Annotated in this window: 34 protein-coding genes and 1 tRNA gene (1 of these 35 running past the window's edge); 10 read left to right on the forward strand and 25 right to left on the reverse strand. The window is 44.5% G+C overall.

The features are described from left to right. On the forward strand, positions 1-1,076 hold the 3' portion of the coding sequence (locus tag GJV22_RS05445; protein WP_163709809.1) for a hypothetical protein. The gene continues 658 nt to the left of window position 1, outside the view; 1,076 of the gene's 1,734 nt are visible here — the last part of the coding sequence; the start codon falls outside the window, past its left edge; it ends in the stop codon at positions 1,074-1,076. An 18-nt stretch (positions 1,077-1,094) separates the two neighbouring features. On the opposite strand, the gene GJV22_RS05450 is transcribed toward GJV22_RS05445, so the two are convergent. The 7 genes from GJV22_RS05450 to sufB form a co-directional block, all read right to left on the reverse strand. Then, positions 1,095-1,697: a hypothetical protein gene (locus tag GJV22_RS05450; protein ID WP_163709812.1), complete on the reverse strand. Its 603-nt coding sequence runs from the start codon at positions 1,695-1,697 to the stop codon at positions 1,095-1,097. 56 nt (positions 1,698-1,753) lie between these two features. Then, positions 1,754-2,077, reverse strand: a complete 324-nt coding sequence (locus GJV22_RS05455) for a hypothetical protein (RefSeq protein WP_163709814.1) — start codon at positions 2,075-2,077, stop codon at positions 1,754-1,756. Between the two features lie 504 nt (positions 2,078-2,581). Next, entirely contained in the window at positions 2,582-3,802 is a 1,221-nt protein-coding gene (locus GJV22_RS05460) for an aminotransferase class V-fold PLP-dependent enzyme (protein ID WP_163709817.1), read from the reverse strand. A gap of 188 nt (positions 3,803-3,990) precedes the next feature. After that, entirely contained in the window at positions 3,991-5,700 is a 1,710-nt protein-coding gene (locus GJV22_RS05465) for an LVIVD repeat-containing protein (protein WP_163709818.1), read from the reverse strand. 161 nt (positions 5,701-5,861) lie between these two features. After that, entirely contained in the window at positions 5,862-7,226 is a 1,365-nt protein-coding gene (sufD, locus tag GJV22_RS05470) for a Fe-S cluster assembly protein SufD (protein ID WP_163709821.1), read from the reverse strand. A gap of 1 nt (position 7,227) precedes the next feature. Beyond that, positions 7,228-7,977, reverse strand: a complete 750-nt coding sequence (gene sufC / locus GJV22_RS05475; RefSeq protein WP_163709824.1) for a Fe-S cluster assembly ATPase SufC — start codon at positions 7,975-7,977, stop codon at positions 7,228-7,230. Between the two features lie 45 nt (positions 7,978-8,022). Further along, positions 8,023-9,468 carry a Fe-S cluster assembly protein SufB gene (gene sufB, locus GJV22_RS05480; RefSeq protein WP_163709828.1) on the reverse strand — a complete coding sequence of 482 codons (1,446 nt, stop codon included), beginning with the start codon at positions 9,466-9,468 and terminating at the stop codon, positions 8,023-8,025. 139 nt (positions 9,469-9,607) lie between these two features. On the opposite strand from sufB, the gene thiL reads away from it, so the two are divergent. Continuing rightward, the gene (gene thiL, locus GJV22_RS05485; RefSeq protein WP_163709831.1) at positions 9,608-10,657 is read left to right on the forward strand and encodes a thiamine-phosphate kinase; all 1,050 of its coding nucleotides are present in this window, start codon (positions 9,608-9,610) and stop codon (positions 10,655-10,657) included. Between the two features lie 185 nt (positions 10,658-10,842). On the opposite strand, the gene lpxA is transcribed toward thiL, so the two are convergent. From lpxA to GJV22_RS05505, 4 genes are read right to left on the reverse strand one after another with little or no spacing between them, the layout of a single operon-like run. Further along, on the reverse strand, positions 10,843-11,625 hold the full coding sequence (gene lpxA, locus GJV22_RS05490) for an acyl-ACP--UDP-N-acetylglucosamine O-acyltransferase (RefSeq protein WP_163709834.1): 783 nt from the start codon (positions 11,623-11,625) through the stop codon (positions 10,843-10,845). A 12-nt stretch (positions 11,626-11,637) separates the two neighbouring features. Next, a complete protein-coding gene (locus tag GJV22_RS05495) occupies positions 11,638-13,035 on the reverse strand; it encodes a bifunctional UDP-3-O-[3-hydroxymyristoyl] N-acetylglucosamine deacetylase/3-hydroxyacyl-ACP dehydratase (protein WP_238480286.1) in 1,398 nt (465 codons plus the stop codon). Between the two features lie 18 nt (positions 13,036-13,053). Beyond that, entirely contained in the window at positions 13,054-14,100 is a 1,047-nt protein-coding gene (gene lpxD, locus GJV22_RS05500) for a UDP-3-O-(3-hydroxymyristoyl)glucosamine N-acyltransferase (RefSeq protein ID WP_163709837.1), read from the reverse strand. Between the two features lie 38 nt (positions 14,101-14,138). Then, entirely contained in the window at positions 14,139-15,389 is a 1,251-nt protein-coding gene (locus tag GJV22_RS05505; protein WP_163709840.1) for an HD domain-containing protein, read from the reverse strand. Between the two features lie 206 nt (positions 15,390-15,595). On the opposite strand from GJV22_RS05505, the gene rimP reads away from it, so the two are divergent. From rimP to infB, 3 genes are all read left to right on the forward strand, one after another. Then, positions 15,596-16,057 (forward strand): ribosome assembly cofactor RimP, encoded by a 462-nt coding sequence (rimP, locus tag GJV22_RS05510; RefSeq protein WP_163709842.1) that lies wholly within the window; start codon positions 15,596-15,598, stop codon positions 16,055-16,057. A 12-nt stretch (positions 16,058-16,069) separates the two neighbouring features. Beyond that, complete coding sequence (gene nusA, locus GJV22_RS05515) at positions 16,070-17,305, forward strand: transcription termination factor NusA (protein ID WP_163709846.1); 1,236 nt, start codon at positions 16,070-16,072, stop codon at positions 17,303-17,305. A gap of 111 nt (positions 17,306-17,416) precedes the next feature. Next, entirely contained in the window at positions 17,417-20,488 is a 3,072-nt protein-coding gene (infB, locus tag GJV22_RS05520; RefSeq protein ID WP_163709849.1) for a translation initiation factor IF-2, read from the forward strand. Positions 20,489-20,635: 147 nt separating this feature from the next. On the opposite strand, the gene gcvH is transcribed toward infB, so the two are convergent. Beyond that, the gene (gene gcvH / locus GJV22_RS05525; RefSeq protein ID WP_317168663.1) at positions 20,636-21,031 is read right to left on the reverse strand and encodes a glycine cleavage system protein GcvH; all 396 of its coding nucleotides are present in this window, start codon (positions 21,029-21,031) and stop codon (positions 20,636-20,638) included. Positions 21,032-21,236: 205 nt separating this feature from the next. Between gcvH and tsaE the strand changes: the two genes are divergently transcribed. Beyond that, positions 21,237-21,659: a tRNA (adenosine(37)-N6)-threonylcarbamoyltransferase complex ATPase subunit type 1 TsaE gene (gene tsaE, locus GJV22_RS05530; protein ID WP_163709852.1), complete on the forward strand. Its 423-nt coding sequence runs from the start codon at positions 21,237-21,239 to the stop codon at positions 21,657-21,659. 54 nt (positions 21,660-21,713) lie between these two features. Continuing rightward, positions 21,714-22,922 carry an alanine dehydrogenase gene (locus GJV22_RS05535; RefSeq protein WP_163709854.1) on the forward strand — a complete coding sequence of 403 codons (1,209 nt, stop codon included), beginning with the start codon at positions 21,714-21,716 and terminating at the stop codon, positions 22,920-22,922. A gap of 10 nt (positions 22,923-22,932) precedes the next feature. Here the strand turns inward: GJV22_RS05535 and pulA are convergent, their stop codons facing one another. From pulA to GJV22_RS05570, 7 genes are all read right to left on the reverse strand, one after another. After that, positions 22,933-24,873, reverse strand: a complete 1,941-nt coding sequence (pulA, locus tag GJV22_RS05540; protein ID WP_163709856.1) for a type I pullulanase — start codon at positions 24,871-24,873, stop codon at positions 22,933-22,935. Then, positions 24,873-25,412, reverse strand: coding sequence for a hypothetical protein (locus GJV22_RS05545; RefSeq protein WP_163709859.1), 540 nt, complete (start codon positions 25,410-25,412; stop codon positions 24,873-24,875). Before GJV22_RS05545 ends, pulA begins: the two co-directional genes overlap by 1 nt. Before the next feature lie 85 nt (positions 25,413-25,497). Further along, on the reverse strand, positions 25,498-26,247 hold the full coding sequence (locus GJV22_RS05550; protein ID WP_163709862.1) for a LytR/AlgR family response regulator transcription factor: 750 nt from the start codon (positions 26,245-26,247) through the stop codon (positions 25,498-25,500). A 6-nt stretch (positions 26,248-26,253) separates the two neighbouring features. Next, positions 26,254-27,294, reverse strand: coding sequence for a sensor histidine kinase (locus tag GJV22_RS05555; RefSeq protein WP_163709865.1), 1,041 nt, complete (start codon positions 27,292-27,294; stop codon positions 26,254-26,256). 5 nt (positions 27,295-27,299) lie between these two features. After that, positions 27,300-28,001: a LiaF transmembrane domain-containing protein gene (locus GJV22_RS05560; protein ID WP_163709868.1), complete on the reverse strand. Its 702-nt coding sequence runs from the start codon at positions 27,999-28,001 to the stop codon at positions 27,300-27,302. Between the two features lie 73 nt (positions 28,002-28,074). Further along, positions 28,075-28,476 carry a hypothetical protein gene (locus GJV22_RS05565; RefSeq protein ID WP_163709871.1) on the reverse strand — a complete coding sequence of 134 codons (402 nt, stop codon included), beginning with the start codon at positions 28,474-28,476 and terminating at the stop codon, positions 28,075-28,077. Positions 28,477-28,646: 170 nt separating this feature from the next. Continuing rightward, positions 28,647-30,344, reverse strand: coding sequence for a glutamine--tRNA ligase/YqeY domain fusion protein (locus tag GJV22_RS05570; RefSeq protein ID WP_163709874.1), 1,698 nt, complete (start codon positions 30,342-30,344; stop codon positions 28,647-28,649). A gap of 266 nt (positions 30,345-30,610) precedes the next feature. Between GJV22_RS05570 and folB the strand changes: the two genes are divergently transcribed. The 3 genes from folB to GJV22_RS05585 all read left to right on the forward strand — a co-directional run bounded on the left by folB (position 30,611) and on the right by GJV22_RS05585 (position 37,123). Further along, positions 30,611-30,964: a dihydroneopterin aldolase gene (folB, locus tag GJV22_RS05575; RefSeq protein ID WP_163709877.1), complete on the forward strand. Its 354-nt coding sequence runs from the start codon at positions 30,611-30,613 to the stop codon at positions 30,962-30,964. 64 nt (positions 30,965-31,028) lie between these two features. After that, positions 31,029-31,099: transfer RNA gene (locus GJV22_RS05580), tRNA-Cys, on the forward strand. A 549-nt stretch (positions 31,100-31,648) separates the two neighbouring features. Further along, positions 31,649-37,123, forward strand: coding sequence for a SprB repeat-containing protein (locus tag GJV22_RS05585; RefSeq protein WP_163709880.1), 5,475 nt, complete (start codon positions 31,649-31,651; stop codon positions 37,121-37,123). 1,252 nt (positions 37,124-38,375) lie between these two features. Here the strand turns inward: GJV22_RS05585 and GJV22_RS05590 are convergent. The 6 genes from GJV22_RS05590 to GJV22_RS05615 form a co-directional block, all read right to left on the reverse strand. Beyond that, the gene (locus GJV22_RS05590) at positions 38,376-39,308 is read right to left on the reverse strand and encodes a PorP/SprF family type IX secretion system membrane protein (RefSeq protein WP_163709884.1); all 933 of its coding nucleotides are present in this window, start codon (positions 39,306-39,308) and stop codon (positions 38,376-38,378) included. A 74-nt stretch (positions 39,309-39,382) separates the two neighbouring features. Beyond that, complete coding sequence (locus GJV22_RS05595; protein ID WP_163709887.1) at positions 39,383-40,420, reverse strand: T9SS type B sorting domain-containing protein; 1,038 nt, start codon at positions 40,418-40,420, stop codon at positions 39,383-39,385. A 141-nt stretch (positions 40,421-40,561) separates the two neighbouring features. After that, positions 40,562-40,786, reverse strand: a complete 225-nt coding sequence (locus GJV22_RS05600) for a hypothetical protein (protein WP_163709890.1) — start codon at positions 40,784-40,786, stop codon at positions 40,562-40,564. A 321-nt stretch (positions 40,787-41,107) separates the two neighbouring features. Further along, entirely contained in the window at positions 41,108-42,184 is a 1,077-nt protein-coding gene (locus tag GJV22_RS05605; RefSeq protein WP_163709892.1) for a hypothetical protein, read from the reverse strand. Positions 42,185-43,272: 1,088 nt separating this feature from the next. Further along, complete coding sequence (locus GJV22_RS05610) at positions 43,273-44,541, reverse strand: hypothetical protein (RefSeq protein ID WP_163709895.1); 1,269 nt, start codon at positions 44,539-44,541, stop codon at positions 43,273-43,275. Positions 44,542-44,731: 190 nt separating this feature from the next. After that, on the reverse strand, positions 44,732-45,870 hold a 1,139-nt coding region (locus GJV22_RS05615; protein ID WP_163709897.1), incomplete at its 5' end, for a hypothetical protein.

Raw genomic sequence — 45,870 nt, forward strand, 5'->3', positions numbered from 1 at the left:
TGGGGCATTGGCAATTATTTTGGGAGAACATTCGGTTTATTGTTTACATGGGAGCAGACCAGCAAGCTTCTCACGGATTAAAACCGATGCTTCTTTCCTATCTTTACGGATACGCCAATGCGTTCGTAATGTTGACTGTGTTTCTAATTGCAGTAGTCATATTGAACAAGTTTCATCAACGTCATCCTCGACTCCTACAAGGGCCTAACAGCAACCGTTTACTGGTTATTATGGCAAGCATCTTGCTGCTGTTCCTTATCTTCCTCCCCGACCCGGTATGGAGTAAAATCAGGTATCTGTTTATCGGGCTCATGCTGTACTACGGTATTTATGAAATGTTAAATCTCAATACAAACAAAACGATTCGTTTGCTGGCTTTTGCCGGTTTGCTCCTGTTGGTTATTACCCCTCTGGGGTCCGACTCGGGACTGGGAAAATCGATTTGGGGAATGTGGCTTCTGGGACCGTTGCTACTGATCGGTACTCCCTCATTCAACAAACTAAAAATACAGCCCCCTACCAAAGAATTGGTTGACGTACTCCGAAAAGCTGTGGCAATCCTTCTACTTGTAAGCGGAATAGTCTACGCTTGGCAACACACCTACTTCGATACCGGATCGAGATTTCAGAAAACCTACAGCATCAGACACCCGAAGCTAAAACTAATTTATACCTCCCCCGCACGAGCAAATGCAATGAATGAACTAATAAAAGACGGCTTACCCAAATTGAAAGACCAAAGCTACTTATTGTCCTTCATCGAAATACCGCTTTTCAATTACCTGACCGACAAGCAGCCCTTTATTTCAACATCGTGGCCCAAGCTGTATTACAAGCCGCAAACCTTTCGTGACAAACTCGCAGAGGCTCTGATTCATCGCAAACAGTTACCAGCAATCATCCGGCAAACGCAGGCAACCAAACTTGCTGACTGGCCATCAGACGGCCCCGGGCACTTCGACGACTGGCCCGGGCATTTGCGCGTGCTGGACGAATTCACCAGCCAATACCATTATCAGGTTGTTTGGGAAAATGAAATATTTCAAGTGCTAATTTGTGAAGAGAACGGGAAGTAAAATGCAGGTCGTTCCTCTTCAGTAAAAGTGAATGCGCACCAACATCTCCGGATAACAGTATTCGAACAAGCCTTTTTCGTACAAACGGTTAGCCGTAGTTACTATGTCAACATCCGGCTTTCCGGCAACCAGCAATAATTTACGCGGATCGCGACGATATTCCCGACTGATATTCAGCCCATAATAACGAAGCAAACGCTGAAATCGATCCACACTGGCTTCTTCTTTCAAGCGTACCTCTATTTGTCTTGTAAAATAGAATGGATCCTGTGAATTGAGATGGTAATACAGACCCGCAACGTACTCGATTCGCTCGTCATGCCACAACAACCTCCAGAGGTCATCGGCGGTATTGGGCGGAAAAAGCCTGACTTCCAATTGACGGCTCTGCCCCTCCTGCGCCATATACGAATCGGGCCGGACAATACCGGTTTCCTGCAACAAGCGATCCAAATCGCTGGCAAAAATGTTAGCACTCCCTATACGGGCCACCTGCGGATCGCCTTTTTCAAAGAAAACCTTCTGACCAACATTGTAGTAATAATTATCCTGTGCATTCAGTTTGGTTAACAGGAAGCAAAAACAGCCAAGCAGTAAGATAAATGGACAACGAAACAACATAGGCGAACTCTCCTTTCTATGTATTGAACTAAAAGCGGTCTAAGCACCGTCCCGCCTTAACTCCTCATCAGCGAAATAGCTTCTTTCAACACTTTCTGCTCCAGTTCAAGCTCTTTAACACGCTGTTTCAAAGCCTCGTTTTCGCTGTTGTCACTGTAGTCCGGCTCCTGATAATCGAACTGCTCGGCCAGCTCGCGAAAGAAATTATACTTTAAAGCCTCCGATAATTCGGCCAACCGTTGTACCTGCAGCTTCTCCCGATCCAACAGCTGATGAGTACCTGAGTACGTAATATCCAACTCGCGAGCCAGTTTCCGAATATTCATTCCGCGTTTTTGAACCTGACGGTTAACCATTCTTTTAAGTTCCAGTTGTTCCATGATTTCCGGTTTTCAGCATAAGTTACGAACTTCCTGCTTTAAAACCACCCAAAACAAATATTACTTCCTGTTATTGTCAACTATATTGAAGTTATTATTACTTGCAATAAACTTACACATCACGATACCAGCATTTCAGTTGTATAGTTTCCTTGAATGCTTACTTATATTGCAATATACATTATCTATATTGCTCATCTACTTTCTTATACCTCACTTTTTCTTAATGATATTTCAACATCACAACATCATCAACAACAAATCCTTATATGTTTTCAACATGAATTACTGCATGACTTACAGTTGCATAAAAATAGTTAAGAATAGAGGACATATTTTACAGCAAAAAGCAATTAAAGTCAATGAATGATAACAGGATGTACAGAAAAACAGGAACTTAGTCGTCCCATAAACGGGAACGACTTTCCTTCAGGGGAAAGAGCGAGAAAAAGAGTTGGGAAACAGTCGAGGCAACCGTATTATCCGGCTAGTCCTGGGCCGGAATTAGCTCAACATCATCACCAGCTTTTTCAAAGCGGCGATAAACTGGTCAATTTCCTCGAAGGTGTTGTAAACAGCAAAGGAAGCTCGGATGGTTCCTGTAACATTGTAATGCTGCATGACGGTGTCGGCACAAAGGCGCCCGGAACGAACAGCAACCCCCATTTTATCGAGCATCGTGCTGATATCGAACGAGTGAATACCTTCGATATTGAAGGTGATCACGCCCGACTTCTCGTCTTGGGTTCCGTAAATAATCATCCCGGGAATCTCCATCAGCTTTTTAGTCGCATAAGCCAGCAGTTTATGTTCGTATTCCGCGACTTCTGCTACACCCAGGTTCTCCAGGTATTTAATGGCTTCACCAAAAGCTACTACCCCGGTAATGTGTGGCGTACCGGCTTCAAATTTATAGGGCAGGTCGTTATAAATCGTTTTCTCAAAGCTTACTTCCGAGATCATCTCGCCCCCACCCTGGTAAGGTGGCATTTGCTCCAGTAATTCTTTGCGGCCGTAAAGCACACCAACACCGTTGGGTCCATACATTTTGTGGGCTGAAAAAACATAAAAATCGGTATCCATATCCTGCACATCGACCGGCAGGTGCTTCACCGCCTGAGCGCCGTCGACCAACACCTTCACACCAGCTGCATGGGCTTTAGCGATGATTTGTTTCACCGGGTTGATTGTGCCGAGTGTGTTGGCCACATGAGCCACCGCAATGAGTTTGGTTTTCGGATTGATGAGTTCATCCAGCTTCTCAATCATCAGGCGACCATTATCCTCAAAGGGCAACACCCGGATTTTTGCTCCTTTGCGGCCAGCCACCATTTGCCAGGGCACAATATTGGCATGATGCTCCATTTCGGAAACAATGATCTCATCACCTTCACCGATAAAAGCCTCGCCAAAAGAAAAAGCCACGAGGTTAATGCTCTCGGTTGTTCCTTTGGTAAAAATGATTTCCTCGCGATTGGGAGCATTAATAAAGGCTTTCAACTGATCGCGAACAGCTTCGTATTCGATAGTCGCTTTGTCAGCCAGAAAATGTGCTCCGCGGTGGATATTCCCATAATATTCAAGGTGCAACTGCTCCTCCTTCTTCAAAACCTGCATAGGTTTTTGCGACGAGGCAGCACTATCAAAATAAATCAGTGGTTTATTGTAAACCTTCTGATCCAGAATCGGGAAATCTTTTCGTATGCGGGCTATATCGAGTGTCATTGTTCATTCCATTTTATGCAGTCTCACAAAGCTACTAATTTTTTAATTAGAGGAATGATTTCGGATGCAGCGCGAAAAGGGATTAACAATCCAAAAACATTGCAGTCCCCTTCCATTTGTAAGAAACAACGGAAAACAAAAAAATCCACCCCTAAGGATGGATTTTTGCTATCGTTATTTTTACTTAACTACAGTTTCACATTGCCGGTCTCGTCGGTGTAATCACCAATAATTTCGCCGCTATTGTTGATCGTCACATCACCGTAAACAGCAATCGAACTACTGCTGCCTACAAACTCGAGCGAACCACCGCTGTTAACAATTAAATCGCCGTAAACGACCAACGAACCGTCAACAATCATTTTCTGGTTCACAATCAAAGAAGTCCCGCTGCTTGCATTTCCGTTCTTTTTCTGGCCCGTTGCCAAAGAACCGATGATCACAAACTCACCTTGTGAGTTCACATTCACATGCTGGCTGACGGCCAACGAGCCACACCAGATCAATTGAGCACTGATGTTCATTCCTCCCAAGCTGGCAGAACCACTGTAAGCCTGATCGTCATTTGAATTCACATTTAACCAGCTGTTTCCGGTATAGGCAGGGTAACTGCTACAAGTATATGTTGGCGTTTCTTCGCCAGTGTCACCCTCATCATCAGCACAGCTAAGGACTTTCAAGATTTTCAATCCCCCTGTTCCGTCTGCAACAAAGATGTAATCGTCGCCGCTCTTAACGTAGTTTGCAGAACCTTCAAGGCTCAGTCCGCCAATTTCAACCGGGTTATCCAAGCCATTGGCAACTAAACTATATACGACAACACCGGCAGCACCCTCGGCCATAAAAATGTGTTCGTCGTTCACTGTTACCGCATTACAAACCACTTCTTCAGCGATAATCTCAGGATCAGTAATAGAAGCGACCGGAATAGAAATTTTCTGAGAACCGTCGGCCAGGCTGTAAACACCCAAACCGTCATATCCTTCCGACACTAAAACATGGTTGTCATAAAAATCGATTGTACGCTTGGCTTCAGCAACATCGCTACTAACCGTGAAGCTTGTCGCTTCAGCCATTGTACTCAACGTGTAAACATGCACACCTTGTGTTCCACTCAGGGTTACCAGCTTGTCGCCATCAATACCTACAGCACGAAGATCATCCGTATTGATTGAAGAAGTCAACAGATCTTCACTAAATGTAAAAGTTGAAAGCGCACCAGTATTACCCGACACACAATAGTAATCGTTCTCTCCGGCAACCACATCCGTTCCAACGTAGCTGCTTAACTCGATAAACAGAATGTCATCTGAAAGCATGTCGCCATCCAGGGTCATTTTCACCAAAACGGCAGGGTTAGTAACGTTTTCGTAAGCATCGACATCGCGCGCTCCGGCCATGTACAGCACACCATCCTTAATGGTCAGCGAACTGATATCCATGCTCGGGAAAACAGCATGCATCGCTAACTGCGGCATCGTTGGATCCGAGATATCGATTGCATCAACAGCTCCCAAATAGCTTGCTCCTTTCACATTATAAGAAACGTAAGCATAATTGCCGTTGAAGCAGACGTGCGTGGCCTGTAACACCAAACCATCATACTCGGGAGCATCAACTTCCGCAATCAGCATAAGGGGTAAGTCACTGGCAACTTCAGAATCAATTGTAGCAGATTTACTGATATACGATTCCGTACTAAAGAAATTTTCAGGCATTGCAGGCATACCCTGTTTTTCAACTACGCCGGCATTATCGGTATGGACACGGCTGTCCAGGTTTTGTAATTGAAGAATAATTTTTTGATCACTTTGAGAATCTGAGTTTGAATTTTCCGAATCGCAAGCAAACATAATCATCCCAATCAACACAAGCACATAAAATCTAGTTTGTCTCATAAAGAACTGGTTAAACAAGTATTACTAAGTCACAACATTCCCTTTTACTTCGAATCGCTTATTTCTGTGGTATGGAGCTGCTAATCTAAGAAAGAATATCCTTAAAAAGCAAAAAGACTCGCAAATAACGAGTCTTTTACAATATATATTATACTGATCTATTAATTTATGTCGCACGAGTGACATTTGGCTAACTCACCTTTCAGGCGTTTTTCCACCAACTCGTCAATCCGATCGCGTAATGCCTCTACTCTGATTTCCTGTACAACCTCATGAGCAAATGCATTCATCAGCATCATACGGGCATCGTTCTCGTTGATCCCACGTGCACGCATGTAGAACAAAGCGTCCAAATCGATTTGACCAACCGTTGCCCCATGGCTACATTTTACATCATCCGCATCAATAATCAACTGCGGTTTTGTATTCATCTTCGCCGTGTCGGTCAACAATACATTGTTATTACGCTGGAAAGCATTGGTTTTTTGTGCATCGCGGGCCACATGAATACGGCCGGTAAATGCGCCTACAGAATCCTCATCCAACACATTTTTATATAGCTGATTGCTCAAGCAATTCGCCTTATTGTGCAATATATTGGTAAAATTATCCACGTGTTGACGTTTGTCCGTAAATGACATTCCAAAGACACCGGCTTCAGAATGCTCGCCATCCAGACTCACGACAAGGTTGTTCCGGATTAATCCACCATGCAAACAGGCGACACCCGATAACAAGTTCGATTTCTCTCCAACTTTAAAGAAGCTTGAATTCACCGAGTTCGACTTGTTATTCTGATTCTGTATCGTGTAAACATCAACCACTGCACCATCACCCACAAAGACTTCGGTCACGTTGTTTCCTAAACAATCAATTGAGCTCAAAGTATGATCGCAGAAAATTACTTTTGCTTCAGTCTTAGCCCCGGTAATAATCAAATTACGTTGGGTTGAGAACGTTGCTTCCTGACCACGGGTCAGGTTGATCACCTGAATAGGTTTTTCCAATTTCACACCTTCGGGCACATACAGGAAAAATCCATCCTTCGCAAAGGCAGTATTCAACGCAACCAACGGATCGTTTGACAAAGCTGCCTGACGATTCAAATAATTCTCCAACAACTCGGGCTGTTCATTGGAAATCTGTTTCAAACTACCTGCCACAACACCTTCCGGTAAACCTTCCAATTGGAGGTTGCGTGCATAATACCATCCGTTAATCAACAAAACAGTATACGTATCGAGCTGCGGAACATCGCATTGAAACACTTCATTCAGGTCTACGTCAACGGTTTCATAGGCCAACACGTGGCGATACTCTTTCCCGAAAACACGTTCCAGATTCGTGTATTTATAATCCTCGTTTTTAAAGCCTGGTACACCGACCTGCTCAAAACGTTTCATGGAGACATCACGCATGCGATTCAGCAGCGGCGAAGAACCTTCGTCGAGCAGGCTGCGCTTCTCCTTATATAGTTCGCTGTACTTTTCGCTTACAGCTTTTTTATTGATTCGCGTTTGAGTCATCTTAAACCAATTCTTTTTTAATCCAGTCGTATCCTTTTTCTTCCAACTCCAGAGCCAGCTCTTTACCGGCCGACTTGACGATTTGTCCGTTGTACAACACGTGTACAAAATCGGGCACAATATAATCGAGCAAGCGTTGGTAGTGAGTGATCACGATGGTTGAATGCTCAGGGCTTTTCAGAGCGTTAACGCCTTCTGCAACCACTCGAAGGGCATCAATATCCAATCCGGAATCAGTTTCGTCCAGAATAGCCAGTTTCGGTTCGAGCATGGCCATTTGGAAAATTTCATTTTTCTTCTTTTCACCACCCGAGAAACCTTCATTTACTGAACGGTTTGTCAGTTGAGAATCCAAGTGAAGCATGTCTTTCTTTTCACGCATCAGCTTCAAAAATTCGCCGGCAGTTAAAGGCTCCAAACCCTTAAATTTGCGGTGCTCATTGACAGACGTCTTCAAAAAATTCACCATTGGAACACCCGGAATTTCTACCGGATATTGAAAGCTCAGGAATAAACCTTTGCGGGCACGATCTTCAGGAGATAAATCCAACAGGTCTTCACCCAGGAAGGTAACTTCACCTTCTTCAATCTCATAGCCTTCACGACCCGACAATACATTTCCCAAGGTACTTTTACCGGCACCGTTTGGTCCCATAATCGCATGAATTTCACCCGGCTTAATTTCCAGGTTGATTCCCTTTAATATTTCTTTGCCTTCAACTGAGGCTCTTAAATTCTTTATTGTAAGCATATCTGTTTTTATATTCCAAGTTTCACATTCAATATTCTACGGGGATTAACCCACACTTCCTTCCAAACTAATCTGCAACAACTTTTGTGCTTCCACTGCAAACTCCATTGGCAGCTTGTTCAACACTTCCTTCGCGTAACCATTTACAATCATACCAATGGCATCTTCAGTTGAGATACCGCGCTGGTTACAATAGAAAATCTGATCTTCGCCAATTTTTGAAGTTGTCGCTTCGTGCTCAATGATGGATGACTTATTCGCCACTTCGATATAAGGGAACGTGTGAGCACCACAATTCGACCCCAACAGCAGCGAGTCGCACTGTGAGAAGTTACGGGCGTTGCTTGCTCCCGGCATTACTTTCACCAACCCACGGTAAGCATTGTCGCTTTTCCCGGCAGAGATCCCTTTCGAGATAATCGTACTTTTCGTGTTTTTACCAATGTGGATCATCTTTGTACCGGTATCTGCCTGTTGGTAATTATTGGTTAGCGCCACCGAGTTAAATTCGCCAACTGAGTTGTCGCCCATCAGAATACAACTTGGATATTTCCAGGTAACTGCTGATCCGGTTTCAACTTGCGTCCAACTAATTTTTGATGATTCGCCACGGCAGATGCCACGTTTGGTTACGAAGTTATAAACTCCGCCTTTACCGTTCTTATCGCCGGGATACCAGTTCTGAACAGTCGAATATTTCACATTGGCACGGTCCAGTGCGATAATTTCGACCACTGCTGCGTGCAACTGGTTTTCGTCGCGCATCGGAGCCGTACAACCTTCGAGGTAACTTACCTGGCTATCGTCGTCAGCAATGATCAGTGTACGCTCAAACTGACCTGTTCCGGAAGCATTGATCCGGAAATAAGTTGACAATTCCATCGGGCATTTAACGCCTTTCGGAATGTAGCAGAATGAACCGTCGGAGAAAACCGCAGAATTCAAGGCTGCAAAAAAGTTATCGGTAACCGGAACAGACATTCCAAGATACTTTTGAATCAAATCAGGATGCTCTTTCACGGCTTCAGAAAAAGAACAGAAAATAATTCCTTTTTCAGCCAGCGTTTCCTTGAATGTCGTTTTTACGGACACACTATCAATAACAGCATCAACAGCGACACCTGATAATATTTTTTGTTCTTCGAGTGGAATGCCGAGCTTATTGAATGTTTCCAACAAATCGGGATCTATTTCATCCAAACTTTCATATTGTGGTTTTTTCTTTGGAGCAGCGTAATAAATGATTTCCTGAAAATCGATTGGTGGAATCTTCAGATAAGCCCAATCCGGCATGGTCATTTTTTGCCATTTGCGGAAAGCTTCCAGTCGAAAATTCAGCATGAATTCCGGCTCTTCCTTTTTCGCCGAAATCACCCGGATAACATCTTCATTCAGACCTTTTGGAATGGTATCCATGTCAAAATCAGAGCTAAACCCGAACTCATACTCCTTCGACGTTACTTCATGTAATATTTTATCTTGTTCTTCCATATTCTTTAAGAGTATATTCTGTGGTAGTTATAACAATCCTTTGAACACCAAGTTTAAAAATTATTGCAAAGATAAGTAAGTAAGCGTATTTTTGCCGATTCATAGTACAATTCACACGTCATAGTCTGATATTTAAAACATGGATAATAAAAAAGCGACATCGATTGCAAGCTTGGGCGAATTTGGATTAATTCATCACCTGACAGACCGGATTTCGATCAAAAATGAAAGCACAATTAAAGGCGTTGGCGACGATGCTGCGATTGTTTCCTACAATGGAAAACAACAAGTTGTCACCACTGATTTATTGGTTGAAGGCATTCATTTCAACCTTATGTATGTTCCCATGAAACATCTGGGTTACAAGTCGGTCATGGTCAATCTTTCGGATGTTTTTGCCATGAACGCGATTCCCAAACAAGTGACCGTTTCGATTGCGATATCCAGTAAGTTTTCCGTTGAAGCATTGGATGAGTTATATGAAGGAATATACCTGGCTTGCGATAAATATGGTGTCGATGTGATTGGCGGAGACACCACCAGTTCTCTGACCGGCCTATTAATTAGCATAACAGCTTTGGGTGAAATTGAACCGGGCCAGGCAGTTCTGCGCAGCGGAGCTAAAGTGAATGACCTGATTTGCGTATCGGGCGATTTAGGCGGTGCTTACATGGGTTTGCAACTGTTGGAACGCGAGAATGAAGTCTATAAAGTGAACCCCAATGAGCAGCCTCAACTGCAAGGCTACGATTACATTTTGGAACGTCAGCTAAAACCTGAAGCCCGCGGAGACGTGACGCAAGCACTGAAAACATTAGGCGTAACACCAACTTCGATGATCGATATCTCCGATGGTCTTTCGTCGGAACTGATGCACATTTGCACCCAATCGAAAGTTGGCTGCATGATTTATGAAGAAAAGATCCCGATGGACCTTCAAACCCGGAACTTTGCCGAAGAGCTAAGCATTAACCCGTTGGTGGCCGCGCTGAATGGCGGGGAAGATTACGAATTGTTGTTCACGGTACCGATTTCCGATCACGATAAAGTTAAAAACGACCCGGACATTACCATCATTGGTCACATTACCGAAGCAAGTACCGGCACCAACCTGGTAACCGGAGCTGGCTCTGTTATTCCGCTGCAGGCCCAGGGCTGGAACCCCTTACAGGGAGAAGAGAAAGCATAAAAGCAGCCGTTTCATCTTCCTGTCAGGACGTTTTCGCAGAGAATGCTGTAATCTTAGCAATGCGTGCGGCAGGTCTCTCCAACGGTGAAAAGGAAGTCAAAAAGAGCTAAAGGCTGCTACACGAAAATGAAAAGAGGCTGTCAATGTTGACAGCCTCTTTTCATTTTCGCTTATTTTGTTTGCAATTAATCCGGGAAATAACCACGGATAATTCCACGTTTTGAGTCTTTTACGAACAACAGAATTTCGTCGCGTTCGGTCGTCGCAGGCATTTCTGCTTCGATAATCTCAATGGCTTGAGTTGTATTCAATCCTTTTTGGTAAATATACCGGTAGATATCCTGTACTTCGCGAATTTTATCGTTGTTAAAGGCGCGACGCCGCAACCCGATTGAGTTGATCCCAACATACGAAAGCGGCTCACGACCGGCTTTAATAAACGGAGGAACATCTTTACGAACCAATGAACCACCGGAAATCATCACATGCGTTCCAACATGTACGAACTGATGAATCGCTGTCATACCGCCGATAATCGCCCAATCGTCAATCGTTACTTCACCAGCCAGCTGCGTGCTGTTTACCAGAATCACATTGTTACCGACCAGACAGTCGTGGGCAACGTGAACATAGGCCATGATGAGGCAGTTATTACCAATCGCAGTTTTGCCACGCGCAATGGTTCCACGATTTACGGTAACACACTCACGAATGGTTGTATTATCGCCAATTTCAACCGTTGTATATTCTCCTTTGAATTTCAAATCCTGAGGAACAGCTCCAATAACAGCTCCGGGGAAAATACGACAATTTTTTCCGATTCTAGTTCCCGGCAGGATGGTAACATTAGATCCGATACGAGTACCTTCACCAATAATAACATCTTTGTCTACAGTCACAAATGGTTCAATCACCACGTTGTCCGCAACCTTCGACTCGGGATGCACATAAGATAATGGTTGTTTCATTTTATATTGTTTTCAATACTTTTCAGTTTTTACAATCTGAGCCATAAATTCACCTTCCGCAACTAAAGTCTTGCCAACATAGCATAAACCTTTCATATTTGCAATACCTCTGCGAATGGGCGAAGTTAATTCCATTCTAAATATTAGCGTATCACCGGGAACAACTTTTCTCCGGAATTTCACATTATCAATCCGGATGAAATAGGTTGAATATTTCTCGGTCTTGTTGTGAAGAACATACAAACCGCCACACTGAGCCATAGCCTCTACCAAGAGAACGCCGGGCATAACAGGCTCATCCGGAAAATGTCCGGTAAAGAAGGGTTCATTAACAGTCACATTCTTTATCCCTACGATAAACTCATCGTTAATTTCAGTCACCTTATCGACCAACAAAAAAGGGAAACGATGAGGCAGAAATTGTCGGATTTTATTCACGTCCATTACCGGCTCCAATTCAGGATTGTAAACCGGAATAGCATTACGTTTTTTGCTTTGGTATTCTTTCTTCAGCAGTTTGGCAAACTCTGTGTTTGCTCCGTGGCCAGGTTTGGTGGCAATAATGCGCCCTTTAATCCGGACACCTGCCAGGCTCAAATCACCAACAACATCCAATAACTTATGACGGGCACATTCATTTTCAAAGTGCAAGTCCAGATTATTCAGAATACCTGTTTCCTTTTGTACTTCAACATGATCGTGTTCAAACAAGTCAGCCAAACGGTCAAGTTCTTCTTGCTCGATATGGTGATCCATTATCACAATAGCACTGTCAAGATCGCCGCCTTTTACCAGGTTATTTTGAAGCAGGAATTCCAGTTCCCGCAAGAAAACAAAGGTCCGGCAGGGAGCAACTTCACTTTTGAAATCCGCTAAATTGTCGAGCGCTGCAAACTGATTATTTAAGACGCTTGAATTGAATGAAATCATCACATTCAACCGATAATCATCATCAGGCAAGGCGATCAACTCTGACCCGGTCTTCGGATCTTTGTATACGATCTTCTCTGTAATTTCGAAATACACTCTTTCGGCTTCCTGTTCAACAACTCCCGCTTTTTCGATTGCTTCAACAAACATACGGGCGCTACCGTCCATAATCGGCATTTCCTGGTTGTCAATCTCGATCAGGACATTGTCCAAATCCATGCCAACCAAGGCAGCTAGTGCATGTTCAATGGTACTTAGGCGGGCTTCGCCTTTTACAATAACGGTTCCGCGAGATGTGTCGCCAACCAATGAGGCATCAGCCTCCAGAATAGGCTGTCCTTCGAGGTCAACCCGTTTAAATTTAAAGCCATGGTTTTCGGGAGCAGGTTTGAATACTGCATTAACCTGGCAACTGGTATGTAACCCTTTTCCGCTAATTGAAAATTCTTTAGCTAAGGTTTTTTGCTTATCTGTCATCATGCTGTAAATGTCCGAAGTTTACTCTTCGTTTAATTTTGCTTTTAATTCCTTGACTTCTCTTTGAAGCTCATTCAGCGAATCACGCAATTCGGGCAGGCGTCGGTAAACCACATAGGCTTTCAAAGCCCGATCGTGATCCATTGCCGGTGCGCCAAGCACAATTTTTCCTTCTTTAATATTGTTCGTAACGCCAGCCATTGCGCCAATCGTCACCTTATCACCAATGTTTAGGTGACCTGCGACTCCAACCTGGCCGGCCAGTATACAATTCTTTCCAACTTTTGTCGATCCGGCAATACCAACTAAGGCGGCCATCACCGTGTTTTCACCAACTTCGCAGTTATGGGCAATCTGAATTAAGTTATCCAGTTTGGCTCCTTTGCGAATAATAGTTGACCCCATCGTAGAACAGTCGATCGTGGTGTTTGCGCCAATCTCAACATCGTCCTCAACAACCACGTTCCCAACCTGCTGTATTTTCTTATAAGAACCATCAGGCGTTGGAGCAAATCCGAAACCGTCGGCACCGATAACGGCGCCGGCATGGATAATACAATTATCGCCAATTACGCAATCATCGTAAATTTTCACACCTGCATATATAATGGTATTGTTTCCTATTTTAACATTGCTTCCAATGTATGCTTGCGGGTAAACTTTGGCGCCATCGCCAACTGTAGCGTTAGCTCCGATATAGGCAAACGCGCCTACATAAATATTGTCGCCAACTGTTGCTGATGAGTCGATAAAGGAAGGCTGTTCAATACCGAACTTTTGTCCTTTTGATTGTTGATATAATTCCAACAAAGCAGCCATGGATTGGTAGGGATCTTCTACTCTGACAAGCGTACACTTCACCGGTTTTTCGGGCACAAAATCGTTCTTCACTAATACGATGGACGCCTCTGTATCGTACACGTATTTTTCGTACTTTGGGTTAGCTAAGAATGCCAAGGTTCCGGGCTTACCGTCCTCAATTTTAGACACATTGCTTACGCTAACATTTTCATCGCCGTCAATTGTTCCCTGAAGAAACTCGGCAATGGTGATTGCTTTAAATTCCATATTTTATTTCTTGGAGCGGGTGCAAAAATAGGTTTAATTTACCTAATGTCCAATTCTTTCGGATAACAGACAAAATATTTCCTGACTGTGTGCGATAAACCGGACAAATTAATATCAGATGCTTCATTTATTTCGCAGATTTCCCCGTTCTTTTGCAAAATGTTAATCTTGTTATCATCTGTAAGATACGCGTTGTTTGTGATTGAATCCTGCACCAATAAATAACTCACATCATCACCATCAACCCCAAACCGCTGAACGATTTTCTTTTTAATCGAATCCGTCTGACTCTCCAGAAATGGCTCATTCTGCAAATTAATCCGAAATAATTTCCGATTAACCAAACAGCCGGATAAGTACGACAAAATTTGATCTTCGTGAAACTGCCACTGCTTGATTGACGCGATAACATCATCATCTTCCAAACCGGCAAAAACAGCTAATAGCGAACGCCCCATATAGGTTTGTCCATTCTGGAAATGTTCCAGTGTAATTTTATTCTCCAGGAAAACGGATAAACTGGGAGTAGCAAAAAGCTTTACGCCTGCCAAGGCCAACTCTTTCGCCCGCTTCAAGATATTCACCAACAAAAACTCAGCCGAAAGAACCGTTTTGTGCAGATAAACCTGCCAATACATCAACCTTCGGGCAATCAGAAATTTTTCGATTGAATAAATACCTTTCGCTTCAACCACCAATTCATCATTCCGAACATTCAACATTTTAATAATACGATCCGACGCGATCACCCCTTCGGTAACACCGGTAAAAAAGCTATCGCGCCGCAGGTAATCCAGCCGATCAACATCCAGCTGACTGGCGACCAACTGGTGCAGAAATTTCTTCGGATATTCATTTTTAAAGATCTGAATTGCCAGCGACAAGCGACCGTCAAACTGCTGATTCAAGTCCTCCATGATTAAAACAGAAATCTTTTCGTGAACCAGCCCTTCTACAATCGAATATTCCAACGCATGCGAAAAAGGGCCGTGCCCAATATCGTGCAGCAAAATAGCGGCTGTTACCGCCTCTGCTTCCGCTTCCGTTATCTTCACGCCTTTAATGCGTAAATCACCGATCGCCGATCGCATCAGGAAAACGGCACCTATAGCATGTTCAAATCGAGTATGGTTAGCACCCGGGAAAACGATGCACGACAAGCCCAATTGTTTAATGCGTCTTAATCGCTGAAAATAGGGGTGTTCAATTAAATCGAAAATTAATTCGGACTGAATTGTGATGAATCCAAATACCGGATCGTTGATAATCTTTTTCTTGTTTGTTCTCAAACCTCGGAGGTATTCATGGATAAAATTATGAAACAAAATTAAGAAAACTTTTCAATCTGTATCTCCACCCTTTACGCCTAAAAAGAAGCACTGAAAATCATAAACTTCCCTATTTTGTGAATTCAATAGATTTTTGTATTTTTGCGCTGACAAATAAAACATCCACAGCTAGGGGACCTGAAGTCCCCTATTTTATTAGCCATAAAATGATTGAAAAAAGCAAAATCATTCAATTAATTGAAGAAAAGCTGACCGACGACCAGTTCATTGTCGACGTTGAAATCAGCCCGGCTAATCAGATTTCAATACTGATAGACAGCGAGATAGGGATCACAATTGATCACTGCGTTGCGATTAGTCGTCAGGTAGAAGGCAACCTGGATCGTGAAACTGAAGACTTTGAACTGCAAGTAGCATCTGCAGGCTTAGGACAAGCATTTAAAGTTTTTCGCCAGTACGTAAAAAACATCGGAAGTGAAGTTGAAGTTGTTTTAAAAGACGGGCGAAAACTCGAAGGAATATTAAAAAGTGCCAATGAAGGCGGATTTGAGCTGGAAACCTCCAAGAAGGAAAGAGTTGAAGGCAAAAAGAAGAAGGAGCTGGTAACACAGACCCACCAAATTTCGTTTGAAGAAGCAAAAACAGTAAAAAATATTATCAAATTTTAAAACCGGGGCAAGATGGATACGATTAATCTTATCGATACCTTTTCCGAATTTAAGGACCTGAAGAATATCGACCGGGTCACTATGATGAGTGTTCTTGAAGATGTCTTCCGCAATGTTTTGCAAAAAACTTACGGAACAGACGAAAACTTCGACATCATTATTAACATTGATAAAGGCGACTTTGAAATCTGGCGTAACCGGATTGTTGTCGCTGATGATGCAATCACTGATCCAAACCTTCAGATAACCTTAACTGCGGCTAAGAAAATTGACGCGGACTACGAAATCGACGAAGAAGTTACTGATGAAGTAAAGCTGAAAGATTTTGGTCGCCGTGCCATCTTAAACCTCCGTCAGAACCTGGCAAGCCGGATTCTGGAGCTGGAAAAAGATCACATCTATAATAAGTACAAAAGCAAGATTGGCGATATTGTTACCGGTGAAGTATACCAGATTTGGAAAAAGGAAATCTTAGTTTTGGATGACGAAGGCAATGAATTGCTGTTACCAAAACAAGAACAAATTCCATCTGACTATTTCCGTAAAGGAGACACTTTACGTGCGGTCGTTTACAAAGTAGACCTGCGTAATAATAACCCGGTAATCATTTTATCCCGAACATCTCCGGTATTCCTCGAACGTTTATTCGAACTGGAAGTTCCAGAAATCTTCGACGGACTGATCACAATTAAGAAGATTGTACGTGTACCTGGCGAACGAGCCAAAGTAGCTGTAGAATCTTACGATGAACGTATTGACCCGGTTGGTGCCTGCGTCGGAATGAAAGGTTCTCGTATTCACGGAATCGTTCGTGAATTGCGGAATGAGAATATTGATGTTATCAATTACTCAGGCAACCTGCAACTATTCATCCAACGTGCGCTAAATCCGGCGAAAATTACATCCATCAAAATTCACGAAGAAAGCAAGAGAGCAGATGTTTACCTGAAGCCTGATGAAGTTTCATTGGCCATTGGTAAAGGTGGTTTGAACATCCGATTGGCCAGCCAGCTTACCGGTTACGAAATTGACGTTTACCGTGAGATGGTAGCCGATGATGATGACGTTAACCTGGATGAGTTTTCTGATGAAATTGAAGCATGGATCCTTGATGAGTTAAAAGCAATTGGTTGCGACACTGCTAAGAATGTGTTAAGCCTTAGCCGCAATGACTTAATCAAGCGTACTGACCTGGAAGAGGAAACAATTGATGAATTATTACGGATTCTACGTTCAGAATTCGAATAAGAGTTGATGGAAATTTCATCCTTTGCCTGTCAGTTTTTAAATAAATTGAGTAAAATTGCAAAGTTTTAGGAGCCTGAGTTCCAAAGACATTAAAAATAAGAGATTGGGTTTATGACAATTGGCAATAAAAATACGCGACTGAATAAGGTAGCAAGAGAGTTTAACGTTGGGATTCATACGATCGTGGAATTTCTTCATAAGAAGGGATTTGACGTCGATAACAATCCGAACACTAAAATTTCTGACGAGGCTTATCATCTCCTTGAAAAGGAATATAAGAATGATATCAATCTGAAGAAAGAATCTGAAAAAATCAACCTGAAAAGCCAGCGTACCAAGAAAGAAACAATCACTTTGGAGGATATGCAAAACGAGGATGATTCATCAGATGAAGAGGAAGACGACTATCAGACTGATGAAATCCGCATTACCGACAATAGTAGTTCAAAACAAGATTTGCCACCGTCTAAACCTAAGCAAGCTGAACCAAAAGAGGAACAGCGCAAGACCTATTCCACTCCTCTTGAGCAACCCAAAGTTTTAGGAAAAATCGATTTGGACGGTCCTAAAAAGGCCAAGCCGGAACCAAAAGCACAGGAACCTGAGCCGAAGCCGGAACCAAAACCAGAAGCTCCGGTTGAATTGAAAAAAGAGGAAAAACCCGAAACGATTGAACAACCAGTTCCAAAAGAAGAACCGGTTCAACAAATACAAGAATCACCAGCTGAAGAACCTGTAAAAGCAGAAGCCAGTGAAATAGAGGAAACTCAACCAAAACCGGCAGAAACGGAACAAATGCCAACGAATATCCCCAAAGTAGACGAAGTAAAAGTTGTTGGAAAGATTGATCTCTCCAGCATCAACCAAAAAACCCGTCCCGCCAAGAAATCTAAAAAGCAAAAAGAAGACGAGCGCCGGGAACGAGAAAAGCAAAAACGACAAGGCGCCGGCACGGAGCAAAAGCAGGATACTAAAAAACCTGAAATCCGCACCAACGCGAACAAACTTTCTGGTCCAACAGTAGTTGGAAAAATTGATTTACCAAACAACCAAAACAAAGGAAGTCAAGGACAAAATCAAACCGCCGACCCAAATCAAAAGAAAAAACGTCGTCGTATTCAGAAAGATGCATCCGGAAGAATTACTGTTACAAAGCCAGGACAAGGTCAAGCTGGACAAGCTGGTCCGGGAGGACAAGGAGGACAAGGAGGTCCGAGAAGACCTGCAGGATCTGCGGCCGGTAAAGTAAAGAAACGGGTTATTAAAACTGAGGTTAGCGAAGAAGACGTACAAAAGCAAATTAAAGACACACTTGCTCGCTTAACTTCCGGAAAAGGAAAATCCAAAGGATCAAAATATCGTCGTGACAAGCGTACCGCAGCCAGTGAAAAAGCTGCCGCTGAACACGAAAAGCAATCAGCAGAACAAAATATTCTGAAAGTAACCGAGTTCGTATCTGTTGCCGAGTTGGCAACGATGATGGATGTTAGCGTTACACAGGTTATTTCGTCTTGTATGAGCTTGGGTCTGTTTGTGTCAATCAACCAACGATTGGATGCAGAAACCATGTCAGTGGTTGCCGATGAATTCGGGTACAAAGTCGAGTTTGTCAGTGCCGACATCCTGGAAGCGATCGAAGAAGATAACGACCTGCCGGACGAAGTTCATCCACGTGCACCAATTGTAACAGTTATGGGACACGTTGACCACGGTAAAACATCGCTGCTGGACTACATTCGTAGTGCAAATGTTATTGCCGGTGAGGCCGGAGGTATTACCCAGCACATTGGTGCCTACAACGTAACATTAGAAGATGGGCGCGAATTGACATTCCTGGATACACCGGGTCACGAGGCGTTTACCGCGATGCGTGCAAGGGGTGCTCAGGTTACCGATATCGCTATCATTATTGTAGCTGCTGACGACAATATCATGCCGCAAACGAAAGAGGCCATCAACCACGCGCAAGCTGCTGGCGTGCCAATCGTATTTGCGATCAACAAGATTGATAAGCCAGGTGCAAACCCGGACAAAATAAAAGAAGGATTGGCCAACCTCAACTACCTGGTAGAAGAATGGGGTGGAAAATACCAATCACAAGATATCTCAGCTAAACAAGGAACCAACGTTGCCGAATTACTTGACAAAGTGTTGCTGGAAGCAGAAATGCTCGAATTAAAAGCAAACAAAGAGAAACGTGCAACAGGAACCATCATTGAATCGACTCTGGACCGTGGACGTGGTTACGTAGCGACGGTACTGGTTCAGAACGGAACCCTGAAGCAAGGAGATATTATTCTGGCCGGCCAATATTATGGTCACGTAAAAGCGATGTTTAACGAGCGGAACCAGCGCATTGACGAAGCAGGCCCAGCGGAACCGGTTATCGTTTTAGGACTGGACGGTGCACCTCAGGCTGGTGATAAATTCAACGTACTTGAGAATGAACGTGAAGCTCGTCAAATTGCCAACAAACGTGAACAGTTGGCTCGTGAACAAGGCTTACGAACTCAAAAACATATTACACTGGATGAGATTGGACGTCGTATCGCAATCGGTAACTTCCAGGAATTGAACTTGATTGTTAAAGGTGACGTGGACGGTTCGATTGAAGCCTTGTCTGACTCACTGATCAAGTTGTCGACCGAAGAGATTCAGGTGAATGTGATCCACAAAGCCGTGGGTGCGATTTCCGAATCAGATGTTATGTTGGCAACAGCATCCGAAGCCATCATCGTCGGCTTCCAGGTTCGCCCAACCGTTCAGGCGCGTCGCGTGGCGGAGAAAGAAGAAGTCGATATCCGACTATACTCGATCATTTACGATGCGATCGACGAGATCAAATCAGCAATGGAAGGTATGTTATCTCCGGAAATTAAAGAAGAAATCACCGGTACTGCAGAGGTTATGGAAGCCTTCAAGATTACCAAAGTTGGTACGGTTGCCGGTTGTATTGTTCGCGACGGAAAAATGTACCGTTCTTCAAACTATAAAACCCGGGTTATCCGCGATGGCATCGTGATCTACTCCGGCGTTCTCGGATCGTTGAAACGATTCAAAGACGACGTGAAAGAGGTTGCCAAAGGTTACGAATGTGGTTTGAATATCGAAGGTTATAATGACATTAAAGTAGGAGACTTCATTGAATGTTTCCACGAAATCGAAGTTGCCAAGACCTTATAAAACAAAATTACAAACGATAAAAAAATCCGGCCTATGAGCCGGATTTTTTGTTTCACACCAGTTTCAAAAAAAATCATCTGGGAAATACAGACATAAAAAATCCCCAAAGATTGCTCTTCGGGGATTCCGTATTTTCGTGTTGTATTATTAAGCTTCTAACATAGCTGTATAAGCAGCAGCGTCCATCAATTCGTCCAACTGAGCGGCATCTTCGATTTTCACTTTCACCATCCAACCCTCTCCATAGGCATCTTTATTGATCAATTCAGGGCTATCTTCCAATGCTGAATTAAACTCAAGAACTTCACCGCCTACAGGCATAAACAAATCCGAAACTGTTTTCACAGCTTCAACTGTACCAAAAGTTTCGCCCAATGCCAGGGTCTCGCCGACTGTCTCAATTTCAACAAAAACAATATCACCCAGCTCGCCTTGAGCAAAATCGGTAATACCTACAACTGCGACATCACCTTCAACACGAACCCACTCGTGTTCTTTTGTGTACTTTAAATTTTCAGGAAGATTCATAATTGCAAATTTCATAGTGTTTGTTCAAAAGTAATACATTTTTCTATAAATGCCGGAACAATTGAACACTCAATCAAAAATCAATCTAAATACTGATCAAAATTGAATATCGCCTAAACCTCCTCCACCAATTTCATACGTATTCATCTTAAAATTACAAGTATGTACCCGAAAATCTCCGCAGAAGTTTGTTAATTTGCAACACCAAAATAACACGTATATGTTTTCAGTTCAGATTAGCTCGCTCGAAGAATTGCCCCATGTGGCAAAGGAATTCCTTAAAGCTTTTGGTGAGGAGCGATTGTTTGCATTCTATGGTAGTATGGGAGCCGGAAAAACGACATTCATCAAGGCTCTTTGCCGGTCAATGGGGTCAACAGACAATATTACCAGCCCGACTTTTGCCTTAGTCAATGAATATGATACCAGTCTCCCCGAAAAGATTTACCATTTTGATTTTTACCGCCTCAAGGATATGACAGAAGCAATGGATATCGGATTTGACGACTATGTTGAAAGCGGTAACTATTGCTTCATGGAGTGGCCCGAGAAAATCGAGAGACTCCTTCCTGATCATTTAGTTGAAGTTCATATTGAAGAAATCAGCCCTACAGTCAGACGTTTGAAAGCTGAAATTATTTAAGCTATTTGGCTATTTTATTCAGAAAGACTAACTTGGAAAACTAAGCATCCGAAAATGACAGAACAAGAACACAAGCCCGGATTAGCAGGCTGGTATATGCCTCAAGAAGAAATGCTTGAGATTCGACGTAAAGGAAAAAAAATCACCATCGGAATCCCATCCGATTATGCAAAGGTTGAATCGAGAGTTCCACTAACACCCGAAGCTGTTGAATTACTGGTTTCCTATGGACACGAGATCTATCTGGAAACGAACGCCGGAAAAGCATCAAGCTATTCTGATGAAGAATATCGCAATGCCGGGGCAGTTGTTTTGGAAAAACGTGGCGAAGTCTTTCAGTGCGATGTCATATTGCGGGTATCTCCTTTTGAAGGAGAGGATATTGATCTCCTTCGGGGAAATCAAACCCTGATTTCGAATATGCAGCTTAGTACACATTGCACCGAATCCGTTCAAAAACTCATGCGCAAAAAGGTCACGGCTATTGCGTTCGAATATATGGAAAACGAAGAGCATTGTCTTCCGGTTGTTCAGTTGATGAGCCAACTCGCCGGTTCAACTTCCATCATGGTTGCCAGCGAGTACCTCAGCAATTCTCGCAATGGTAAAGGCGTTCTACTCGGCGGCGTTACAGGAATTTCGCCTACCGAACTTGTTATTTTGGGAGCTACAACAACTGCTGAGTTTGCTGCTCGTGCAGCTATCGGACTTGGTGCTCACGTGAAAATTTTCGATAACGATATCTTCAAACTTCGTAAACTGGAAGAGCAACTGGGACACCAGGTTTTCACTTCTGTTTTATATCCCAACGTGTTGAAAAAGGCGTTGAAATCAGCAGATGTGGTTTTAGGCGCTATGTCGATGAACACGGCTCCCTCGTTTCGTGTGTCGAAGGAAATGGTCGCCAAAATGAAAAAAGGCTCAGTCATTATTGATTTGAATGTTAGCCAGGGAGGTTGCTTCGAGACCAGCCGGTGTACCGACTTAAAAAATCCGACTTACACCGAATATGACGTCGTTCACTTCTGTGTACCAAACATCTCATCACTCGTTGCCCGCACCGCCTCAATTGCGTTAAGCAACGTGCTGGCACCCATCATCCGATCTGTTGGGGAAATTGGAGGCATTCAAAACTATATCAAATCAACTAAGGGGTTTCGGAAGGGGATTTACATTTATAACGGAATTCTGACCAATTCTGACTTGGGTGAAAAGCTGCATTTACCATCAAAAGACATCGATTTATTGCTGGCTGTATTCTAAGCCATCGTAACTACTGGACGAGTATCATCATCGAAATCGGAGGAACAACAACCGCATGTTCTTTTATTGTTCTTATACCATCTATCAGAATGGAGCTTTCCTCTGCGATGACTTTCCAACCCTTATCATTCAACAAGTCGAATTGAAATTCTTCGGGTCGGGCATTAAAGATCACCTGCATCTTCGTCCAACGCTGCTCTCCCGGAAAATCATCAATCCGATACGAGACAATTCCCATATGATAATCTTGTGAGAACAGGAGGTGATTACGAATTAACTCAGCGCTTTCCATTCGCAATGCCGGAGCCAGTTTTCGGAGTTGAATTAAATCGCGGAAATAATGAAAGACATCTTCAAATTCCTTTTTTCGCGACCAATCAATCTGATTCACACTGTCAGGTGATTTGTATGAATTGTGGTCACCCCCTTTGGTCCGGCAAAACTCAGAACCACCATGCAAAAAAGGTATTCCTTGTGACGTTAAAACAAGGGCTGCCGCAAGCTTGTGCATTCTTTTTAGCTCATCCGCATCCGATTTAGGGCGACTCATCTGCAACTTGTCAAACAGGGTGAAATTATCGTGACAAGAAGCATAATTCACCGTTTGCCAGGGATGTCGTGCCCAGGCAAAACCAAAGCCTCCAACATAACTGTAAACGATTTGCGGATGATAACAGGCAGCAACAACTCCAAACTTAATGGCCTCCTCGTGAAAAACCAATCCACTAACGAAGCCCATTCCTGTTCCATCGAAATTATTTCCTTTAAGCGAATCCCGAAAATCGTCGTTGAAACAAGCTATACGTTCCAAATGTGAGATATTCCGTTTTACCGCCCGCAGACTTTCATCCATCGAACTTCTGTCAGCAGTCCACCCCTCGCCATACATCAATATCCCGGGGCGCAACTTATCTAAAGCTAAACGAATGGAAAACATTGTTTCCAAATCATGAACGCCCATCAGGTCGAAGCGAAAACCATCCAAATGAAATTCTTCAGCCCAATACAACAACGAGTCGATCATGTATTTGCGGGTCATCGCTCGTTCCGAAGCGAATTCATTTCCGCAGCCACTGGCATTGGAAAAGCCTCCGGAACGTGTTTGCCGGTAATAATAACCGGGAACCGTTTGATTAAACCAAGACCGCCTTGTCGTTCCGGTGTGGTTATAAACCACATCCATTACCACGCCAATACCGGCCTGGTGCAAAGCCATAACCAGCTGTTTAAATTCGGATATTCTCGCTGTTGTATCCGGATCGGTCGCATAACTACCTTCAGGTGCATTATAGTTTAAGGGATCGTATCCCCAGTTATACTTTTCATGTGGTTTCGATTCGTCGACAGTCCAGTAATCAAAAACAGGAAGCAAATGGACATGGGTAATTCCCAAGTCTTTCAAATGGTCTATTCCCGACGTTAATCCTTCCGGCGTTAGCCGCCCTTCTTCTGTAAATGCCAGAAATTGCCCCTTGTGCTCCATCCCTGAGTTTTCAGCCATGGAAAAGTCACGTACATGAAGTTCATAAAGAATACAATTCACCGCATTCTCGACAGGAATAGTCAGATCATCCGACCAGCCTACAGGATCTGTTTCCCGAGGATCGAAAAACAAACCCCGATGTCCGTTGGTGCCAAGAGCACGGGCTTCAATTCCGGGCGTTTCATTCAACCAGTCACCATCGTTGATCCGAATCGTGTAATATAAACCTTTAAACTCGTGTCCCTCAATTGTCAACCCCCAACACCCATGATCCTCGGCATGCAGCCAGTAACGGTGTATTGCTTTTCCGCCGTGACTGTGTTTGTAAACCAAAAATTCAACTTTATGAGCCGTTGGAGCCCATACTTTTACCTCGAATCCGGTTTCAGTCCACCGCACTCCAAGATCGTCACCACTGTACCAGGGGTAAGTTGAAAAATCGATATGGTTAAATTTCCATTCGCGCATTAAGAAATTAAGCTTTTACGTAGGGTGACGTAGTTTGTGGCATAGGTTTTTCCTGTTGTATCTTTAATCACAACCCGCGCCCAATAATACGAATGGAGCGACGGATCGTGTCTATGGAAAACATCTAACTTCAATTGAAGTTCATGCTTTTTGTTCGATTCCAGGTATAAGGGATAAATTTCTGCCCGGTTTGTTCCCTTCAGTCTAAATTTTCGGACCGACCATAACTTTCGGATGACCAACACAGGTGCATTCAGATCAACATCTTTCGATCGTTTATTCCGGACAATCAACGTTAACAGATCGGGACGGTACTTCTTGTTGCCCTGCAAACGGGCTTCAATTCGGCCCTTTGAAAACAAACCCTTGAGATTGAAGCTCACCTTTTTCTTCCCAATAGTATAAATGAAAATCAAAACCGGAACACCAATTAAAAAACCGATGATCAGGTATAAAAAATACCCGTCAGGTCCGACTTCATTTTGTCCAAAACAAAAAATAGGAGCGCAAAAAAATAACAGCAAAAAAAGTTGACGCATGTGAATAGTTTTTCCGATCTAAATGTACGAAAAGAATATATCGGAAAACCAATTTTGCCTCAAACACCGATCAGGAAATGAATTCTTAAAAATCCAGGGCTTCTTTCAGGTTTTTGTAGCCGGACTTACTGACTTTCAGCTTGGTCTTGTCCTTTAAAATCACGACATACGATTCCTTTTCATATTGCTGAATTTCTTCGATTTGTGAAACGCTAACGATGTATGAACGGTGAATGCGGATAAACTCGTGCGGGTCGAGATGGCTTTCAAAAAACTTCATCGTATTCTGTTTCATGTGCCGCCCTTCGTTGGTATAAATAAGCACATAATCGTCCATCGATTCGATATAACGAATATTCGATGTCAGCAAAATATGAATCTTATGGCGATCTTTAACAACCACCCGATCAAGATATCCGTCGGCCGAATATTCACTCAGTCGGTTGATCTTGTCAATCTGATGATCTTGCTTCCCTTGTCGTTCAACGACTTTATCAATGGCTGCTAAAAGCCGATCTTTCGGAAAAGGTTTCAGCAGATAATCAACAGCATTAATTTCGAATGCTTTAAGAGCATATTGGTCATAAGCGGTTGTGAAAATGATGTCTGGTTTATGATCAAGGAGCTGCAACATTTCGAAGCCGGTAATCTTAGGCATCTGGATATCCAGAAAAACCAAATCAGGTTTCCATTCATTAATCTTCTGCACGCCCTCGAACCCGTTTTCACATTCACCCAGAAGATTGACCAAAGGATGATCTTTGAGGTAAGATTTAAGCAGGTCACGCGCCAGTTCTTCATCTTCGACAATCAGCACATTCAATTTTTCGCTCATAGTAGATTATTTTTGAGGAAGCATTAATTCAACTTTAAAACTCGTTTTCAAATCTGTAATTCGCAACAAATTTGGATTTCCATATATCAATTCCAGACGCTGCCGGATATTCTTCAAACCAATGCCTTCGCCTTTATTTTTAATCGATCCGGCATCATATTCGTTCTCAATCGTAATCAAAAAGAAAGCGCTCTCTGGTTTGCAGCTGATCTGAATATTCACCGGCTCGGTTGCCTCGTACACCCCGTATTTTATCGCATTCTCCAGTAAAGGTTGCAAAATCATATTGGGGATTTGAGCATTTAAGCACTTTTCTTCGATCTGAAAAACAGGATTCAGCTTTTTGCCGAACCGAATTTTCTCAATGCCGAGATACAGTTTAATGTGGTCCAATTCATCTTTCAGACTGACTGTTTCCTCCCGGCTATGTTGCAAAGAGTACCGCATAAAAGAAGAAAGGTTGATAACCATTTCCTGTGCTCTTTCGGGCTTACTGATTGTCAACGAAGAAATGCTGTTCAGACTGTTAAATAAAAAATGGGGATTAATCTGCGATTTCAACGCGCTAAGTTCCGCATCCCGGATCAACATTTTCAACTCCGATTCTCTCTTGATTTTATCCTTCAAGGTATTGTAATAATTCACCGCATAAAAGAAAACAACATAGCCCGCATACAACAAATATCCGGTTAACACCTTCGACGGGAGAGACTTTTCGATAAACTCGACATAGCTTTCTTCGACCATTTTCACCAACACGTAGCTCAGGTAGAGCCAGATAACGTTCATGATGGTCGCGGCCACAAAATGAAACAGAATGTTCTTCGTCCAATCATTTTCATCCAACCGGTTATATTGAATGACATACCAGATGCTGGCTCCCATAATCGGGTAAAGCCCAAAGATGACCACCGACTCAATAAAACCAAGACTGTAGCTTATGTCGTACCAAAAAACCTGTACAAAGAAATTTATCAGCCCAATGATCAACCAAAAGACAATATAGTAGAGGCTTAAGACCCGGTTGTTAATGAATGGATGTTTCATGCCGCTTAAACATGTTTGATTTCCACGCCACCAAACAAGGTAATTCCTTTCAGAACGATCGTTTTGGAGGGATCGAATTGCCCTTGCTGGAAAGTGTCGCCACGCTTGTCGGTAAAAGCTCCAAAAATGGTTGAAACTTCATTCCGCACATTCCAATCGAGCGGAACTTTAAGCCCGGTACCTCCAAACAGGCAAGTACAATCGATAACTGCTCCCTGCGGAGATAATGTGGCTTGCCGCAAATCATATTCAATGCCACCAAAGACGGACATGCTGCGTCCGCCCTTTAATTGCTTGGAGTTGATAAATATTTCCCGACCACCAAAAATTACAAAATCATCAAATTCGTCAAAATCTCGTCCTTCGGTACCCTGATGGGATGACGGTCCACTACCTCTTTGCCGATAAACCAACGCAACTCCAATCAAAACCAACATGGCCGGCCAATAAAGCCGTCGTACTTCATAGGGCACATCGAAGAGTTCAGGAAGAATAAAGAAAGTTCCCAAACCAATCAAAATAACGCCCATTACCCGGTTACCTTTCATCATGGCAAGCGCACCAATAGCAATAAGCAGCATTTGCCACGATATTAAAATATCGGACAAACTCCAGGGAATCAAATTCAACCGCTGTAAGATCAGGACTGCCCCAATGGCAATAAATACCACTCCTGCAAAAAATCCTCTATTCCCTCTTCTTTCCATATCTTTTCATTTAGAAAATTTCAAACTTCAGTTTTTCATTCTAATCGGATATTATTTCGATCAGCGAGCTTACTTACAATAAACTCTTGATAAGCATAATACCAATGATAACTAATAACAATGGGAAAAACAAAACCATTAAAACTCCGGGAATAACGATCCCCGGTATAAAAATCAACAAGGCAATTACAATTAGTAATCCTCCTACTCTTCGCTTTCCGCTAACCAGCAACAGGCCAGTAACCAGTAAAAGAACCGGCAGCAATAAATCACCCAATTCCATTTTTAAAAATGAAAAGGTTTCGACAAACCGATCCCTGAAAAATTCCCATCCGGGAAGATAAACCGCCCAGCCTGTTTCCTTTATAATCCAATAGATTCCGACAACAATCAAAATAACACCTAAAGTCGATCCTCTTCGAGGCTTCTCTTTGGGACATTGATTTGTTGTTTGATGCCAATCTTGCTGATTCATACCTTTCAAAATTAAATTGCACTTCAAATGTATTCCTTATTCATAAACGCACGCAGAAAAGATCGGCTAATGGAAGCCTCCAATCGGTAAAAGTCCTAAAACAAAAAGAACGAAGACTTCTATAAGCTCCGTTCTTTGGTTTTATTTTCAGGCATTGTGTACCAATACCATTACTTGCCTTTTACCTTTGCCCAATTGTCGCGCAATTGGGCAGTCCGGTTAAACACGATTTTTTCGGCGTTTGTATCCGGATCAACATTGAAATAGCCGAGACGCTCGAACTGGAACGAATCCAACGCTTTCGCATCCTTCACAAAAGGCTCAATGTAACAATTATCCAGAACCGCAAGCGAGTCCGCATTCAGGAATTCTTTAAAATCGATATCCTTGTGTTCATCGGGCTCTTCGTCTGTAAACAAACGATCATATAACCGAACTTCAGCTTTCACGTTTTCGGTGCAGGAAACCCAGTGCAGGGTTGCTTTCACTTTCCGACCATCCGGTGAATTTCCGCCACGGGTTTCCGGATCGTAAGTACAACGCAATTCAATCACTTCTCCGTTCTCATCTTTAATCACTTCGTTACAAGTTACGTAGTAAGCGTAACGCAAACGAACTTCTTTTCCGGGCGATAAGCGGAAGAATTTACGGGGAGGGTTCTCCATAAAATCATCATGCTCAATATAGATCTCGCGGGTAAAAGGTACTTTTCGGGTACCTGCATCCGGGTTTTCCGGGTTGTTAATCGCATCCAGTTCTTCAACCTGTCCTTCCGGATAGTTTGTAATCACAACTTTCAGCGGGTTAAGAACCCCCATTACCCGTTGGGCAATTCTATTTAAATCTTCGCGAACGCTGTGTTCCAGCAAAGCCACATCAATCACGCCGTCTACTTTAGTCACTCCAATACGATCGGAGAAGTTGCGGATTGAAGCGGGTGTATAGCCACGACGGCGTAAGCCTGAAATAGTCGGCATCCGCGGATCATCCCAGCCGTTCACATAATTTTCCTTTACCAATTGCAAAAGCTTGCGCTTGCTCATCACCGTATAAGTCAGGTTTAAACGGGCAAACTCAATTTGGCGCGGACGATAATCGGTATCACGCAATTGCTCGACAAACCAGTCATAAAGCGGACGATGAACTTCAAACTCCAGGGTACAAATCGAGTGTGTAATGCCTTCCCAATAATCGCATTGGCCGTGCGCAAAATCGTACATCGGGTAAATACACCACTTATCTCCTGTGCGGTGATGCGGAGCTTTCATGATGCGGTAAATGATTGGGTCACGCATGTGCATGTTGGGTGAAGCCATATCGATTTTAGCACGCAGCACGCACTTCCCTTCGTCAAACTCACCGGCTTTCATACGCATAAACAAATCGACATTCTCTGCCACTGTTCTGTTTCTGCAAGGGCTTTCGGCACCCGGACGTGTCGGTGTTCCTTTTTGGCTACTGATGGTTTCAGCATCCTGATCATCGACATACGCCTTCCCTTCTTCTATCAACTTCAGTGCGAAAGCGAACAATTTATCAAAATAGTCTGATGCATAAAACAGACGGTCTCCCCAGTCAAAACCTAACCAACGAACGTCTTCCATGATCGAGTCAACATATTCCGTATCTTCTTTCGATGGGTTGGTATCATCAAATCGCAGGTTGGTAATGCCATTAAACTTCTGAGCAGTCCCAAAATTCAAACAAATCGACTTGGCGTGTCCAATATGCAGATAGCCATTCGGTTCGGGAGGAAACCGGGTATGAACCACCCCTCCGTTTTTACCCGCAGAAATTTCTTCTTCAACAATTTGGTGAATAAAATTCTTCTTGATCACCACTTCTTTTTCAGGACTATTTTCACTCATATAAGTCTTTCTTAAATCTCTCTTTTATATACGTTAAATCCCTCACTCAAAAGCCAAAAGCTTTGGATCACACCGATCGGGGTGATTGATTTCAGGAATCAGCCAATAATCAAACTCAGCCGCAGACATGAGGTCGGCAGATTAAAGACAAAAGTAAAAATGATTTCGCACAAAGGCTTTTTACTTTCCACAAAATGACCAACTAAAAAAGAAAAATTAATTTTACAGGCCAAAGAGATCAATCATATTCAATAAAAAAACATGCAATGGCCGGAATTATAGAACTTGAAGGGTTGGAATTTTATGCCTATCACGGACACTACCTCACCGAAAAACAAGTGGGAGCACGATTTATTGTTTCAGCAACCATTCAGACCGATTGTACCAAGGCTGGTCAAACCGATCAGCTGGATGATGCCTTGAATTACCAAAAGATCTACGATATTATCCGGGAAGAAATGGCAACCCCATCCGCACTCCTCGAGCATGTATGCACCCGAATATTGGATCACATATATCACTCATTTCCAACTATCGAGAAAGCGACCATTAAACTTTCGAAGATGAATCCGCCAATGGGAGGGCAAATCGAAAAAGTAAGCGTTCAGCTAAGTCGGTAATTTTTCCGGAGAATCAGTCTTGCACAGCAAAAATATTTGTATAAATTTGCAGTCCGAAAAACAAGGTCGGTTGGCCGAGTGGCTAGGCAACGGTCTGCAAAACCGTGTACGGCGGTTCGAATCCGCCATCGACCTCAGTTTTTATAAAGCCGTTTGTAATGAAAATTGCAAACGGCTTTTTATTTTAGCCACCGGAGCCTGTTTCTCCTCTTTTTCAAGCCGTCATTTCATCCCTCGTTATCCCGTAAACAGGGAACCACAGCCTTTCCCCCCTGCCGCAAATCATTCAAAATCTGAACAAACCACACGCAACAATACTAGATAACAAAACATTTTTCTTTGCTAATTGGGGTAACCTATTGCTTCTTTTCGAGATTAATTGGTAGGACAGTAATAGTAAAGTGGAATTTGAAAGCGGAAATTGAGATTGCACAATCGACGCTTAATTTTTAATTATTGACAACGCGGCTCTTGAATACTTATTCAAGTACAAGAAAACGCTTGTTACAGACAACTTATCAGCCATACCTGAATAGTCGTCGCATGCCCAACCTTCAAACATTATGATTTGTAAGAATGGCCGTGTATTCAATAAACTCAACAAGATTCCTCAACTGGCACGGTCCTCCCGGAACAGCCGGAATGCCTGCAAAATTAATTGTGCGCAAAACATTTTGAGGGATCATGAATCATATAAAAAGACTTCTTTTTCAACAGAAAACCGTACTCGTGGCTGTTGTATTCCTTACCGGAGTATTACAGACAGCAGGCATCCCGGTTACTGATAGCGCTGCTTCAGATGAAGCAGCCGCAGCGGCATCCGTTCCTTCTGCTGAGCGAGTGACGGGCTCCATGACCTTGAATTTTACGAGTACGGATGAAAGTTGCCCCGGCGCGATGGATGGCAGTATCGATTTGACCATTGCTGATGCCGAAACAATACTGACGATTAATTGGACCAATGGTGCAACTACTGAAGACCTGAGCGGACTGACAGCCGGGACCTACGAAGTTGCCGTTGCTGACGCTGATGAAACGCAAAACCTAAGTATAACGATTGGCAACAGCAATCCTTCGCCATCGGTATCCATTAGTGGCAACGCAACCGCTTGTCAAAACAGCGACAAAATTCCGTTTACGATTTCCGCTTCAGGGGGGCTGGCCCCTTATGTCGCCAATTTCAAACTGAATGGCGGGCTCGAACTGCAGTCGCAACCGTTTACGGACGAAATCACCATGTACCAATCGACAACAAACACCGGTACTTATCACTATGAATTGATCTCAGTGCTCGATGCCAACAATTGCGCCTATCCGGTGTCGGGCGAAATCGTCATTGAAGTGACCAGCGGAGCAACCGTTGATGTTGCGGATGTTCCGGAGTTTTGCCAGGGAGAGCACACTCCGGTCATACCACTCAGCGGCACACCGGACAATGTTGTTTTCGACATTACGGGAGGAGCGGCGATTGGGCTAGGTGATAAAACCGGCGTCACCCAAATCCCGTCGTTTACAGCTCTGACCGGGTCTGCCACCCTGACCGTCACCCCCCGGGCAAACGGGTGTAGCGGAACTCCGGAAACAGTACAGGTAACGGTAAGTCCAAAAGCAGACCTGTCAGTATCTCAAATACTCGAAACGATTTGTTCCGGTGAGACCACGAACATCAAACTAAGCAGCACCACCGCAGGAGCAACATTCAGCTGGGAAGTGCAGGATATGTCTCCTGCCGGGAGCATCAGCGGAGCGACAAATGACAACGGCACTATGATCGTCCAAACTCTGGTCAACACCGGTACCGAAGAAGCAACTGTAACTTACCGGATTACCTCCGGTAAAAACGGGTGTGAAGGCTCTTCCCTGGACGTAACCGTCCGTGTTTATCCTGAAGTCCATGCCACCATCAGCAAAACGACAAACAACTGCCAGGATGAGACTTCGCCGGAAGTCATTTTTTCAGCAACCGACGGACAGGCCCCTTACACCTTCACCTACCGGGTAAATGGCGGAACGGACCAAACAGTGACATTGGCATCGGGGAATTCCATCAGCATCCCGGTTCCAACAGCCAATGCAGGCGAGTTGACCTTTGAACTCATTACTGTTGAAGACCAAACCGGCTGCCCACACCCGGTCAATGAAAGCGTGATCGTTCGCATTTTCGAGAAACCGGTATTGACTTCAGGACTCAGACCGACCGGAATCTGTAGCAATGAAGTATTCACCTACAACCCGACAAGTCAGGTTCCCGGCACAACATTCAACTGGACCAGGGATTTAATTGCCGGAATTCGAAATCCGGCAGCCACCGGGAACGCCAACCCGGATGAATACCTTGAAAATACAACCAATGATCCGATCCCGGTTACTTATACCTACACGCTGACGACTACTGAAGGCTGTGTAAACACCGAAGAAGTTATCGTCATCGTGACGAAAACGCCGGAACTGACAAGCTCATTGACGCCTCCTGATATTTGCAGTGGCACAACCTTTTCGTACACGCCGACCAGCGATATTTCCGGAACCGATTATCCCTGGACACGGGCCGCAGTTCCGGGAATCAGCAACCCGTCATCCTCAGGAACCGGAAATCCCAATGAGATCCTGACCAATACAACATCGTCCCCCATTGGCGTCACCTACCTGTACACCCTAATTTCCAACGGTTGTGAAAACCCCGTTATCTACCCGGTTTATGTTGTTGTCATTCCGGCTCCCAAAGTCACAGCATCGGCAAGCGAAACGGCAATCTGTCCCGGCGAAGGAGTGACTCTGTTTTCATCATCAGACGCGGGTACTCCGCTTCCGGAAACCTTAATCGCTGAAGATTTCAACTCCGGCAACAGCGGAGACCGGTCCGGACCAAATGGATGGACAACAACTTACAATAATTCAAACGCCGCGTGGACGATCCGGGACGACAGTTATTCCCGGAGTGGAAAAACCTTTCGTTCAAATGATAACAGCAAATTCTTTTTAGCCAATTCTGACAATCAATACAATACCCGGTCCGAATTAATTTCTCCGCCCATAAATACGACAGGCTATACTTCGCTGACACTTAGCTTTTGGCAGTATTATCGCAACGGAGGAAATTCAGATCATCCCCGCATTCAAGTCTCGACTGATCAGAATAATTGGACCACAATAGAAGAACTAACAACAGATAAAGGAAACAGCAGCGATTTCGCCAATTACAGCGTTTCCCTGAATGGCTATGTCGGTCAGGCGGCCTTATTTGTTCGTTTCTATTTTGAAGCCAATGATGACTATTACTGGGCAATCGACAACGTCACCCTAACCGGGGAAGGCAATGCAACAGCAATGTTCTGGACCTCCGATCCGGCAGGATTTACATCGACTGAGGCCAATCCTACCGAAGTTTACCCAACAGAAACGACTGATTATATCGCCTGGTACACCGATCCGGATACCGGCTGCCTGAGAAGCGATACAGTTACGGTCATCGTTCGGGAGTCACCCCGGGTGACCATTGAAGCCGATTACTGCTCCGATCCCGGGAAGATTATTTTAACGGCCTCGGGCGCTTCATCCTATCTTTGGATGACGGGAGAAACGACCTCTTCCATCACTGTCGACGTTGCCGGAAACTTTTTTGTTACCGGAACCGATCAATTTGGTTGCAGCAATACCGCTTCCTTTAATACAGCCACCGAATTAGTTGTCAATGGCGATTTTGAACTCGGTGAAGCGGGCAGGACGACCTTTTATACCGATTACGGATTCAGACAACCCTCCGGTTCGCTGGGCGGCGGACTTTATGGTATCGGCAAAGATTCCAGGCCTTACTACGGCTCCTTCCGGGGCGCCCATGACCATACCAGTGGAGACGGCTACTATATGATTGTAGATGGCACCGAAAGCAGCAAAGTGGTGTGGCAACAAACAATCGCGGTTCAGGCGAACACAACCTACTATTTCTCTGCCTGGGCCATGAATATTTACCTGATCAGCAAAACGGGATACAACCCACACTTACAGTTCAGCATCAATGGTCAATTAATTGGCACCGATGTTCTTTTGAATGAATGGACCAACTCTGACACAAACCCCTGGCTCGATAAATTTCGTTTCTGGGGCGAATGGAATTCGGGGTCAGCCACAACAGCTGTCGTTCAGATCCGGGATCTGGAGACCAGTTACCAGCAAAATGACTTCGGCCTCGACGATATCTCGTTCGGGACCTTAGCGCCCCGTCCTGCCGAAGTCGCTCCTAGTTCATCGGGTGATGCCTGCGAAGGCGGAGATATCTCGCTTTATGCCCATGTCAGTTACGGGCGCGAACCGATCACCTTCTTATGGACCGGCCCGAACGGCTTCAGCTCAACCGAGGAAAACCCGCTGCTCTCCAAGGTGACTGCCGCTAACAGCGGAACTTATACTGTCCAGGCTTTCGATGCTTACGGCTGCGCAAACGAATCGGGATCGGTTAGTTTGAAGGTCTTCCCGGCCGTAGAGGTGAATGCCGGACCGGATCAGGAAGTCTGCTACAACAGTCCCCAGGTGAGCCTCACCGGATCGGTTACCGGAGGCGCTACAAGCGGCAGCTGGTCGGGAGGAAGCGGAACCTTCGGTCCCGACGCACAAACACTAACTACCAGCTATACACCAAGCGAGGCCGAAATAGCGGCCGGATTTGCAACGTTAACATTGACAAGCGATACGCCCGGAGGCCCCTGCCCTGTGAAAAGTGATCAGCTGACCATCACGATCAATCAGCCGCTGGAAGTCTCGTTCAGCTTAACAGTCCCGCTTTGTCACGGCGGAAACGATGGCCAAATTACAGCCACCGTCGCCGGAGGACAAGCTCCATACGCCTATCTTTGGAATGACGGACAGACCACACAAACGGCTATTGGCCTGCGTGCCGGAACGTACAGCGTGACCATTACCGACAAAACGGGCTGTTCAGTTACCGAATCGGTGACGCTTTCCGAACCATCAACCTTCATCGTTAACCCGCCGGTTTTTACAGCGCCAGGCTGCTACGGCGGAACGGACGGTTCGGCCACCATCACAGCAACCGGGGGAACACCGCCCTACGAATTCATCTGGGATGCCGCAGCCAACTCTCAAACCACATCGACGGCTGCCAACCTCGGTGCAGGAACGTACTCGGTCGTTGTGCTTTCCGATTCACATGGCTGTGCAGCCACTGCCGTGAAAGTGACCGTTCCCGAGCCCGAAGCCCCGGAACTAAGTTGTCCGAACGATATTTATGTGTTGGCCGACGAAGGACAGGACTATGCTTCGAATGTCACGGTTCCGGCTCCCGAATACGACAGCTTCTGCCAAGCCATTGACTATGAGATGACCGGTGCCACAAGCGGATCCGATGACGGATTAGTGCCATCTCCATCAACCTTTAAGGTTGGCACCACCACCATCACCTATACGGCGGTTAACCTGAAAGGCGAGCTTCTGCAGTGTTCATTCCGGGTCATCGTGTCCGATACCAAACCAGAAATCGACTGTAACGATCCGGTGTCAGTCAGCACCGACGCCAACCAATGCGATGCGGCGGTAACGGTCAGTCTTCCCGAAGTGAATGCCGGGACCGGAATTACCTGGAGTTGGGAAATGACGGGCGCGACCGAAGCCAGCGGAACCGGTTCAATTCCCACCCCTTACACCTTCAAAAAAGGGGTGACAACGATCGTATGGACAGCAACCAATGCCGCAGGATCCGCTCAGTGTACGCAAACCGTAACAGTAACTGACCAACAGCCCCCTGAATTTGTCTCCCCCGATCCGGTTGAAGTTTGTGTGGACCGCCTGATCGAATTTACCTACACCAGGCAAAACATCCCCGACTACGGAACCTTCGAAAAAGGAAACCGCCTGCTCGACCTGAATCCGTCCTCGTTCACGGATAACTGCGGCCTCGGGTGCGACGGAACCATCGAATGGCGGGTGGTTTTTAGCGATGGAAGTCAATTACCGGCCTCGGGTTACAACACCGGGCAACCGTCAACGTATGGTTCCGATTTCCGTTTTCCGGGCGACAGCACCAATGACCTGGAGCTGACCCACACCGTTTACTACCGGCTAACCGACTGCTCCGGAAATACCAGCGACGAGGTCTCCACAACTGTCACGGTTATTCCCCGGGCGAAGATCAGTTCGGCCAACTAGTGAAAGATTCTTAAGTCGACTCAAAAAGCCCGCAATAAACAGCAGGCGACACAAAGGTGAGAGCATACAATGCCTGCTAAACCTGTCACCTTGAACATTGCAGGAGTAAACCTGATACATTGGTTGCTTACACTGCCGCAATGACAGTTTACATCATTGCATCGAAGATTGCAGTCGTTACATAAGACATTTACCTGCAGCAATGGCAGCTTACATCATTGCATTGAAGATTGCAATCGTCACATAAGACATTTACCTGCAGCAATGACAGTTTACATTGTTGCATTGAAGATTGCTGTCGTTATACAAGACATTAACCTGCAGCAATGGCAGCTTACGACGTTAGATCGAAGACTTACAAGCTTATATCGGCTACTGCATGCGCTCAAAGACCATTTACACCCTTACATGAAAGCTTGACAAGGCGACATAGAAGCTTGATTTGCAGCAATAAGCATTTCCTGGCTAACGCGGTGGAACGCCGGAAGGCAAGTTTATCGGGCTGTGCAACATTGATGCCCTCCGGGCAAAACTCCGGTCAGCTATCCAAAAGCACCGCGAACGACCGCAGGGAGCGAGCTTCCCCCGCACCACCAAACGTCATGGCGAGCGCAGCGAAGCCATCTGTCCAGCCAGGCGAGCAAGACCAGGATCGGGTAGCGAAAAGCACCGCGAGCGAATGCAGGGGTGTGAAACCAAACCTTTTTACATTAATCGACATTGCACGGATCTAGGAGGTCCATGTTTTCTATGAAGCTGGATGCCCTCCGGGCAAAACTCCGGTCGGCTATCGAAATGCACCGCGAGCGACCGCAGGGAGCGAGCTTTCCCCATACCGCTAAACGTCATGCGAGCGCAGCGAAGCCATCTGTCCAGCCATACGGGCAAGACCAGGATCGGGTAGCGAAAAGCACCGCGAGCGACTGCAGGGGTGTGAAACCAAACCTTTTTACATTAATCGACATTGCACGGATCTACGAGGTCCATGTTTTCTATGAAGCTGGATGCCCTCCGGGCAAAACCCCGATCAGCTACCGGAAGCACAAATAATTTAACCGCAGAGAACGCGGAGAAGTCGCAGAGAAGTAAGTCATGAGTAGCGAGTACCGAGTCTTGAGTGCTGCGTACTTTAGTCATTAATTGTTCTCTCCAAAATCCAGCAATCTAACAATCCCGTAATCCGATAATCCATCTTTTGCGTCCTTTGCGGTACACATCTTGGAACTCGAAACTTGGAACTTGAAACTTGAAACTAAAAATATTGTTTCCGGGTATAAGGGCGGCGGTAGAAGTCGAATTCGTAAACCACCCGGATTTCGTGCGTTTGCAGTTGGTACTTGAAGATTTCGCGGCCAAAAGGAAACTCCATGGCGTAACCAAAACGCATATTTTTCATCATCACAAATTGCGTGACAACAGCGGCCGTGTTATTGGTCCGATACATGGCCCCAATCCAGAATTTATCGTAGAAAAGCCAGTTTGCAGCAATGTCAGCAGTCAATGGCTCACCGATCGCTCCTTTAACTAAAATGGTGGGTTTAAATCGAATTTGACGTTGCCGCCCAAAGAAGTAACCACCTAACAGATAGGCGTAGCGAACATCAGCCAGGGAAGAAAAGTTAATCACATCGGCCCGGAATTTATTTGAAATAATCTGCGGCACGGATAGCCCGATATAATAATCTCGGGTATAAACCAAGGCCCCTACTCCCCATTTCAACATCATGTGTTGGTGAACATCAGTTGCAAACGCTTCATCCGGATCATCTACTCCCCAATCTAAATCATACCGTGTTAATAAGTTATCGTAATTGATGAACCCGACTTTCAAGCCTAAGCGCAAAAAGGTTTTCCAGTCCAGTTTTACCTGGTACGAATAGTCGGCAGCAACGGTTAATTTATTCTCGTATCCAATGTGTTCGTCTGTAATGTTTAAGCCAATCCCATTATTATCATTTTTAATCGGTTTATACCAGGCTGCTGCCATCATCAGTGGAGCTCCATCCTGCCCTAAAAAGTAACGACGCGTAAAAACCTGAACACCAACTTTCTCCCACATACCGGCATAAGCGGGGTTAATGGTTTGCATCCCGTTCATGTATTGCGTAAAAACCGGCTCTGTATATATTTTATGTGAACGACTTCGATCAACTTGGGAAAAGACAGAAAAGCTATACACTAGCATACAAATTGCTATTACTCCCTTTTTTAAAAAGTCTCCTTTAATAATTTTATATGTTTGCTCTCTACTATTCATTCCTAATTTCCTATTGAGCCTAGTCCGTAAGCTACCATTACAAAGCCTCGTGCTAAATCGCCATTCCCTTTGTCTAAGATATATAAATAAACGCCCGGAACAACCATATGATCAGGATTATGGTGATGTTTGGTCGTTTGTCCGCCCCACCACATATCTGCTTCGTTATTGCCCCAATAATCAGAGTTACCATAGTGCTCTTTTTGATACAACAAGTATCCCTGTTTGTCAAAGATCATCAGTTTCGCATTCGGATATTGTTCGATACAATCAATCACGAAGTAATCATGCGCACCATCTCCATTGGGAGAGTATCCTTCCGGAATAAAGAAATGACAGGTTGTATCCGGCAATTCATGTGGATTTGGAATTTGCGAACAATCCAAGTCGTCCGGGATGGTCACATATACCGTAGCCGTGTCACACAATTCTTCGTCCGTATCCAGGCACAATTGATAGACGAAAGAGTCTGTTCCGAACACCTGGAAGAAAGCCGTATAAGTTATTTCACCCTGGTCGTCCCACTCGAGGCTACCTAAGGTCGGCCATTCCAAAAGACTCACAATAATATTGTAGTTTGGATCCCAGTCATCGTTGTCAGTGATGTTGGCATACAAAGGATCGCAATCAACTTCGTAGTAATCATCGATGGCAATTGGTGGAATTATTTCATCCTCGGTTTCAAGAATCACAATCTTACCGATTTTCAGGTGGTTGGTACACTGTATCGCATTTACAGCAGTTACCTTGTAGAAATAAGTACCCGGTTCGTGCCAGATTACGTCAACACTTGGACCGGTGCTAATGCCATTTACAAATTCGGCCATATCTTCCGGTACACTTCCGGTGGTCGTTGCAAAATTGACTGTTGAGTCGGTGTACAATTCCCAGGTATAAGTATCGCCCGGTATCGGATCAATGCTCAGTTTTGTTGTCTGATCCTGGTACGCAGTGAGCTGGGCCATGGCGGGAGCCACAGTCAGAAGGACTGGTATAATTACCAGCGCCAGCTTTCTAATATGGTACCAAAATCGGTTCATTTACTTTTAACTATTCTTTTGTTTGCCATTCCATGATTTCCCTGAGTTGGAAAAATCCAACTTGCTGTGTTCTTTCAGCTTTTCTGGTTTTATCAAATTCATGGTCTCAACTATTTTTTTCCTTGATCAAATCGATCGCATCTATTCTTCAATCTGCCAAAGAGTTGTCGGTTCCTCTTCAACTTTCTGACAATGCTTAATGACTGTATCTTTCCCAATGCAGCAGAATTTTACTGCTACTAGCGCTCTCCACCTGATCTCCGTTTTATCCATTACTACCGGAGAAGAATATTCAGCAGGCGCTCCTTTGTTCGGTGTCATCACCTGGTCGTTATACCAGGGAGGTCCATTCTTATTTTTCGCCACTATGGATCAATTACAGCTCATCAGCTTCTTTTGCTTTGAATATTGGCAACCCACTTTTGACCTTTCATCCGGGTGTAGCTCTCCCATCCCGGCCGCAGCCGGTTGCTCGTCTTTTCGCATACACCCTTGAAAAACAACATCAGCTGTTTTATTTATAGGTTGCGTGTTCTGTTTCTCGTATCCTCCCGAATATTCGGAAGCAGTTAGTCACTCCAGTACATTCTCATTATGCTTTTTCTTTCTTTACCGAAGTTCCTTGTCCCGACCTTTTGGGATCGGGACAAGGATATCTTGGTTATGAAAAAGCATTAACAAAAATTCCTAGTTCGTTTCGTTTCCAGGAATAAGCGGAGTCGGACTCACTTCCTGAACATCCGGACGTGGAGTCAGGGTTTGAGTGGCCGCATCCATTTGATCATTCAGAGCACCTGCGTTACACAATGGCCCAGGATCTGTCAGTGTATTGTTTTCAATATCCCAATCACCGACCGAGTTCACGCCATCAACCGTCAACGTGATATCTTCGTCAACCAAACCTTCCCAGGTATCGTTAGTGATCGTAACCCGGACGAAAATGGAAACACCATTAGAGGTATTCATCTCGTTTGTAACCACATTAGTTGTGCTTTCTACACCAGACTGAACGGTATCGGGGCTGGCAAAGTCCATCGTATAATCCCATTCAATGGTTGCCGTTTGCGGTGCATTCAGTGCAGAAAGGGTGAAAGTAGGTGTCCAATAGCCCGTGAAGTTAGCTGCAACAACCTCAAAGAATAAGGTCTGGGTACCAAAGTCGTACTCAATTCCTCCCGATGCAGGATTGTAGGTTGCTCCTCGTACCTCATCAAAACAGGTACTGTCAGCCAAATCATAGCCTAAAGCAATTGAGTCAACCGGATCAATATTCTGAATATCGACAATGAATGCTTTGATAGGCGCGATTTTCCACGCTTCAAAATTATTGGTACAATCACCATCCTGCATCACAGCAACGAATGTTGGCACGGTGTCTGATGTCACTGACAGAATAGAGTCCGACCACGTAATAGCCACGCTGTCAGAGGCAGCATCCAAACCATAGTTGGCACTTGTCGCCAAAAGATCGCTACCCGTTGGGGTCGTTGTAGGCGAAGTCAACATCGTATTAATATTGGAGCTCGTGACTCCACCCACGGTAGATATGAAATTCATATCCTGAGTCGCCCAGAAGGTGTAGAAACCAGCCTGATTCGACGTGGCCTTGTAGATGTACTCCTTACCCGGGATTGGGTTTAGCGGCCCGTCCGAACAAATAATCCCTCGGGTAGTACTACCCGGGAGTGCTTGTCCAAAGCCGTTGGTTATACCAGCAAAAAGAGCCAGTACAAAAACGGTTAGAATTAAAAATTGCTTTTTCATAATGAATCGTTTTTAATGTTAGAAAAAAGGTCTTGTAAAAATTTTATTCATACTAATTGGTCTCGTTACATGACTCGTTCCCAAGGAAACAAGTCGTTAGAATTCAAGTGTGCATTGTTACGTCCTGGCAGGACGGGATCTTTTCATTTGCCTCTTGCCGGCATTTAATTTCATGTTGGTTTTGATCTTTGCTTCATAAGCTTGTTCTCCTTTTCTTTTTTACTTGTTTATACTTTTAATCAGTCTTTATTTAGTTTTATATTTTTTTCGTCTCTAACCTGTTGTTCTCTGTACTAACTGTATTTCTTCTTTTTCTCTGTTCTCATTCATCTGATCTCTTGAGCAAGTCTTAGTTTCTATTTTCTTCTTATGTACACTGTCTCTTAGACCATTTTCGAATGATTAATCTTGTTCCTTTTCCTTCCAATTCTTTCACAATCTTCAATTGCTGGATGAATCCCCTTATTGCAAAACTCCCCGTTTCCTTTACCAATTTCTTTCTCACTTTTACACTTCCCACATTCCCATTCTACTAAAGGCATATTTCTCCTGTTTCGGTCAACATAACCGGCTACGATAACTGTCCCCTGATCACCGAATCCCAGCCTAATACCTTGGGATGGCCCTTGTGGCGCTCCCTTTTTTGACGGTCTCAGCCATTTCCTGGATCCGGGAGGTCCATTCGTTGTTTTTAGTATCAATTTCAATTCATGTGTATCTGTTAACCTTAATTGCCAGCAAGCTGTCTTATTCTATAGTACATCAGCCTTATATATGAGCTCAAGTATCCAGAGCACCTCCTCTGTATTTGACTTTTAACTTTACCCTTTTGCTTTCCATCCTGACAGTTCTTTCCCATTCCGGCTATGCCGGTCATTAATCCCTTTTCGCGTGTGCCAGTCGGAAACAACATCGTTGTTTACTTTATTAGCTTGCGTGTTCTGTTAACGTATCCTTCCGAATCTTTCGGAAGCAGTGAGTGCGATTCAGTTCCTGCCGCTTTTTCCGGTTAACCGAAGCCTCTGTCCCGGCCCAAAACCGGACCAGGACGAGGATATCTTGGTTATGAAAAAGCGTCGTCATTCCAATTAATTAACACCCTCTCCTGTTTTCGTTTCGGGAGTAGGAGTAACTTCATCTGCCCGAGGTCTTGGAGTGATGATATAATCCACTACATCGTTCACGAAAAGATCAGGTTCGCATGTTGCATAATGCAGATCTTCAAAATTGTCGCGATCATCATAGAAAGTACCAGCTCCAGAATTATCACTCCCGTCATATGCTACTCCATTTGCAGCAAATGTTAATGTACCGTCAGCTAGGTCATGTTCAATGTCAGTACCCCAATCTAATCTCACTCGCACAACGATACATTCGCCACCGGGCGCCGGCACACCACCAGCTCCAATCGTTCCGGGACTAGCTGAAGAAGCTCCTGCAATAACAGGATTGGCACTTGTCCATGTATTGCCAACGCCTAAGGTCCCCGTCAACGTATTCCAGACCGCTGGATCACTACTAGTTGCATCACCTAAGTATGCCCAACTGGCTTCTGCCGTCGGAGGAGTTGCACCATCTGCGTATGATATCTCGAATTCCGGCATCCATGAATCAAAATAATTAGCCCCGTTTACGACAAAGAATACCCAGTTTTCGCCATAATCTACGGTCAACGTTCCATCTGGAGTAATGCCACTACCTGAATAAACAGCAGACTCTACCGGTGAAATACATTCTGAATTAGCAGCGTCAAGCGGTCCCGCGGGATTTGCTCCATTCTCAAGAACAGAAGCGATATCAATGGTAAATGCGGGCTGTGGAATAATACGATAGGCTGCAATATTGTTGGTACAGCCATCAGCACCTTCGACATAAGCCACAAGGATTACCTGGTCTGTTATACCATCAAAGAATTTCCACGCAATCTCGATGGTGGTATTACCAATTCCGGAACCAGTGCCGGAATTATAGTTATTGTAGGTGGTGCCGAGGTTTAAAATGTAATCACCATTTCCATCAGCCGGATCAATATTTGTATTAGTCGTAGGCAAAATACCACTGATTTTACTAACCAGACTATCACCATCCGAGACCACGTCATTGTTGTTAACAACAAACCACCGAATGTCATCAGTTGCATCTGCCAAGATGGTATAAGTGTATACCTCTCCTTGAACTGGATGCAATTCATCGGCAGTACATAGCGTATCCGAAGAAAAAGGAGTAGGAATAAGACAAACTGGAGCAGCAGTTGGAACTGTTTGATACGGCTCTGCTGGACCAACTTGGCCATAGGAACCCACACCGGCTAAAACAGCCGCTACAAGCATAACAAGAAATAAAATTTGCTTTTTCATAATCTTATCTTTTAGAATTTGAGAAATGGTTTTATAAAAATTTTCCGTTCTAATTATTTTAAGTTTATATTCATTTACATCGTCCTCACAGGACTGGATCAGAGCAATGCATTGTTTTTTTTTTAAGTTTGATATTCGTATAATACATTTTCCATAGGCTTAAGTCTCCGTTTTTTTATTGTTATTCATCTTAATAATCTATTTTTCCGGCTCTCGGCCGTGGTCTAATTGTTATAGTCTCTTCAACTTCCTCTGAGACATTCTCATGACAGTCTTCCACCCAATAGGTAATCGTGTGATAAACTGTATTGAAGGTCACACCATCTCCCCACAGCAGAATATCACTGCCATAAGTTGAAGGTTGTCCGGTTCCACTAATTGAAGGATGACTAACCGGTGCTCCGGTTATAGGATCTGGTGTATCTGCAAAGTCAATTCTCCAGTTAATTGTCAGCTCATCTGTAGCACAGCAATTATCAGCCAGATCCGTCAAATCCAGGAAGGTATCTCCCGCATACATGGTTCGGTAATCAACCGGCGACTTGTTCAGATTCGGATCTACATGCCCGGCAACCGGAGTTGGGTTCAACTCATCGTAAACTGCCCAATGCAGTGGATCGACACAGTTTTGGTAAGGCTGCGCTGTGAAAGTTGGCGCAACCGTATCAGGCTCCACGGTAAATATCGCTGTACAACTAAGCGTATCACACAAGTCTGTCACGACATAAGTAAATGTAAGGTCTGCTCCATTGTCGTAAGCATCAGCTGGCAGTGCCGGTATTTCGTCAACATTGTCTGTCGAGCTACAACCGCCAGAGAAGGTGAAACCGGCGATCCAGGCGTTGTATGCTGCCTCTATATCTGTTTGGGATGTACATGCGGGGATGTTCGGATCGGTCGGACAAGATATATCTACCGCAGGCGGAACGTTAACAATAAAGTCGGCATCAAAGGTGATTGTATCACACAGGTCGGTTATTGTCCATACCAGGTTCACTGTTCCGCCGTCACACAATCCCGGAGCGGTTCCGTCAGTGGTCAAGGTGATCTGCGGATCACAACCATTGCTAAAGCCAATATTATTCTCAACTCCTGAGCGCCATGCACTGAACGCGGCATCCAACTCGCCCTGGTTGGCATAAGAACAGGAGTATGCTGTTGTATCTGCTGCAGCTGTATAGTCCGGAGTTACTGGAGGTATTAAGATAAAGTCGGCATCAAAGGTGATTGTATCACACAGGTCGGTTATTGTCCATACCAGGTTCACTGTTCCGCCGTCACACAATCCCGGAGCGGTTCCGTCAGTGGTCAAGGTGATCTGCGGATCAC

It is taken from the genome of Mangrovibacterium lignilyticum (genome assembly GCF_010882175.1).
Taxonomy (GTDB): domain Bacteria; phylum Bacteroidota; class Bacteroidia; order Bacteroidales; family Prolixibacteraceae; genus Mangrovibacterium; species Mangrovibacterium lignilyticum.

Excerpts from the sequence above, each read along its gene's own strand:
- GJV22_RS05450 (WP_163709812.1), bottom strand. The coding sequence starts at position 1,697 with ATGTTGTTTCGTTGTCCATTTATCTTACTGCTTGGCTGTTTTTGCTTC.
- GJV22_RS05455 (WP_163709814.1), bottom strand. The coding sequence starts at position 2,077 with ATGGAACAACTGGAACTTAAAAGAATGGTTAACCGTCAGGTTCAAAAA.
- GJV22_RS05460 (WP_163709817.1), bottom strand. The coding sequence starts at position 3,802 with ATGACACTCGATATAGCCCGCATACGAAAAGATTTCCCGATTCTGGAT.
- GJV22_RS05465 (WP_163709818.1), bottom strand. The coding sequence starts at position 5,700 with ATGAGACAAACTAGATTTTATGTGCTTGTGTTGATTGGGATGATTATG.
- sufD (WP_163709821.1), bottom strand. The coding sequence starts at position 7,226 with ATGACTCAAACGCGAATCAATAAAAAAGCTGTAAGCGAAAAGTACAGC.
- sufC (WP_163709824.1), bottom strand. The coding sequence starts at position 7,977 with ATGCTTACAATAAAGAATTTAAGAGCCTCAGTTGAAGGCAAAGAAATA.
- sufB (WP_163709828.1), bottom strand. The coding sequence starts at position 9,468 with ATGGAAGAACAAGATAAAATATTACATGAAGTAACGTCGAAGGAGTAT.
- thiL (WP_163709831.1), top strand. The coding sequence starts at position 9,608 with ATGGATAATAAAAAAGCGACATCGATTGCAAGCTTGGGCGAATTTGGA.
- lpxA (WP_163709834.1), bottom strand. The coding sequence starts at position 11,625 with ATGAAACAACCATTATCTTATGTGCATCCCGAGTCGAAGGTTGCGGAC.
- GJV22_RS05495 (WP_238480286.1), bottom strand. The coding sequence starts at position 13,035 with ATGATGACAGATAAGCAAAAAACCTTAGCTAAAGAATTTTCAATTAGC.
- lpxD (WP_163709837.1), bottom strand. The coding sequence starts at position 14,100 with ATGGAATTTAAAGCAATCACCATTGCCGAGTTTCTTCAGGGAACAATT.
- rimP (WP_163709842.1), top strand. The coding sequence starts at position 15,596 with ATGATTGAAAAAAGCAAAATCATTCAATTAATTGAAGAAAAGCTGACC.
- nusA (WP_163709846.1), top strand. The coding sequence starts at position 16,070 with ATGGATACGATTAATCTTATCGATACCTTTTCCGAATTTAAGGACCTG.
- infB (WP_163709849.1), top strand. The coding sequence starts at position 17,417 with ATGACAATTGGCAATAAAAATACGCGACTGAATAAGGTAGCAAGAGAG.
- gcvH (WP_317168663.1), bottom strand. The coding sequence starts at position 21,031 with ATGAAATTTGCAATTATGAATCTTCCTGAAAATTTAAAGTACACAAAA.
- tsaE (WP_163709852.1), top strand. The coding sequence starts at position 21,237 with ATGTTTTCAGTTCAGATTAGCTCGCTCGAAGAATTGCCCCATGTGGCA.
- GJV22_RS05535 (WP_163709854.1), top strand. The coding sequence starts at position 21,714 with ATGACAGAACAAGAACACAAGCCCGGATTAGCAGGCTGGTATATGCCT.
- pulA (WP_163709856.1), bottom strand. The coding sequence starts at position 24,873 with ATGCGCGAATGGAAATTTAACCATATCGATTTTTCAACTTACCCCTGG.
- GJV22_RS05545 (WP_163709859.1), bottom strand. The coding sequence starts at position 25,412 with ATGCGTCAACTTTTTTTGCTGTTATTTTTTTGCGCTCCTATTTTTTGT.
- GJV22_RS05550 (WP_163709862.1), bottom strand. The coding sequence starts at position 26,247 with ATGAGCGAAAAATTGAATGTGCTGATTGTCGAAGATGAAGAACTGGCG.
- GJV22_RS05555 (WP_163709865.1), bottom strand. The coding sequence starts at position 27,294 with ATGAAACATCCATTCATTAACAACCGGGTCTTAAGCCTCTACTATATT.
- GJV22_RS05560 (WP_163709868.1), bottom strand. The coding sequence starts at position 28,001 with ATGGAAAGAAGAGGGAATAGAGGATTTTTTGCAGGAGTGGTATTTATT.
- GJV22_RS05565 (WP_163709871.1), bottom strand. The coding sequence starts at position 28,476 with ATGAATCAGCAAGATTGGCATCAAACAACAAATCAATGTCCCAAAGAG.
- GJV22_RS05570 (WP_163709874.1), bottom strand. The coding sequence starts at position 30,344 with ATGAGTGAAAATAGTCCTGAAAAAGAAGTGGTGATCAAGAAGAATTTT.
- folB (WP_163709877.1), top strand. The coding sequence starts at position 30,611 with ATGGCCGGAATTATAGAACTTGAAGGGTTGGAATTTTATGCCTATCAC.
- GJV22_RS05585 (WP_163709880.1), top strand. The coding sequence starts at position 31,649 with ATGAATCATATAAAAAGACTTCTTTTTCAACAGAAAACCGTACTCGTG.
- GJV22_RS05590 (WP_163709884.1), bottom strand. The coding sequence starts at position 39,308 with ATGCTAGTGTATAGCTTTTCTGTCTTTTCCCAAGTTGATCGAAGTCGT.
- GJV22_RS05595 (WP_163709887.1), bottom strand. The coding sequence starts at position 40,420 with ATGAACCGATTTTGGTACCATATTAGAAAGCTGGCGCTGGTAATTATA.
- GJV22_RS05605 (WP_163709892.1), bottom strand. The coding sequence starts at position 42,184 with ATGAAAAAGCAATTTTTAATTCTAACCGTTTTTGTACTGGCTCTTTTT.
- GJV22_RS05610 (WP_163709895.1), bottom strand. The coding sequence starts at position 44,541 with ATGAAAAAGCAAATTTTATTTCTTGTTATGCTTGTAGCGGCTGTTTTA.